Annotated in this window: 55 protein-coding genes, 2 tRNA genes and 1 other RNA gene (1 of these 58 only partly in view); 31 read left to right on the top strand and 27 right to left on the bottom strand. The window is 64.3% G+C overall.

From position 1 onward, the window contains the following. The 3 genes from treS to QZ634_RS14655 all read right to left on the bottom strand — a co-directional run. On the bottom strand, positions 1–2,677 hold the 5' portion of the coding sequence (treS, locus tag QZ634_RS14665) for a maltose alpha-D-glucosyltransferase (protein ID WP_291989590.1). The gene continues 671 nt to the left of window position 1, outside the view; only the first 2,677 of its 3,348 coding nucleotides appear in the window; the start codon lies at positions 2,675–2,677; its stop codon lies off the left edge, out of view. Between the two features lie 312 nt (positions 2,678–2,989). Then, a complete protein-coding gene (gene glgB, locus QZ634_RS14660; RefSeq protein ID WP_291989589.1) occupies positions 2,990–4,924 on the bottom strand; it encodes a 1,4-alpha-glucan branching protein GlgB in 1,935 nt (644 codons plus the stop codon). Then, on the bottom strand, positions 4,921–5,847 hold the full coding sequence (locus QZ634_RS14655) for a mechanosensitive ion channel family protein (protein ID WP_291989587.1): 927 nt from the start codon (positions 5,845–5,847) through the stop codon (positions 4,921–4,923). Before QZ634_RS14655 ends, glgB begins: the two co-directional genes overlap by 4 nt. Before the next feature lie 117 nt (positions 5,848–5,964). Here QZ634_RS14655 and QZ634_RS14650 point away from each other — a divergent pair, with 117 nt between their 5' ends. After that, entirely contained in the window at positions 5,965–6,504 is a 540-nt protein-coding gene (locus QZ634_RS14650; RefSeq protein WP_291989585.1) for a MarR family transcriptional regulator, read from the top strand. Between the two features lie 185 nt (positions 6,505–6,689). On the opposite strand, the gene QZ634_RS14645 is transcribed toward QZ634_RS14650, so the two are convergent. Both QZ634_RS14645 and QZ634_RS14640 read right to left on the bottom strand, forming a co-directional pair. Beyond that, on the bottom strand, positions 6,690–6,923 hold the full coding sequence (locus tag QZ634_RS14645) for a hypothetical protein (protein ID WP_291989583.1): 234 nt from the start codon (positions 6,921–6,923) through the stop codon (positions 6,690–6,692). Between the two features lie 252 nt (positions 6,924–7,175). Continuing rightward, positions 7,176–7,814 carry a histidine phosphatase family protein gene (locus tag QZ634_RS14640; RefSeq protein WP_291989581.1) on the bottom strand — a complete coding sequence of 213 codons (639 nt, stop codon included), beginning with the start codon at positions 7,812–7,814 and terminating at the stop codon, positions 7,176–7,178. A 197-nt stretch (positions 7,815–8,011) separates the two neighbouring features. Between QZ634_RS14640 and QZ634_RS14635 the strand changes: the two genes are divergently transcribed. The 7 genes from QZ634_RS14635 to QZ634_RS14605 all read left to right on the top strand — a co-directional run bounded on the left by QZ634_RS14635 (position 8,012) and on the right by QZ634_RS14605 (position 15,532). Beyond that, complete coding sequence (locus tag QZ634_RS14635; RefSeq protein ID WP_291989579.1) at positions 8,012–8,269, top strand: hypothetical protein; 258 nt, start codon at positions 8,012–8,014, stop codon at positions 8,267–8,269. A 5-nt stretch (positions 8,270–8,274) separates the two neighbouring features. Further along, the gene (locus QZ634_RS14630; RefSeq protein WP_291989577.1) at positions 8,275–11,085 is read left to right on the top strand and encodes a type I restriction-modification enzyme R subunit C-terminal domain-containing protein; all 2,811 of its coding nucleotides are present in this window, start codon (positions 8,275–8,277) and stop codon (positions 11,083–11,085) included. Beyond that, positions 11,082–12,497 (top strand): restriction endonuclease subunit S, encoded by a 1,416-nt coding sequence (locus QZ634_RS14625; protein ID WP_291989575.1) that lies wholly within the window; start codon positions 11,082–11,084, stop codon positions 12,495–12,497. The genes QZ634_RS14630 and QZ634_RS14625 overlap by 4 nt, the downstream gene beginning before the upstream one ends. Positions 12,498–12,566: 69 nt before the next feature. Next, positions 12,567–12,821 carry an AbrB/MazE/SpoVT family DNA-binding domain-containing protein gene (locus QZ634_RS14620; RefSeq protein WP_291989573.1) on the top strand — a complete coding sequence of 85 codons (255 nt, stop codon included), beginning with the start codon at positions 12,567–12,569 and terminating at the stop codon, positions 12,819–12,821. A 12-nt stretch (positions 12,822–12,833) separates the two neighbouring features. Beyond that, a complete protein-coding gene (locus QZ634_RS14615; RefSeq protein WP_291989539.1) occupies positions 12,834–13,244 on the top strand; it encodes a PIN domain-containing protein in 411 nt (136 codons plus the stop codon). 3 nt (positions 13,245–13,247) lie between these two features. Continuing rightward, a complete protein-coding gene (locus QZ634_RS14610; protein ID WP_291989537.1) occupies positions 13,248–14,795 on the top strand; it encodes a class I SAM-dependent DNA methyltransferase in 1,548 nt (515 codons plus the stop codon). A 404-nt stretch (positions 14,796–15,199) separates the two neighbouring features. Then, positions 15,200–15,532: a nuclease-related domain-containing protein gene (locus tag QZ634_RS14605; RefSeq protein ID WP_291989535.1), complete on the top strand. Its 333-nt coding sequence runs from the start codon at positions 15,200–15,202 to the stop codon at positions 15,530–15,532. On the opposite strand, the gene QZ634_RS14600 is transcribed toward QZ634_RS14605, so the two are convergent. After that, positions 15,525–16,808, bottom strand: a complete 1,284-nt coding sequence (locus QZ634_RS14600) for a DUF3422 domain-containing protein (RefSeq protein ID WP_291989532.1) — start codon at positions 16,806–16,808, stop codon at positions 15,525–15,527. The two genes, QZ634_RS14605 and QZ634_RS14600, sit on opposite strands and share 8 nt — an antisense overlap. A gap of 370 nt (positions 16,809–17,178) precedes the next feature. Between QZ634_RS14600 and QZ634_RS14595 the strand changes: the two genes are divergently transcribed. The 14 genes from QZ634_RS14595 (at position 17,179) to QZ634_RS14530 (ending at position 28,183) form a co-directional block, all read left to right on the top strand. Beyond that, complete coding sequence (locus QZ634_RS14595; RefSeq protein ID WP_043568064.1) at positions 17,179–17,652, top strand: 4Fe-4S dicluster domain-containing protein; 474 nt, start codon at positions 17,179–17,181, stop codon at positions 17,650–17,652. Positions 17,653–17,664: 12 nt separating this feature from the next. Further along, positions 17,665–19,512 carry an aldehyde ferredoxin oxidoreductase family protein gene (locus QZ634_RS14590; protein WP_291989530.1) on the top strand — a complete coding sequence of 616 codons (1,848 nt, stop codon included), beginning with the start codon at positions 17,665–17,667 and terminating at the stop codon, positions 19,510–19,512. A gap of 4 nt (positions 19,513–19,516) precedes the next feature. Then, positions 19,517–20,764, top strand: a complete 1,248-nt coding sequence (locus QZ634_RS14585) for an FAD-dependent oxidoreductase (protein WP_291989956.1) — start codon at positions 19,517–19,519, stop codon at positions 20,762–20,764. Beyond that, complete coding sequence (thiS, locus tag QZ634_RS14580) at positions 20,764–21,018, top strand: sulfur carrier protein ThiS (protein WP_291989528.1); 255 nt, start codon at positions 20,764–20,766, stop codon at positions 21,016–21,018. Before QZ634_RS14585 ends, thiS begins: the two co-directional genes overlap by 1 nt. Positions 21,019–21,033: 15 nt before the next feature. Next, positions 21,034–21,315 carry a hypothetical protein gene (locus QZ634_RS14575; RefSeq protein WP_291989526.1) on the top strand — a complete coding sequence of 94 codons (282 nt, stop codon included), beginning with the start codon at positions 21,034–21,036 and terminating at the stop codon, positions 21,313–21,315. Between the two features lie 18 nt (positions 21,316–21,333). Continuing rightward, positions 21,334–21,432: signal recognition particle sRNA small type (ffs, locus tag QZ634_RS14570), an RNA gene on the top strand. A gap of 143 nt (positions 21,433–21,575) precedes the next feature. After that, entirely contained in the window at positions 21,576–23,270 is a 1,695-nt protein-coding gene (dnaX, locus tag QZ634_RS14565) for a DNA polymerase III subunit gamma/tau (protein ID WP_291989524.1), read from the top strand. Between the two features lie 28 nt (positions 23,271–23,298). After that, positions 23,299–23,622 (top strand): YbaB/EbfC family nucleoid-associated protein, encoded by a 324-nt coding sequence (locus QZ634_RS14560; protein WP_043568056.1) that lies wholly within the window; start codon positions 23,299–23,301, stop codon positions 23,620–23,622. Next, positions 23,622–24,224 (top strand): recombination mediator RecR, encoded by a 603-nt coding sequence (recR, locus tag QZ634_RS14555; RefSeq protein ID WP_043568053.1) that lies wholly within the window; start codon positions 23,622–23,624, stop codon positions 24,222–24,224. The genes QZ634_RS14560 and recR overlap by 1 nt, the downstream gene beginning before the upstream one ends. Positions 24,225–24,325: 101 nt before the next feature. Continuing rightward, the gene (gene petA / locus QZ634_RS14550; protein WP_043568051.1) at positions 24,326–24,922 is read left to right on the top strand and encodes a ubiquinol-cytochrome c reductase iron-sulfur subunit; all 597 of its coding nucleotides are present in this window, start codon (positions 24,326–24,328) and stop codon (positions 24,920–24,922) included. 3 nt (positions 24,923–24,925) lie between these two features. Further along, entirely contained in the window at positions 24,926–26,245 is a 1,320-nt protein-coding gene (locus QZ634_RS14545; protein WP_291989522.1) for a cytochrome bc complex cytochrome b subunit, read from the top strand. Between the two features lie 13 nt (positions 26,246–26,258). Continuing rightward, positions 26,259–26,969, top strand: a complete 711-nt coding sequence (locus tag QZ634_RS14540; RefSeq protein ID WP_291989521.1) for a cytochrome c1 — start codon at positions 26,259–26,261, stop codon at positions 26,967–26,969. Between the two features lie 101 nt (positions 26,970–27,070). After that, complete coding sequence (locus QZ634_RS14535; RefSeq protein ID WP_291989519.1) at positions 27,071–27,667, top strand: glutathione S-transferase N-terminal domain-containing protein; 597 nt, start codon at positions 27,071–27,073, stop codon at positions 27,665–27,667. Positions 27,668–27,745: 78 nt separating this feature from the next. Continuing rightward, positions 27,746–28,183, top strand: coding sequence for a ClpXP protease specificity-enhancing factor (locus QZ634_RS14530; protein ID WP_291989517.1), 438 nt, complete (start codon positions 27,746–27,748; stop codon positions 28,181–28,183). Positions 28,184–28,417: 234 nt separating this feature from the next. On the opposite strand, the gene QZ634_RS14525 is transcribed toward QZ634_RS14530, so the two are convergent. The 11 genes from QZ634_RS14525 to QZ634_RS14475 are packed head-to-tail and all read right to left on the bottom strand — an operon-like array spanning position 28,418 to position 36,360. Next, positions 28,418–28,984: a universal stress protein gene (locus QZ634_RS14525; RefSeq protein WP_291989516.1), complete on the bottom strand. Its 567-nt coding sequence runs from the start codon at positions 28,982–28,984 to the stop codon at positions 28,418–28,420. A 2-nt stretch (positions 28,985–28,986) separates the two neighbouring features. Then, entirely contained in the window at positions 28,987–30,666 is a 1,680-nt protein-coding gene (locus tag QZ634_RS14520; protein ID WP_291989513.1) for a Na(+)/H(+) antiporter subunit D, read from the bottom strand. Next, positions 30,663–30,917 (bottom strand): hypothetical protein, encoded by a 255-nt coding sequence (locus QZ634_RS14515; protein ID WP_043568039.1) that lies wholly within the window; start codon positions 30,915–30,917, stop codon positions 30,663–30,665. The genes QZ634_RS14520 and QZ634_RS14515 overlap by 4 nt, the downstream gene beginning before the upstream one ends. Continuing rightward, entirely contained in the window at positions 30,917–32,383 is a 1,467-nt protein-coding gene (locus QZ634_RS14510) for a proton-conducting transporter membrane subunit (protein ID WP_291989511.1), read from the bottom strand. Before QZ634_RS14510 ends, QZ634_RS14515 begins: the two co-directional genes overlap by 1 nt. After that, complete coding sequence (locus QZ634_RS14505) at positions 32,380–33,864, bottom strand: monovalent cation/H+ antiporter subunit D family protein (protein ID WP_291989510.1); 1,485 nt, start codon at positions 33,862–33,864, stop codon at positions 32,380–32,382. The genes QZ634_RS14510 and QZ634_RS14505 overlap by 4 nt, the downstream gene beginning before the upstream one ends. Next, complete coding sequence (locus QZ634_RS14500; RefSeq protein WP_291989507.1) at positions 33,861–34,244, bottom strand: cation:proton antiporter subunit C; 384 nt, start codon at positions 34,242–34,244, stop codon at positions 33,861–33,863. Before QZ634_RS14500 ends, QZ634_RS14505 begins: the two co-directional genes overlap by 4 nt. A gap of 2 nt (positions 34,245–34,246) precedes the next feature. After that, on the bottom strand, positions 34,247–34,666 hold the full coding sequence (locus tag QZ634_RS14495; protein ID WP_291989505.1) for a Na(+)/H(+) antiporter subunit B: 420 nt from the start codon (positions 34,664–34,666) through the stop codon (positions 34,247–34,249). After that, positions 34,663–35,187, bottom strand: coding sequence for a DUF4040 domain-containing protein (locus QZ634_RS14490; protein ID WP_291989503.1), 525 nt, complete (start codon positions 35,185–35,187; stop codon positions 34,663–34,665). Before QZ634_RS14490 ends, QZ634_RS14495 begins: the two co-directional genes overlap by 4 nt. A gap of 8 nt (positions 35,188–35,195) precedes the next feature. Further along, on the bottom strand, positions 35,196–35,600 hold the full coding sequence (mnhG, locus tag QZ634_RS14485) for a monovalent cation/H(+) antiporter subunit G (protein WP_291989501.1): 405 nt from the start codon (positions 35,598–35,600) through the stop codon (positions 35,196–35,198). Between the two features lie 41 nt (positions 35,601–35,641). Beyond that, on the bottom strand, positions 35,642–35,881 hold the full coding sequence (locus QZ634_RS14480; RefSeq protein ID WP_291989499.1) for a monovalent cation/H+ antiporter complex subunit F: 240 nt from the start codon (positions 35,879–35,881) through the stop codon (positions 35,642–35,644). Further along, the gene (locus tag QZ634_RS14475) at positions 35,881–36,360 is read right to left on the bottom strand and encodes a Na+/H+ antiporter subunit E (RefSeq protein WP_291989497.1); all 480 of its coding nucleotides are present in this window, start codon (positions 36,358–36,360) and stop codon (positions 35,881–35,883) included. The genes QZ634_RS14480 and QZ634_RS14475 overlap by 1 nt, the downstream gene beginning before the upstream one ends. A gap of 294 nt (positions 36,361–36,654) precedes the next feature. Here QZ634_RS14475 and QZ634_RS14470 point away from each other — a divergent pair, with 294 nt between their 5' ends. The 3 genes from QZ634_RS14470 (at position 36,655) to nhaD (ending at position 40,392) form a co-directional block, all read left to right on the top strand. Then, entirely contained in the window at positions 36,655–38,232 is a 1,578-nt protein-coding gene (locus QZ634_RS14470; protein WP_291989495.1) for an ATP-binding protein, read from the top strand. After that, the gene (locus QZ634_RS14465; protein ID WP_291989493.1) at positions 38,225–38,827 is read left to right on the top strand and encodes a response regulator; all 603 of its coding nucleotides are present in this window, start codon (positions 38,225–38,227) and stop codon (positions 38,825–38,827) included. Before QZ634_RS14470 ends, QZ634_RS14465 begins: the two co-directional genes overlap by 8 nt. Before the next feature lie 134 nt (positions 38,828–38,961). After that, the gene (gene nhaD, locus QZ634_RS14460) at positions 38,962–40,392 is read left to right on the top strand and encodes a sodium:proton antiporter NhaD (RefSeq protein WP_291863675.1); all 1,431 of its coding nucleotides are present in this window, start codon (positions 38,962–38,964) and stop codon (positions 40,390–40,392) included. A gap of 62 nt (positions 40,393–40,454) precedes the next feature. Here nhaD and QZ634_RS14455 read toward each other — a convergent pair whose 3' ends face one another. Next, complete coding sequence (locus QZ634_RS14455; protein ID WP_291989491.1) at positions 40,455–41,465, bottom strand: AraC family transcriptional regulator; 1,011 nt, start codon at positions 41,463–41,465, stop codon at positions 40,455–40,457. A gap of 141 nt (positions 41,466–41,606) precedes the next feature. Here QZ634_RS14455 and QZ634_RS14450 point away from each other — a divergent pair, with 141 nt between their 5' ends. The 5 genes from QZ634_RS14450 (at position 41,607) to bfr (ending at position 45,303) form a co-directional block, all read left to right on the top strand. Next, positions 41,607–42,920 (top strand): EAL domain-containing protein, encoded by a 1,314-nt coding sequence (locus QZ634_RS14450; protein WP_291989489.1) that lies wholly within the window; start codon positions 41,607–41,609, stop codon positions 42,918–42,920. Further along, complete coding sequence (locus QZ634_RS14445) at positions 42,910–43,785, top strand: HDOD domain-containing protein (RefSeq protein ID WP_291989487.1); 876 nt, start codon at positions 42,910–42,912, stop codon at positions 43,783–43,785. Before QZ634_RS14450 ends, QZ634_RS14445 begins: the two co-directional genes overlap by 11 nt. Before the next feature lie 443 nt (positions 43,786–44,228). Continuing rightward, positions 44,229–44,304 (top strand) — tRNA-Ala (locus QZ634_RS14440). Positions 44,305–44,325: 21 nt separating this feature from the next. Further along, positions 44,326–44,401, top strand: a tRNA-Glu gene (locus QZ634_RS14435). Between the two features lie 422 nt (positions 44,402–44,823). Further along, a complete protein-coding gene (bfr, locus tag QZ634_RS14430) occupies positions 44,824–45,303 on the top strand; it encodes a bacterioferritin (protein WP_291989485.1) in 480 nt (159 codons plus the stop codon). An 89-nt stretch (positions 45,304–45,392) separates the two neighbouring features. On the opposite strand, the gene dtd is transcribed toward bfr, so the two are convergent. The 5 genes from dtd to QZ634_RS14405 all read right to left on the bottom strand — a co-directional run bounded on the left by dtd (position 45,393) and on the right by QZ634_RS14405 (position 52,001). Beyond that, positions 45,393–45,845 carry a D-aminoacyl-tRNA deacylase gene (dtd, locus tag QZ634_RS14425; RefSeq protein ID WP_043568002.1) on the bottom strand — a complete coding sequence of 151 codons (453 nt, stop codon included), beginning with the start codon at positions 45,843–45,845 and terminating at the stop codon, positions 45,393–45,395. Beyond that, the gene (gene arsN2, locus QZ634_RS14420; RefSeq protein WP_291989483.1) at positions 45,842–46,318 is read right to left on the bottom strand and encodes an arsenic resistance N-acetyltransferase ArsN2; all 477 of its coding nucleotides are present in this window, start codon (positions 46,316–46,318) and stop codon (positions 45,842–45,844) included. Before arsN2 ends, dtd begins: the two co-directional genes overlap by 4 nt. An 8-nt stretch (positions 46,319–46,326) precedes the next feature. Further along, positions 46,327–47,367, bottom strand: a complete 1,041-nt coding sequence (locus QZ634_RS14415; protein ID WP_291989481.1) for a cation diffusion facilitator family transporter — start codon at positions 47,365–47,367, stop codon at positions 46,327–46,329. Between the two features lie 182 nt (positions 47,368–47,549). Then, positions 47,550–50,327: an FAD-binding and (Fe-S)-binding domain-containing protein gene (locus QZ634_RS14410; protein ID WP_291989479.1), complete on the bottom strand. Its 2,778-nt coding sequence runs from the start codon at positions 50,325–50,327 to the stop codon at positions 47,550–47,552. Positions 50,328–50,789: 462 nt separating this feature from the next. Continuing rightward, positions 50,790–52,001 carry a glycosyltransferase 87 family protein gene (locus QZ634_RS14405; protein ID WP_291989477.1) on the bottom strand — a complete coding sequence of 404 codons (1,212 nt, stop codon included), beginning with the start codon at positions 51,999–52,001 and terminating at the stop codon, positions 50,790–50,792. A gap of 243 nt (positions 52,002–52,244) precedes the next feature. Between QZ634_RS14405 and QZ634_RS14400 the strand changes: the two genes are divergently transcribed. Then, positions 52,245–53,198 carry a DMT family transporter gene (locus tag QZ634_RS14400; protein ID WP_291989475.1) on the top strand — a complete coding sequence of 318 codons (954 nt, stop codon included), beginning with the start codon at positions 52,245–52,247 and terminating at the stop codon, positions 53,196–53,198. On the opposite strand, the gene QZ634_RS14395 is transcribed toward QZ634_RS14400, so the two are convergent. Genes QZ634_RS14395 through QZ634_RS14380 form a run of 4 tightly spaced genes read right to left on the bottom strand, consistent with a single transcriptional unit; the run spans position 53,195 to position 56,008 of the window. Further along, entirely contained in the window at positions 53,195–54,394 is a 1,200-nt protein-coding gene (locus tag QZ634_RS14395) for a hypothetical protein (protein WP_291989473.1), read from the bottom strand. The genes QZ634_RS14400 and QZ634_RS14395 overlap by 4 nt on opposite strands. Before the next feature lie 44 nt (positions 54,395–54,438). Further along, complete coding sequence (locus QZ634_RS14390; protein ID WP_291989471.1) at positions 54,439–55,170, bottom strand: hypothetical protein; 732 nt, start codon at positions 55,168–55,170, stop codon at positions 54,439–54,441. Continuing rightward, positions 55,170–55,733, bottom strand: a complete 564-nt coding sequence (locus tag QZ634_RS14385) for a hypothetical protein (protein ID WP_291989469.1) — start codon at positions 55,731–55,733, stop codon at positions 55,170–55,172. Before QZ634_RS14385 ends, QZ634_RS14390 begins: the two co-directional genes overlap by 1 nt. Continuing rightward, positions 55,730–56,008 (bottom strand): DnaJ domain-containing protein, encoded by a 279-nt coding sequence (locus QZ634_RS14380; RefSeq protein ID WP_043567986.1) that lies wholly within the window; start codon positions 56,006–56,008, stop codon positions 55,730–55,732. The genes QZ634_RS14385 and QZ634_RS14380 overlap by 4 nt, the downstream gene beginning before the upstream one ends. Positions 56,009–56,080 lie beyond the last annotated feature (72 nt).

Here is a 56,080-nt window from a genome sequence, read left to right as displayed (position 1 = left end):
CGAAGGCCGCGTCGCCGGTCGAACGACCGAAAGCCTGGTGCAACTCGCCGGTACGGCGGCCGAGCACCTCGATCAGGGTCAGGAAGAAGTCGTGCGGGTTGCCGTCAAGCTCGTCGGCCGTCACCGCGACTTCGGTGAGGTAGCGTTCAAGATAGTCGAGCGTGAAGTTCCAGCTGTCACCCTGGTTCTTGGTGTAGCCCTGCAACAGTGCCAGCGTCATCGTCTGGCCGTCGGCACGGCGGATTTCGACCGAGCCTGCGACCGGAGCAATGTGCTCGTAGGGCGAGGTATCGGTCAGGAAGCGACCGACTTCGACCTCCGGGTTGGTCCCCGTTTGCAGGCGACGATAGCCCTTGAGGAACAGCTTGTCGCCGAAGTACACCGCGGTATTGCTCTGTTCCAGCGAGGGGTGCCGTACCGGCGCGTCGAGGCCGGCGGCCAGCCTGGCAAACGCCGGCGAGGCGTGGAACTCGAGACGACCGCGGGCAAAGGGGATGGCCACGTTCCTGCCGATTCCTTCGGCCAGGTCGCGGCAGAAGTCGTCGGCGCCGAAGGCGCCGTAAAGCAGGCCGGTGCGGTCTTGCTGGCGCACTCTGGCGAGCGCCCACGAGCCGAGCAGGGCACGCTGCTCTTCGCTGGTCTGGTCGTCCCAGCAGATGGCCAGCGGCAGGAAGTAGACCTGCGGTTCGATACCGGCGCAGTGCACTTCGATGATGGTCAACAGCCAGCTGCCCTTGTCGGTATCCCACGGCGCCTGCTCGACAATATTGATGCTCTCGATGGCGTGGCCCTTGCCGGCAAACCAGCGCTTGGTGACCAGGTAGGGTGCCAGCACCTTGTGCTGCAGCTGGTTGCGGGTGGTTGCGGCGATCGCCCGGCGCACGGTGGTGGCCGTGGTCTTGCCCCCCGAGAAGGTCAGCCAGCCCTCGGTGAGCACCAGCACCGGCAACTCTGCGCGCGGCAGACGTTCTTCGTGCCAGTACGGCACTTCGGCGTCGGTGGTCAGGCGGAAGCAGTACGTGCCGTGGCCGGCCAGGGTCAGCAGGTAGGGCAGGTCGCCGATCGGCGGGAACGCCGAGCGGCCGAGCAGCTCGACCGGTACGCGGCCCTTGAAGGGCGCCAGGTCGAGTTCGACCGGTTGCGCGTTGCGCGACAGATTGACGACGCAGAGCAGCGTCTCGTCCTCGTACTCGCGCACGTAGGCGAGGATCTTGCGGTTACCCGGTTCGAGGAAGGCGATGGTGCCGCGGCCGAAAGCCTTGTAGTTCTTGCGCACCGCGATCAGGCGCTTGGTCCAGTGCAGCAGCGACGACGGATTGCGCGCCTGCGCTTCGACGTTGATCGCCTCGTAACCGTAGATCGGGTCCATGTTCGGCGGCAGGTAGAGTCGCTGCGGGTCGGCCCTGGAGAAGCCGGCGTTGCGGTCCGGGCTCCACTGCATCGGCGTGCGCACGCCGTTGCGGTCGCCGAGATAGATGTTGTCGCCCATGCCGATCTCGTCGCCGTAGTAGAGGACCGGCGATCCTGGCAGGGTGAGGATGAGGAACTTCACCAGCTCGATCTTGTGGCGGTTGTTGTCCATCAACGGTGCCAGGCGGCGGCGGATACCGACGTTGACGCGCATCCGCGGGTCGGACGCATAGGCCTTGTACATGAAGGCGCGTTCGCTCTCGGTGACCATTTCCAGCGTCAGTTCGTCGTGGTTGCGCAGGAAGATCGCCCATTGGCAGTTGGCGGGGATTTCCGGCGTCTGGTTCATGATCTCGATGATCGGATGGCGTTCTTCCTGGGCGACGGCCATGAAGATGCGCGGCATTACCGGGAAGTTGTAGGCCATGTGACACTCGTCACCGTCGCCAAAGTACTCACGCACGTCTTCCGGCCACATGTTGGCTTCGGCGAGGAGCATGCGGTTCTGGTAGCGCGAGTCGATGACCGCGCGAATTTGCTTGATGACTTCGTGCGTTTCGGGGACGTTTTCGTTGTTCGTCCCTTCGCGGACGCAGAGGTAGGGGATGGCGTCGAGGCGCAGGCCGTCGACGCCCATATCCAGCCAGAAGCGCATGATCCGGATGACCGCCTTGACGACGTCCGGATTGTTGTGGTTGAGGTCCGGCTGGTGCGAGAAGAAGCGGTGCCAGTAGTAGGCCTTGGCGACGTCGTCCCAGGCCCAGTTCGACTTCTCGGTGTCGGTAAAGATGATGCGCGTTTCCGGAAACTTCTTGTCGGTATCCGACCACACGTAGAAATCGCGTTTCTTTGACCCCGCCGGGGCTCGTCTTGCCGCCTGGAACCAGGGGTGCTGGTCGGAGGTGTGGTTGATGACCAGCTCGGTGATCACGCGCAGCCCGCGGCGGTGTGCTTCGCGGATAAAGACGCGCGCGTCGTTGCGGTTGCCGTAGTCGGGGCTGACGTTGTGATAATCGGAAATGTCGTAGCCGTCGTCGCGCATCGGCGACGGATAGAAGGGCAGCAGCCAGAGCGTGTTGACGCCCAGATCCTGGATGTAGTCGAGCTTCTCGGTCAGTCCCTTGAAGTCACCGATGCCGTCGTCGCCGCTATCCTTGAAGGCTTTGACGTGCAATTCGTAAATGATCGCGTCCTTGTACCACAGGGGGTCGTTTTCCCAGGTCAGTTCAACCGCCGCAGCGGCTTTTTCTATCGACTCGTTGGCCATTTGCATCATTTCCTCCACTCAAGGGAAGTCGTCAAAGTTGCGTATCTCGTGGTCACGAGAAGGCGGTTGTCAGCAGGCGTATCGACCACCTGGCAAGGCGCGCCGGCGGTAAGCCGGCACGGCCAGGGGCTGTTCTATCCGGCCGGCCCGACCGTTTTACAGGGCCGGGGGGCAATGGTGAGCACGGCGTCAGCGTTGGTCACCACGAAGAAGCAAAGCATGACGGGATTGTCGAGCGCATGCAAGGGCGGAGCACGACCGCGGCGCTGGCCGGGCGGCGTCCTCCCTCTTGCGCGCTGAACCTGCCATCGCTCAGGAGCTGGCCCGGTTTTCGGGGACCGGCTTGAAAACCATCACGGACAGAGGCGGCACGGTCAGCGACAGGGAATGTCCATGGCCGTGTGCGGCCTGCGGCAAGGCTTCCGCCTGGCCAAGATTACCCATGCCGCTGCCGCCGTAGACCGTTGCGTCGCTGTTCAGTACTTCCTGCCACTGTCCGCCGCGCGGTGCGCCGACAACGTAGTCATGGCGCGGTACCGGCGTGAAATTGCAGACCACCAGCACGGTGTCGTCGTGGTGCTTGCCGTAGCGGAGAAAGCTGATCACGCTTTCCTCCCAGTTCTGGGCATCGATCCAGGCGAAGCCGTCACCGCTGAAGTCCCTTTCGTGCAGCGCCTTTTCCTGGCGATAGACACGATTGAGGTCCTTCACCCAGGACTGCACGCCATGGTGCGACGGGTATTGCAGGACGTGCCATTCGAGGCTTTCGTCGTGCTGCCACTCGCGTCGCTGGCCGAGTTCGCCGCCCATGAACAGGAGCTTCTTGCCGGGATGCGCCCACATCAGGCCGTAGAGCAGGCGCAGGTTGGCGAACTGCTGCCACTCGTCGCCCGGCATCTTGCCGATCAGCGAGCCCTTGCCATGCACCACCTCGTCGTGCGACAGCGGCAGGACGAAGTTTTCGGTGAATGCGTACCAGATCGTGAACGTCAGCTTGTCGTGCTGGTACTTGCGGAAGAGTGGCTGCTGCTGGAAATACTTCAGCGTGTCGTTCATCCAGCCCATGTTCCACTTCATGCCGAAACCCAGGCCGCCCATATAGGTCGGGCGCGAAACCATCGGCCAGGCGGTGGACTCCTCGGCCATCGTCTGCACGTCCGGATGGTCGCGATAGACCGCTTCGTTGAGGCTGCGCAGGAAGCTCATCGATTCGAGGTTCTCGCGGCCGCCGTGTTCATTGGGGATCCACTCGCCGTCCGCTCGCCCGTAGTCGAGGTAGAGCATCGAGGCCACGGCGTCGACGCGCAGGCCGTCCACGTGGTACTTGTCGAGCCAGAACAGCGCGCTGGACATCAGGAAGCCGCGCACTTCGTTGCGCCCGAGGTTGAAGATCGAGCTTTTCCAGTCGGGGTGGAAACCCTGTCGCGGGTCCTCGTGTTCGTAGAGGCAGGTGCCGTCGAAGTTGGCCAGGCCATGACCGTCGGCGGGAAAGTGCGAGGGTACCCAGTCGAGGATGACGCCGATCCCGGCCTGGTGCAGGGTATCGATCAGGAACATGAAGTCCTCGGGCGTTCCGTAGCGTGCCGTGGGCGCGAAATAGCCCGTCGATTGGTAGCCCCACGAGCCGTAGAAAGGGTGCTCCATCACCGGCATCAGTTCGACGTGCGTGAAGCCCATTTCGGTAACGTAGGCGGCCAGCTGGTGAGCCATTTCGCGGTAGCTCAGCGAGCGGTTGCCGTCCTCGGGAATGCGCCGCCACGAACCGAGATGCACCTCGTAGATCGACAGTGGCGCGTCGAGGGCATTGATCGCCCGGCGCTTGGCCATCCACTCGCTGTCGCTCCAGCTGTAGTCGAGCGTGCACAGACGCGAGGCACTGCGCGGCGGCTCTTCGGACTGGCGGGCAAAGGGGTCGGCTTTCTCCTGCGTCCCCATGCGGCTGGTGATCTGGAATTTGTAGCTGTCGCCCAGCGTCGGTCCGGCGATGAAGCCCTCCCAGACGCCCGAGTGGTCGCCGCGACGATGCAGCAGGTGACTGTCGGCCTGGAAGTCGTTGAAGTCGCCGACCACTGCCACTTTCTCGGCGTTGGGCGCCCAGACGCTGAACTGGAAACCGGCCTTGCCGGCCTTTTCGGTGGCGTGCGCGCCGAAACGGTCGTAGAGCCGGGTGTGGCTGCCCTCGCGAAAGAGATAGATATCGTGTTCGCTGAGCAGGCTGTGGGCGACGACGGCATTCTTGGTTTTCATTGCGTACCTCCGGGGTGCTGCGTGGCGCCCTCCATCGACAGACGCAAGGCCGGGCTTGAGCCGTCCTTGGCCCGACCGGGATAGACGGTGAGATGCGGGAAGGGAATCTCGATGGCGGCGGCATCGAAAGCGGACTTCAGGCGGCGCAGGTATTCGCGGCGAACGGTCCACTGTTCGATGGCCACAACCTTGAAGCGGCAACGCAGAATCACCGCCGAATCGCCCCAGGAATCGACGCCGACGATCTCGACGTCGTCGAGGATCCTGGCCGCGAAAGCGGCATCGGCGCGCAACTCGGCACCGACCGTGCGCATCACTTCGAGCGCCTGATCGACGCTCTCGCGGTAGGCCACGCCGACATCGACGACCGCCTGCGCAAAACCGCGGGTCATGTTGGTGACGGCGGTGATGCTGCCGTTGGGGACGTAATGAACGTGGCCATCGTAGTTGCGCATGCGCACGTAGCGCAAGGTGATTTCTTCGACCATGCCACCCTTGCCTCCCGCTTCGACGACGTCGCCGAGGCGGATCTGGTTTTCCAGCAGCAGGAAGAAACCGGAGAAGTAGTCCTTGACCAGACTCTGCGCACCAAAGCCGACGGCGAGGCCGACGACACCGGCAGCGCCGAGGATCGGGGCTACGGAAATACCCAGCTCGGCGAGCACCAGGATGCCGGCGACCAGCGAGATGATCACCGACGCCGCGTAGCGGAAGACGCGGCCCAGCGTCGCTGCCCGCTGCACCTCTTCACCATCGTGCATGCTGCTGCTGATGTAGATGCGGAAAGTACGGATCAGCTTGTGCGAGAAGGCCATCGCCAGCCAGGCGAGCACCAGGATGACGCCGATGCGCAAGGCCGATGCCATCGCTGGCGAGAGCTGGTAACCGAGGGAAAGAATTTGATCGAAGATTGCTTTGTCCATGTATATTCAGGTTGGTGAAAGATTGGCGAAAGAATTGAGAAATTTCGCTTGTACAAACGGTTTGAGCCTAATAGTATTGCATGAAAATAGTTTTTCGGCAACGCAGGGGTTAGTGCAATGACTCACACAAGAAAGGGCGGTGCGCTGAATGCCTCGCCAGAACAGGCGCTCGATGGTCAACGAGACGGGCTCGCCACGGGCAGGGACGGAGCGGATGACGCCTTCGGCAAGCTGCTGGAGCTGGTCCGTTCGGTTCAGAACGGCATGCAGAACATCGACGACACGCACGGCCTGAGTGGTTCGCAGCTCTGGGCCCTGTGGCAGATTTCGGCGCGCCCCGGTTTGCGCGTCTCGCAGCTCGCCAGTGCGCTGCACATCAAGCCGTCCACGGCCAGCAACCTGCTCGACAAGCTCGAACTGCGCCAGTTGGTGCGTCGTGAACGGCGCGACGTCGACAACCGGGTCGTTTGTCTGCACCTAACTGACCAGGGCGTCGAAGTGGTCAAGGACATTCCTGGTCCGCTGCAGGGTCGCCTGCGCGGCGCCTTGGCAAGAATGCCGCAGCCCCTGCTCGGGAACCTGCGCCACGGGATGACGTCGCTGCTCGAGCTGATGGGCGAGGCGACTCGCCACCGCTCGGTACAGTCGAAAGCCTGAGTGCCTGGGTGCGGCAGTCGTCCGCGGCTGGCCGGGGCGTTTCGCCATGGCGCTGGTAGTGCTGCATTCTTGATGAGACTTTCAGCAACCCTGACAGCAGCGTGAAAGCGTGCGGTGGCTGGAATTCGCCCGGTCCATACCGCTGCCCGCGTCGCCAAACCCGGGCAGCCATTCCCCCGCCACCGTCATTGCGAGGAGGCGTAGCCGACGCGGCAATCCAGTTCCATGCTCTGACTACTGGTGCGCCACATCAGCCGAGCGAAAAACAGAACCTCTGGATTGCCGCGTCGGCTGCGCCTCCTCGCAATGACGTGCACGCGGCTTTTGGCGACTGCTGAAAGCAGGGCGAAAACCCGGTGGTGGATGAAATTCGCAGGGTCCATGCCGGGGCGGCCCTCGTCGCCACCCACGGCGCTCATGGCCCACACACCGTCATTGCGAGGAGGCGCAGCCGACGCGGCAATCCAGAGGTTTTGCGCTTCGCGCAGTCGATGCGGCGCAAGGTAGCAAGAGGATGGAACTGGATTGCCGCGTCGGCTACGCCTCCTCGCAATGACGAGCGGGCTGGCGTGTTGCCGCCTTCCCGACGAGGCTTTCAGCAACCCCGACAGCCGCGCGCAACCCCCGTGGTGGCGGGGATGCCTATGTTCCACTCTGCCTGCAGCACTACGCTAGGGGAGTTCGTCAAGCCCGACCATCGTCAGATGGTCGGTCACTCCCCACGCTTCCATGCGCCAGTCGTCGCCGCTGGCGCTGACCCAGTTGATGCCGGCGTTGGGGATCAGGAAATCGCGCGCTTGGCGCAACGAGGTTCCGCGCACCAGACGGTTGACGATGTCCAGGACGCCGCCGTGCGTCACCACCGCGATCGTTTGGCCGCGATGCTCGTCGACCAGGCGCCGCAATCCGGTGCTGACACGCAGGTGGAGTTGCTGCAGGCTCTCACCGCCGTAGGGAATGACGAAATCCGGTACCCGCTCCTCGAACTGCGCGTACACGTCCGGATAGCGGGTCCGCGACTGCTCGTAGGTCAGCCCTTCAAAAAGCCCGTAGCGTCGCTCGCGAAACTCCGGTCGCAGGACCGGCACCCGCTTCAGGGCCGCCGCCAGGCGCTCGGCAGTCTGCCGCGCGCGCAGCAGATCGCTGCTGTAGAGCGCGTCCATCGCCAGTGGCGCCAGCCACTGCGCGGCGGCGTCAGCCTGCGCCATTCCGGTCTCGTCCAGCCCGACGTCGATATTTCCCTGAATGCGCTTCTCCGCGTTCCAGGATGTTTCGCCATGGCGGACAAGGCAGATGCGGGTGGCTTCCATAGGTATTCGTTCACCAGCTGGGTTGGCGACCAGCGCTCGGTCGACGGGAGAATCTGACTCTGCCGGCCTGAAGCCGCGCCCGGGTCAGGTTCGCGAGGAGCAGATTCTAAGCCATTTGCAGCGACTGCTCCGTGTGTCGGGCGAAAGTGCCGCCGCGGTTGATAACGGTGTCCCGGCGGTGCCCCCGCGGTGCCCTCGTGCTGCTCCTCGTGCGGCTCCTCGAGGCCGCAAGCCGCGCCGCCCGCGTCGTGCGCGCATCGCTGTGGCAAGATGTCACCTTCATCGCCGCCGGCCAGCCAAACGCTGCGCCGTGCGCGACGCTGGACGAGAATAAGAACCCGAACCGGGAGGTTGAAGCGATGTTCCTGCCGCCGCGAGCGGTCTTTTACCGTCGCCGCCGCGAGCGCTGCGCGCAGCGTGTCGTTGTCGACCCCGTCGTCCGGACGCTGGGCTAGAAGCCATGCCCACCGCCGAACAACGCGCCCGCGAGCAAATCGACCAGCTCCTGACCGCTGCCGGCTGGTCGGTGCAGAGCATCGCCGCGGCCGACATCCACGCCGCCCGGGGCGTAGCGCTGTGCGAATTCCCGCTCGAAGCCGGGCACGGCTGCGCCGACTACCTGCTCTACATCGACGGCAAGGCCGCCGGTGTTATCGAAGCCAAGAAGCAGGGCGCGACGCTCACCGGGGTCGAGATCCAGTCGGCGCGTTACGCGCTGGGCCTGCCGCGCAGCCTGCCGGCGTGGCGCCGGCCGCTGCCCTTCATCTACGAATCGACCGGCGCCGAAACGCACTTCAGCAACGGCCTCGACCCCGAGCCACGCGCCCGCAACGTCTTCGCCTTCCACCAGCCGGCAACGCTGAGCGAATGGCTCAAGGCGCTGCCGCAAACGCCGGTCTTCACCACCGGCAGCGGCAGCACTGCTCTGCACGTCGATTTCGCACCGCTTACCTTCCTCGCTCGCGTCCGCGCCATGCCCGAGCTGCTCAGCGAATGGGGCGACGGCCTCAGCAAGCAGCAACTGTGGCCGGCACAGATCACCGCCATCCACAACCTCGAGCGCTCGCTGGCCGCCAACAAGCCGCGCGCGCTGATCCAGATGGCCACCGGCAGCGGCAAGACCTTCACCGCGATCAGTTTCATCTACCGGTTGATCAAGTACGCTGGCGCGCGCCGCGTGCTGTTCCTGGTCGACCGCGGCAACCTCGGCCGCCAGGCGAAGAAGGAGTTCGACCAGTACGTCTCGCCGGTCAACAACTTCAAGTTTGGCGAGGAGTACATCGTCCAGCATCTCGCCAGCAACCACCTGGACACCACCGCCCGCGTCTGCATCGCCACCATCCAGCGCATGTACTCGATGCTCAAGGGCCGCGAACTGGCCGTGGACGACGAAGAGCAGAGCACTGCCGGCATCGACGCCCTGTTCAAGCAGCCCGAGCCGATCGACTACAACCCGGCGATCCCGATCGAGACCTTCGACATCATCGTCACCGACGAAGCGCACCGCTCGATCTACAACTTGTGGCGGCAGGTACTCGAGTACTTCGACGCCTCTCTGATCGGCCTCACCGCCACGCCCAACAAGCAGACCTTCGGCTTCTTCAACCAGAACCTGGTGATGGAATACGGCCACGAGCAGGCGGTCGCCGACGGCGTCAACGTCAACTACGACGTCTATCGCATCCGCACCGAAGTCAGCGAAGCCGGCGCCAAAGTCGAAGCCGGCTACTGGCTGGAAGTGCGCGACAAGGCCACCCGCGCCCGCCGCGACTGGCAGCTCGACGACGACTTCGAGTACGAGCCGGCCGAGCTCGACCGCAGCGTGCAGACGCCCGACCAGATCCGCACCATCGCCCGCACGCTGCGCGACAACTGGCAGCGCGACCTCTTTCCGCAGCGCAGCGAGCTGCCCAAGACGCTGGTCTTCGCCAAGGACGACAACCACGCCGAGGCGATCGTCGAAATCCTTCGCCAGGAGTTCGGTCGCGGCAACGATTTCGCGCAGAAAATCACCTATCGCAGCACCGGCGACACGCCGGAAAACCTGATCCGTGCCTTCCGCAGCAGTTACTACCCGCGCATCGCCGTTACCGTAGACATGATCGCCACCGGCACCGACATCAAGCCGGTCGAGATCGTCGTCTTCATGCGCAGCGTCAAGAGCCGCAGCTTCTTCGAGCAGATGAAGGGCCGCGGCGTGCGCATCGTCAGCGATGACGACCTGCGCGGCGTCACCCCCGGCGAGCACGTGCACAAGGACCGCTTCGTGATCGTCGACTGCGTCGGCGTCTGCGAGCGCGACAAGACCGACTCACGGCCGATGGACCAGAAAAAATCGGTGCCGCTGAAGGCGCTGCTGCAGGCGGTCAGCCTCGGCAACGTCGAACCCGAGGTGCTCTCCAGCGTCGCGCTGCGCCTGTCGCGCCTCGAAGCGCAGATCAGCGACGCCGAACGCGCCAGGGTGCGCAGCACTGCCGGCGGCGTCGACCTGAAGGAGCTGTCGCGCACCATCGTGCAAGCGATCAACCCGAGCAGCGACCGCTCGGCGCAGCAAGCCGACGACGCGCTGCGCCAGGCGGTCAAGCCACTCGCCAACCCGCAACTGCGCGAGCTGTTACTCAGCCTGAAAGCACAGAAGGAACTGGTGATCGACATCGTCACCCAGGATCGCCTGCTCGGCGCCGAGTATTCCGCAGCCGCCCGCGAGCGCGCGCAGGGCATCGTCCAGAGTTTCGAGGCCTTCATCGCCGAGCACCGCGACGAGATCACCGCGCTGCAGATCCTCTACAACCGCCCGACCCGCGCGCCGCTCAGCTTCGCCGACCTGCAGGCGCTCGCCGACACCCTGCAGGCGCCGCCGCAGCTATGGACCGAAAGCCAGCTCTGGCAGGCCTACGCGGCACTCGACAAATCCAGCGGAGGAAACAGGGTGCGCGGCGCCAGCCAGCGGCGTATCCTCACCGACCTCGTCTCTCTGGTGCGCTACGCGATGCACCAGGAGAACGAACTGGTGCCCTACCCCGAGCGCGTCGCCGCCAACTTCAAGGCGTGGATGACGCAGCAGGAGGCGGCAGGCAAGGGATTCACCGACGAGCAACGCTGGTGGCTGGAGAAGATGGCTGAGCACATCGGGTCCAACCTCGGCATCGAGGCGGAGGACTTCAGCTACGCACCGTTTGACCAGCGCGGTGGGCTGGCGAGAGTGCATCAGATTTTTGGAGTGGAGTTGCCGAAGGTGATTGAGGACTTGAACAGGGAGTTGGCGGCGTGAACGACCCAAGGATGGTACGGCTCCGCGATCTTGGCAGGTGGGCCGGCGGCAACACGCCTTCCAAAGCAAATTCTACCTACTGGACCAATGGCACGGTTCCGTGGGTTTCACCGAAGGACATGAAGGTTGACGAAGTCACCTCGTCCGAAGATCACATCACAGCGGCTGCACTGGACGAAGGTCGCGTATCGCTCATACCCACGGGGTCCATTCTGTTCGTTACGCGAAGTGGCATCCTGGCGCATACGCTGCCCGTTGCCATTACCAGACTACCGGTTACGATCAATCAGGACTTGAAGGCGCTCGCACCGAAACCGGGTGTTTCGCCGACGTACGTTGCGCTCGCTGTACGGGCCGCCAGCCGGCGAATTCTCAACGAATGTGCAAAGCATGGGACAACCGTCGCGTCGATCGAAACCAACGCGCTACTCGACTTCAAGATTCCGCTGGTCGATCTCAAAGAGCAGCACCGCATCGTCGCCGAAATCGAAAAGCAGTTTTCCCGTCTCGACGAAGCCGTCGCCAACCTCAAGCGCGTCAAGGCCAACCTCAAGCGCTACAAAGCCGCCGTCCTCAAAGCCGCCGTCGAGGGCCGGCTCGTCCCAACCGAAGCCGAACTTGCCCACAACGAGGGGCGTGATTACGAGAGCGGCGACCGACTACTGCGACGCATCCTGGAAAACCGCCGCAGTCAGTCACAGGGAAAGGGCAAGCACAAGGAACTTACCGCGCTCGACACCACTGACTTGCCCGATTTACCGGAGGGCTGGACATGGGCTCGCCTCGATTCAATTGCAGCGCTTAAAGGAGGCATCACGGTCGACAGCAAACGCCAAGACCCAACGGCCAGAACCGTGTCATACCTGCGCGTCGCCAATGTGCAACGTGGTTACCTCGACCTCAATGAAGTAAAGACCATCAACGCACCGGCGAATGACATTGAGGAATTGCGCCTTCAGCCCGGCGACATTCTGTTCAACGAAGGAGGTGACCGCGACAAACTCGGGCGCGGGTGGATATGGGAAGGGCAGTTGGCCGAGTGTATTCATCAAAACCATGTGTTTCGCGGGCGGCTTGTGTCGCAGGACATCGCCCCTAAACTCGTGTCGTGGTGGGGAAACTCATTTGGCAAGGACTATTTCCAGCGCGAGGGAAAACAGACAACGAATCTGGCGTCGATCAATTTGACGAAATTGAGCGCTTTCCCTGTCCCATTGCCGCCCCTCGCCGAACAACACCGAATCGTCGCCGAAGTCGACCGCCGCCTCTCTGTCGTCCGCGAAGTCGAGGCCGAGGTCGATGCCAACCTAAAGCGCGCGCAGGCATTGCGGCAGGCCGTGCTGGCGCAGGCGTTCGCGCCGCCGGGAGCGACTTGCGCGGGCCAGAGCGAGCACGCGGCTGCCACTGCGTAGGCAAAAACCCGTCGGTGCCCCCGCGGTCGCAGCGTTTCTGCGTTCCTGCTTTTCTGCTAATCTGCAACCATGAAAGCCACCGTCACCATCACCAGCCGCGGCGTCGTCACGCTGCCGGCCAAGCTGCGTCAGGCGCTCGGCCTTAAGGCCGATGACCAGTTGATCGCCGAGACGACGCCCGAGGGCCTGCTGCTGCGCCCGGCAGTCACCCTGCCGGTCGAGATCTACACGTCCGAACGCGAGCGCGAGTTCGACGAGGCCGAGGCCGAACTGGCGCAGCTGCTCGCCAACCGGCCCACGCCGGCATCGCCGGCCAGGCGCTGAAAACACCGCACCATGCGGGTGTTTCTCGACGCCAACATCCTGTTCTCCGCCGCCAAGTCCGACGGTGCCGTGCGCGCAATGCTGCAGTTGCTCGTCGATCATGGCCATGACTGCCGGGCCGACGCCTATGTCGTCACCGAGGCACGGCGCAACCTGGCCGCCAAGGGGCCAGAGGCGCTCGACGTGCTCGATGCGCTGCTGGCGGATCTGCAAATCGCCGCAGCAACACCGGCCGCCGAGCAGAGCGAGGACTTGAACTGGCTGCCCGAGAAGGACCGCCCGGTCCTCACCGCGGCGATCCGGCTCGGCTGCGAGGTCCTGGTCACCGGCGATCGCACGCTTTTCGGCCCTGGCTACGGGCAGACCTTCGGCGGCGTCACCATCCATTCACCGCGCTCGCTGGTCGAGCAACTCCTTGCCTGAACCATGAACGCAAACACCCTCGTCCAGAAACTCTGGAACTACTGCAACGTCCTGCGCGACGACGGCATGAGCTACGGCGATTACGTCGAGCAGCTCACCTACCTGCTGTTTTTGAAGATGGCCGACGAGCGCTCGCGCCCGCCGTACCGGCAGCCGAGCATCATCCCGGCGCTCTACGCCTGGCCAGAGCTGCTGACGCGCGACGGCGACGAGCTGTTCGACCACTACCGGCACGCGCTCGAACGGCTCGGCGGCGAAAAAGGCACGCTCGGGCTGATCTTCAACAAGGCGCAGAACAAGTTCCAGGACCCGGCCAAGCTGCGACGGGTGATCGTCGACCTGATCAACGAGGAAGACTGGTCGTCGCTCGGTGCCGATGTAAAAGGCGACGCCTACGAGGGTCTGCTCGAGAAGAACGCGCAGGACACCAAGTCCGGCGCTGGCCAGTATTTCACCCCACGGCCGCTGATCCAGGCGATGGTCGACGCCATCGCGCCGCGACCCGGCGAGTCGGTCTGCGATCCGGCCTGCGGCACCGGCGGCTTCCTGTTCACCGCCCACAACGCCATCACCCGCAACTATCCGAACCTTACCCGCGACGAGAAACGCCACCTCAAGGAAGGCGCTTTTCGCGGCTGGGAGCTGGTGCAGGGTACGGCGCGGGTGTGCGCGATGAACCTGCTGCTGCACGGCATCGGCTCGGAGACCAGCGTGCCGATCGTCGTCGCCGACGCCCTGGCCGCCGACCCCGGCGAGCGTTTCGACGTGGTCCTCGCCAATCCGCCGTTCGGCAAGAAGAGCAGCACGCAGATCGAAGGCGCCGACGGCAGGCGCAGCACCGAGAAGGACGTGATCGAGCGCGACGACTTCTGGGCGACGACATCGAACAAGCAGCTCAATTTTGTGCAGCACATCAAGACGCTGCTCAAGTCGCACGGCCGCGCCGCGGTGGTGGTCCCCGACAACGTGCTCTTCGAAGGCGGCGCCGGCGAGACCATCCGCCGCAAGCTGTTGCACGAGTGCGACGTGCATACGCTGCTGCGCCTGCCGACCGGCCTCTTCTACGCGCAGGGCGTGAAGGCCAACGTGTTGTTCTTCGACAAGAAGCCGGCCAGCCAGACGCCGTGGACCCGCCAGCTGTGGATCTACGACCTGCGCACCAACCAGCACTTCACGCTGAAGACCAGGCCGCTCAAGCGCGCCGATCTGGACGAGTTCGTCCGCCTGTATCAGGGGCGGCGTGCGGGCGAGCCTGCCGATCGCCCGGCCAACCGCCACGACCGCACAGCCACCTGGAGCGAGCAAGCGGATACCGCTGGCGGCGCCGGCCCCGACGGCCGATGGCGCGTGTACGCCTACGACGAAGTGATCGCCCGCGACAAGGCCAGCCTGGACATCTTCTGGCTCAAGGACGACAGCCTCGCCGACAGCGACAATCTGCCCCCGCCCGAAGTGATCGCGCAGGAAATCGTCGAAGACCTCGAAGCGGCGCTGGAGCAGTTCCGCTTGATTGCCGGCGACTTGAACGGTAGTGCCACGGAGTCCACATAGAAGGCGAATACACGGTCGCCGCTGAAGGACACGCCCTTGCGCAACGCGGGGCAGTCACTACTGTAGTGCTGCATTCTTGATGAGACTTTCAGCGACCCTGACAGCCGCGTGAAACCGCAGGGCGGCTGGAATTCGCCTGGTCCATACCGTTGCCCGCGTCGCCAAACCCGGGCCACCATTCCCCAGCCGCCGTCATTGCGAGGAGGCGTAGCCGACGCGGCAATCCAGTTCCATTCTCTGACTACTGGTGCGCCACATCAGCCGAGCGAAAATCAAAACGTCTGGATTGCCACGTCGGCTACGCCTCCTCGCAATGACGTGCACGCGGCTGTGGCGCTGAATTCCCGACGCGACTTTCTGCACGCCGGAAACTGCTTGGAGACAAGCTGGAAACACCAGGCCTCGTGGCGATCGGTTTTCTCCTTGTAACGTCGCTGGAGTGGTGGAGCGATTACACCGATCGGCCACCCCGGCCTAAACTCTTCTCGCCGTTCGCCCTCGGTTTGCTGGCGTTTGTCGCATGGAGATTCTGGCGCTTGCGGCTCCGCTTCCACGCACTCCACCAAGGCATTGAAGGAGAACGAGCGGTCGGCCAGTTCCTGGAGCGCCTGCGGGAGGACGGCTATCACGTCTTCCACGACCTCACGGGCGATGGCTTCAACATCGACCACGTCCTGATCGGCCCCGCCGGGATCTTCACCATCGAAACCAAGACCTGGAGCAAACCCGTCAAGTGACCGCGCGCTGCACCAGCTGCCGGATATGGCGCACGCCGAGCGCGGCGACGATCACCACGATCGGAATCGCGATCCCGGTGACGATTTCCGGATTGACCGGCGCGCCAGCGGCCTTGATGGCCTTGGCGGCATAGCCGACCAGGCCGACCACGTAGTAGCTGACCGCGGCCACCGACAATCCTTCCACCGTCTCCTGCAGACGCAACTGCAGTTTCGCGCGTCGGGCGGCGGTGCTGAGCAGCGACTGGTTCTGCCGCTGCAAGGCGATGTCGACGCGCGTGCGCAACATCTCGCTGGCGCGACTGATCCGTTCCGACAGGCTGTCCTGGAGCCTGGCGACGGTTTCGCAGGTGCTCATCGCCGGCAGCAGGCGGCGCTCGACAAATTCGCCGATGGGTTGCACGCCTTCCACACGCACCTCCCGCAGTTCGGCAAGGCGGCGTTCGACCAGATCCTGGTACGCGCGCGCCGCGCAAATCTTGCCCAGAGTGGACGAAATGGTGCCCTCGACGACGGCGGCAAGCCTCGTCAGCCGGTCGAGGAGGGCGGGTTCGTCTTCACCGCTGACGTCAACCATTTCGTTGAGCAGCGCCGAGAGTTGGTGGTCGGCATCGGCCAGCACCGGCAGGGTGGCCCTGGCGATCGGGAGGGTGAGCAGCGCGCGCATCAGATAGGTTTCTACCTCCAGCAAGCGCTGCACCATTCGTCCCGCCTGGCGCGGGGTAAGGCTGATGTCGTCGATCAGGAAGCGGCTGAAGCCGTCCGCGTGAATGCGAAAGTCGGCGCGCACGCTGGCGACGCCGTCACCGACGCGGCCGCCGACGAGCAGGTTGCCTTCGAACAGGTTGGCCAGCTCGTCGCTGTCCGGCGTTGCCGCCGGTGCCTTGCGCAGCGCGACGTGTGCGGCCACCAGCACCTGGCCCGGCAGCTGATCGAGCCAGGCCCGCGGCACGCTGGCGATTACCGGCTGGGCAAAGGGGTCGCCGGACTCGCCCTGACGAAAGAAAGTGTAGCTAGTGCACTCGGCGCGTCGCTCCCACTTGAGCCGGAAGGTGCCCAAGTCGACCTTGAAGTGGTTGACCTCGGGTGCCGGCGCAGTGACACCGTAGCGCGTGCATAGCTCGACGATGCTGTCGTACTCGGCTTGCCGGTTCGCCGGGTCGGTGGCCAGCGCCAGATACGACGCCTGCTCGGGGATGCTCAGCGCTTCCGGGGGGCGGGCATGCAGCTCGTAGTTGAGCGCAAAGCGCAGCGGGTGATTGCTTGGTTTCGTCACACATGATTCCTTTTTTTTTCGTGGCGGGATGCCTGGCGGATTTGCGCCAATGCGCACTCTAACGTCTCGCGACGACATCCGTTGACCTTCATATGCTGCAGCGCAGCAAAAAAACAATGCTTGCTGACATGCCGCTTATCACAAACCGCGATCGAATCTTTACAGCGTAGTTGTTGCGAGCGCACATGCCATGCCGGCGCGCTGCGCAATCGCCATCCGAGCTCGCGAGCCGCCGCCCCCGACCAATTGCTGCAGCGCAACTTTTACAAGTGTCGGCGATTGCCTATAGTGATCAGTCAGTCGCAGCGGGAAAAGAGGACTGCGGCGTCATTCAGCAGAATCTCATCGATCTGTTCACGGAGGAGACGTCATGCAGAAATCCTTGCACATCGACCCGGGCAAATGCACCGGCTGCCTGCAGTGTGAAATGGCCTGCTCGTACGAGCATACCGGGGCCTTCAACCCGTCGCGGTCATTGATCAAGGTTTTTGACTTCCATCACGAAGGGCGCAAGGTTCCCTACACCTGCACCCAGTGCGCCGAAGCCTGGTGTCTCAACGCCTGCCCCGTCGAGGCGATCAAGGTCGACGCGTCCACCGGCGCCAAGGTGATTCTCGACGCAGTCTGCGTCGGCTGCAAGGTGTGCACGATTGCCTGCCCGTTCGGCACGGTCAATTACAGCCACGAGACCGGCAAGGTGCAGAAGTGCGACCTCTGCGGTGGCGACCCGGCCTGCGCCGAAGCCTGTCCGACGGACGCCATCACCTATATCGACAGCGACTGGACCGGCCTCGAGCGGATGCGCAAGTGGGCGCAAAAGACCGACAGTGCGGCACGGGTTTGAGGAGAGACGACCATGGCATGGACTCGCAAGATTCTTCGCGTCAACCTTACCCAGGGAAACTGTGTCAGCGAAGCGCTGAACATGGAGTGGGCGGCGCAGTACCTCGGCCAGCGCGGGCTGGCCAGCAAGTATCTGGTCAGTGAAATCGACCCCAAGGTCGATCCGCTGTCGCCGGAGAACAAGATCATCTACGCCACCGGTCCGCTGACCGGAACGATGGCCTCGACCGGCGGGCGCTATTCGGTGGTCACCAAGGGGCCGTTGACCGGCGTCATTGCCTGCTCGAACTCCGGTGGTTTCTTTGGCGCCGAGCTGAAGTTCGCCGGCTGGGACATGATCATCGTCGAAGGCAGGTCGCCGAAGCCGGTCTATCTGCACATCGAGAATGAGCTGGCCGAGCTGCTGCCGGCGGACGACCTGTGGGGAACGACCGTCTGGTCGACCGAGGCGACGCTCAAGAAGCGGCACCAGGATCCGCTGCTGCGCGTTTCGAGCATCGGTCGCGCCGGTGAGAATCAGGTCCTCTTTGCGGCCATCGTCAACGATCTGCATCGCGCCGCCGGACGCTCCGGCGTCGGCGCGGTGATGGGCTCGAAGAACCTCAAGGCGATTGCCGTGCGTGGCACGCGCGGCGTCGGCAACATTGCCGATCCCAAGGCCTTCATGGCGGCCGCGACCGCCGGCAAGAAGGTGCTTGCCGAGAACGCGGTCACCGGCCAGGGCCTGCCGACCTACGGCACGCAGGTGCTGATGAACGTGATCAACGAAATGGGCGCCTTGCCGACGCGCAACCATCGTGATGTCGAGTTCGAAGGCGCGCGCAAGATTTCCGCCGAAGCGATGCACGAGAAACGTGCCAGCGACGGCCGCACGCATCTGGTCACCAATCAGGCGTGCTTTGGCTGCACCATCGCCTGCGGGCGGATCTCGCGTATCGACGAGACACACTTTTCAGTGGAAACGAAGCCCGAGTACTGGGGGGCCAACGGCGGTCTCGAATACGAGGCGGCCTGGGCGCTCGGTAGCGCCAACGGCGTCGACGACCTGGAAGCGCTGCAGTTCGCCAACCTCCTGTGCAACGAGGACGGCATGGACCCGATCTCCTTCGGGGCCACCGTCGGCGCGGTGATGGAGCTCTACGACCTGGGCATCCTGAGCAAGGAAGAGATCGGCCTCGAGGTGCCCTTCGGCTCGGCTGAAGCGCTGTGCAAACTGGCCGAGATGACCGCGCGCGGCGAAGGCTTCGGCAAGATCCTCGGTCAGGGATCGAAGCGCGTGTGCGCGAAGTACGGCAGGCCCGAACTGTCGATGACCGTCAAGGGGCAGGAGTTCCCGGCCTACGACGGGCGCGCCCTGCAGGGAATGGGGCTGGCCTACGCGACGTCGAACCGCGGCGCCTGCCATCTGCGCGGCTACATGGTTTCCAGCGAGGTGTTCGGCATCCCGGTCAAGACCGACCCCCGGGAAACCGCCGGCAAGCCGGAGATGCTCAAGGCGTTCCAGGACGCGACGGCGGTCGTCGATTCGAGTGGGCTGTGCGTGTTCACCACCTTCGCGTGGACCATGAACGACATCCAGCCGCAGATTCAGGCGGCGTGCGAAGGCGAGTGGTCGCAGGAGTCGCTGTTGCAGATGGGCGAGCGCATCTGGAATCTCGAACGCGATTTCAACCTCGCGGCCGGGATCACCGGCAAGGACGACACGCTGCCGCCGCGGCTGCTCAACGAACCGTGCAAGACCGGCGGCTCGAAAGGCATGGTCGCCGAGATCGGCAAGATGCTTCCGGAGTACTACAGCCTGCGCGGCTGGACTCCCGACGGCGTGCCGACCGCCGCCACCCGCTCGCGTCTGGGGCTGTGAAGTGATCAGACACCTGATCATCGGCAACGGCCCGGCCGGGGTCGTTGCCGCCGAGACGCTGCGCCGCGCCGACGCGCAGGCCGAAATCACCCTGCTCGGCGACGAGGCCGAACCGCCGTACTCGCGGATGGCCATTCCCTACCTGCTGAGCGGCAAGATCGGTGAGCCCGGCACCTACCTGCGCAAGGACGCCGATCACTTTGAACGCTTGCGTATCAAGTTGCTGCACGGGCGCGCCGCCGCGCTCGACGCCGGCCAGCAGACCGTTACCCTGAGCGACGGCAGCACCCTCGCCTGGGACCGGCTGTTGATCGCCAGCGGCGCGCATCCGGTACGGCCGCCGATCCCCGGCATCGACCTGCCACAGGTCCTGTCGTGCTGGACCCTGGCCGATGCGCGCCGGATTGCCGCCGCCGTCGCGCCGGGGGCGCGCGTTCTGCAGATGGGCGCCGGCTTCATCGGCTGCATCATTCTGGAGTCGCTGGCCGCCCGCGGCCCGCAACTGACGGTCGTCGAAATGGGCGAGCGGATGGTGCCGCGCATGATGGACGAGGTGGCCGGGGCGATGATCCGTCGCTGGTGCGAAGGCAAGGGCGTGCAGGTTCTCACCGGCCGGCGGGTGGAGGCCATCGAACCGGCGGGCGAGGCCTTGCGGGTCCGGCTCGACGACGGCGAAATCCTCGAGGTCGACGCGTTGATCAACGCCACCGGCGTCAAGCCGAACGTCGAGTTTCTCGTCGGCAGCGGCGTCGCCGTCGATCAGGGCATTCTCGTCAATGACTCGATGCAGACCAGCGTCGCCGGCATCTACGCCGCCGGTGACGTCGCCGAAGCGGTCGAGTTCGCTACCGGTCGTCGCGTGGTCAATGCCATCCAGCCGGACGCCGTCGAGCAGGCACGCATTGCCGCGCTGAACATGGCCGGCCAGGCGGCCGCCCTGCCGGGCACCTTCGTATTCAACGTTCTCGACACCATGGGCCTGATCTCCGCCTCTTTCGGGCAGTGGCAGGAGTTCCCGGGTTGCAGCAGCGCGCACCTGCTCGACCAAGCCGGGTATCGCTACCTGCGGCTGGTCTTCGACGGCGAGCAACTGGTCGGCGCCAACAGCATCGGTCACACCGAGCACATCGGTGTCCTGCGCGGCCTGATCCAGGGTCGGGTTCGCCTCGGCGACTGGAAGGCGCGCTTGCTGGCCAATCCGCTGCTGCTCAGTGAAGCCTATCTCGCCAAGGGGTTGGCGGCGACGCACTGATGCCGATCACGCTCAAGCTCTACGCCTTTCTTTCCGATTACCTGCCGGCGGAAGCGCGGCGCAGCAACGCCGTCGCTCTCGACGTTCCCGACCAGACCACCGTCGCTGCGCTGATCGCCAGCCGGGCGCTGCCGCCGCGCCTGGTGCATCTGGTTCTGCTCAATGGCCAGTTCGTTCCCCCGCAGGAGCGTGGCGCGCGTACGCTGACCGCTGGCGATGTGCTGGCGATCTGGCCGCCGATTGCCGGCGGCTAGATCCCGGGACCCCGGATGCCGCAATTCGCGATGACCCTGGCGCTGCCCGAGTTCAGCCGCCAGCTGCAGCCGATGCTGCCCGGCTGGCAGGTGCAGCAGCCGGCCGACGGTTGCTGGTTGCTGCATCAGGCCGGGCGCAGCGTGGACATCCGCTGCCGTCCCTTGCCGGCGCTGCAGGTCGGCATCCTGCAGTTGCCGCGCCTCGACGTGTCGATCGCCTTCTCCGGCGGCAGCGCCGAAGAGCAGGCCACGTTCATCGACGACTTCCAGCGCCATTTCCGACGCGGCGGTGGTTGATGTGATAGCATTCTTCGTGGCGGGTCTCCCCGCATCGCAGGATGGTGAACCTGGTCAGGTCCGGAAGGAAGCAGCCACAGCCGTCTTATGTGAGTGCCGGGGGTAAGGCTCGCCACCTTCATTTCTGCCCGCCGTTTTTCCGATCGGCCCTCCTTCCGCCCCAGTTCCCGTTCATGCCCCCGTTTCTGCAGGCCGCAAATCGTCAGCCTCTGTCCCTTGCCGCTGCCGGAGCCGCAAATGCCATCTGCTAGAATCCGCCCATGAGTTACCAAGTCCTGGCGCGCAAATGGCGCCCGCGCACCTTCGCCAGCCTGGTCGGCCAGGAGCACGTGGTCCGCGCGCTGACGCACGCACTGACGGCGCAGCGATTGCACCACGCGTATCTGTTTACCGGCACCCGTGGCGTCGGCAAGACGACGTTGGCGCGCATCCTGGCCAAGGCACTCAATTGCGAGGCCGGGGTCAGCGCGACGCCCTGCGGGAGTTGTTCGGCGTGTCAGGAAATCGACGGCGGACGCTTCGTCGATCTGCTCGAAGTGGACGCGGCGACCAACACCAAGGTCGACGAAATGCGGCAGTTGCTCGAGAACGCGGTGTACGCGCCGACACGCGGCCGCTTCAAGGTCTATGTCATCGACGAAGTGCACATGCTCTCGAACTCGGCGTTCAACGCCATGTTGAAGACGCTCGAAGAGCCACCCGAACACGTCAAGTTCATCCTGGCGACCACCGACCCGCAGAAAATCCCGGTGACCGTCCTGTCGCGCTGCCTGCAGTTCAACCTCAAGCAAATGACGCAGCCGCTGATCGCCGCTCACCTCAAGCAGATCCTCGAAGTCGAGGCGATCAGCGCCGACGCCGGTGCGCTGCAGCTGCTCGCCCGCTCGGCGGCGGGAAGCATGCGCGATGCGCTCTCCCTGCTCGATCAGGCGATCGCGCACGGTGCCGGCAAGGTCGAGGAAGCGCAGGTGCGCGAGATGCTCGGCGCCGTCGATCTCGACCACCTGCTGTCGATTGTCGACGCCCTGCTCGCCGGCGACGCCGCGGCGATGCTGCGCGTCGCCGACGAGATGGCGGCGCGAAGCCTGTCGTTCGATGCCGCGCTGCAGGAAATGGCCGCCCTGTTCACCCGCCTGCAGATCGCCCAGCTGGCACCGCAGGCGATCGCCGACGACCTTCCCGAGCGCGCCCGGATCGAGGAACTGGCCGCTGCCCTCGACCCCGAGTTCGTGCAGCTCGCCTACCAGATCGCCGTCCATGGTCGTCGGGAACTGCCTTTGGCGCCCGACGAGCAGGCCGGTTTCGTGATGACCCTGTTACGCCTGCACGCCTTCCGCCCGGCGCTGGCCAGCGACGACCCCGGTGCCGGAGCGAGTGCGACCAGGGCCGTCGCCGACCGTTCGGCAGCGACCTCGTTGGCCGCCTTGCCGTCACCAGCCGCGCCGCGCACGCCACCACCCGCAGCGTCCTCAACTGCCGCTTTGCTCGCCCGGTCGACACCCGCCGCGGTCGTTCAGCCGGCGGCAGCGGTCGCCACGCCGTCCGTGGCGCCGGCGGCGTTGCCGCCAGCGACGCCAACGACCGGCGACTGGCACGAGATGCTGGCCGCACTCAAGGTCAGCGGCATGGCCCGCGAACTTGGCCAGCACTGCGAACTGCGCGAGCGGCAGGGAGGACGAATCGTTCTTCGCCTGGCGCCGGCCCATCGCCACCTGTTGATGAAACCCGCCCAGGACAAGTTGCAGCAGGCGCTGGGCGAGTATTTCGGCAGCCCGCAGCAACTGGCTGTCGAACTTGAAGCGACCAGCGGCGAAACGCCGGCGGCCAGCGCGCAGCGTGATCGTCGTCAGCGCCAGGATCGCGCCATCGCCGCAGTCGAGCAGGATGGTTTCGTACGCGAGGTGATCGAGATGTTCGACGCCACGCTGATCGAATCGTCGATAAAACCCGTTTAATTCCCTACCCCAGAGCGAGGCAACAAAGATGATGAAAGGCGGAATCGCCGGCCTGATGAAACAGGCTCAGCAGATGCAGGAGAACATGAAGAAGGCGCAGGATGAACTGGCCCAGCTTGAAGTCGAAGGCCAGTCGGGCGCCGGCATGGTCAAGGTGTTGATGACCTGCAGCCACAACGTGCGCCGGGTGAGCATCGATGCGTCGGTGATGGACGACAAGGAAATGCTCGAAGACCTGGTTGCGGCCGCGCTGAACGACGGTATGCGCCGCGCCGAGGAACTCTCCCAGGAGCGCATGGCCGGCTTCTCCGCAGGGCTCAACCTGCCGCCCGGGATGAAACTGCCCTTCTGATGAACGCCCCGTCGAGCCTCGAAGCGCTGATCGAGGCTTTGCGTTGTTTGCCAGGCGTTGGTCCAAAGTCGGCTCAACGCATGGCCTACCACCTGTTGCAGAACGAGCGGGCAGGCGCCGGGCGCCTGGCCGACGCCCTGCAGCGCGCGCTTGGCGCACTGCGTCACTGTCAGCGTTGCAACACGCTGACCGAGGCCGAAGTCTGTGGCCGCTGCCTGTCGAGCAGGCGCGACGCCAGCCAGTTATGTGTCGTCGAAACGCCGATCGACATGAACATGATGGAGCAGACGCACGCCTATTCCGGGCTCTACTACGTGCTCATGGGCCGCGTCTCGCCTCTCGACGGAATCGGCCCCGGCGAACTGCACCTCGAACGCCTGCTGGCGCGCGCCAGCGACGGCGTGGTGCGCGAAGTGATCATCGCCACCAATTTCACCAACGAAGGCGAAGCGACTGCCCACTACCTCTCCGAGATGCTCAAGAGCCGTGGCGTCAGCGTCTCGCGCATCGCGCGTGGCGTACCGGTCGGCGGCGAACTCGAATACGTCGATGCCGGAACGCTGGCGCAGGCGCTGCGCGAACGCCGACCGCTTGCCCCGTAGGCAATTCCGGGCACCTCGCAATTCTCCCTGCATCAAGTTTGGCGTATAATGCCGCGGTTTAGTTGGTACCAACTTTCCATTACGTGCTAGGGATCAGCGCTATGAGCAATGAGAGCAAAGTGGACTGCGGAAGGCGACGGTTGGTCGTCGCGACCGCTGCCGTTGGCGGGGCGGGGGCGCTGGTTGCGCTGGTACCCTTCCTGTCCAGCATGCTGCCGTCCGAGCGGGCCAAGGCAGCTGGCGCACCGGTCGAAGTCGACATCGGCAACCTCGAAGTCGGTCAGATGATGACCGTCGAGTGGCGCGGCAAACCGGTGTGGATCATCAACCGCAGCAAGACGATGCTCGAGACGCTGCCTGAACTCAACAAGGACATGGCCGACCCCAAATCGGACAAGGACATGCAGCCGGAGTACTGCAAGAACGAGACGCGTTCGATCAAGCCCGAGTACATGGTCGTCGTCGGCATCTGTACCCACCTCGGTTGCTCGCCTTCGGCGAAATTCAAGCACGGTCCGGCAGACGGCATGGCTGCCGACTGGCTTGGCGGTTTCCTGTGCCCCTGTCACGGCTCCCACTTCGACTTTGCCGGCCGCGTCTTCAAGAGCCAGCCGGCCCCGACCAACCTTGAGGTGCCGCCGCACATGTATCTGACGGACACGCGCATCCTCATCGGTGAACACAAGAAGGGAGCCTAAGCAATGGCGTCGAATACCAATTTCGAGAAGTACAAGTCGGATGGTTCCCTGCAGGGCAATCTGCTTGAGTGGTTTGACGCTCGCTTCCCGGCGACGTCGATGTGGCGCGGCCACCTCTCCGAATACTATGCACCGAAAAACTTCAACTTCTGGTACTTCTTTGGTTCCCTGGCGATGCTGGTGCTGGTCATTCAGATCGTCACCGGCATCTTCCTGGTCATGCACTACAAGCCCGACGCCTCGCTCAACGCCGATGGTATTCCGGTCGCTTTCGCCAGCGTCGAGTACATCATGCGCGACGTTCCCTGGGGCTGGCTGATTCGCTACATGCATTCGACCGGTGCCTCGGCATTCTTCCTGGTCGTCTACCTGCACATGTTCCGCGGCATGCTCTACGGTTCCTATCGGCAGCCGCGCGAGCTGATCTGGGTCTTCGGCACCCTGCTCTTCCTGTGCCTGATGGCCGAAGCCTTCATGGGCTACCTGTTGCCCTGGGGACAGATGTCCTTCTGGGGTGCGCAGGTGATCGTCAATCTGTTCTCGGCCATCCCGCTGGTCGGCGAACCACTGTCGATCTGGATTCGCGGCGATTTCGTCGTCGGTGACGCGACGCTCAACCGCTTCTTCTCGTTCCACGTCATCGCCGTGCCGTTGGTGCTGCTTGGTCTCGTCGCTGCGCACATCCTGGCGCTGCACGAAGTCGGCTCGAACAACCCGGACGGCGTCGAGATCAAGAAGCGCTTGACCCCCGAAGGCATCCCGCTCGACGGCATCCCCTTCCACCCGTACTACTCGGTGAAGGATATCGTCGGCGTGGTGGTCTTCCTGATGGTCTTCTCGATCATCGTCTTCTTTGCTCCCGAGGGCGGCGGCTACTTCCTCGAGTACAACAACTTCATTCCCGCCGATCCGCTGAAGACGCCGCCGCATATCGCCCCGGTGTGGTACTTCACGCCTTACTACTCGCTGCTGCGGGCCATGGTCTGGCCGCTGTTCGGCATCGACGCCAAGTTCTGGGGTGTCGTGGCCATGGGTGGCGGCGTCGTGATCCTGGCCTTCCTGCCCTGGCTGGACCGCAGCCCGGTCAAGTCGATCCGTTATCGTGGCCCGATTTTCAAGACCCTGCTGACGATCTTCGTGATCTCCTTTTTCATCCTTGGCTTCCTTGGCACGAAAGCACCGTCGTACGCTTTCTTCGACGTCATTCCGGGTGCTCCGGTGGCGCAGATTCTCAGCGCCTACTACTTCCTCTTCTTCCTGACCATGCCGTGGTGGTCGAAGATCGACAAGTACAAGCCGGAACCTGACCGCGTGACGATGTAAAGGAAAGCACAAAATGAAAAAACTGCTCACTGCATTGCTCCTCGCCCCGGCCATTGCCATGGCCAGCGGCGCGGCTCTCCATCTCGACAAGGCGCCTGACGTGCAGGGCGACAACGCCGCTCTGCAGAGCGGCGCCAGGACTTTCGTCAACTACTGCATGAACTGCCACGGCTTGAGCTACGTGCGCTACAACCGTCTGACCCAGCTTGGTCTTTCGGAGCAGCAGATCAAGGATCACCTGTTGTTCACCGCCGACAAGGTCGGCCAGCCGATGCGCATTGCCGCTCGGCCAGCCGAGCAGAAGACCTGGTTTGGCGCGACGCCGCCCGATCTCTCGCTGGTCGCGCGTTCGCGTGCCTCCGGTGACGGTACCGGCGCCGACTGGCTGTACACCTATCTGCGTTCCTTCTATCAGGATGACAAGCGACCGACCGGCTGGAACAACACCATCTACGAGAACGTCGGCATGCCGCACGTTCTCTGGCAGCTGCAGGGAACGCAGATCATGAACGGCGAGCACAAGCTCGAGCTGGCGACGCCCGGAACGCAGACGCCTGCCGAGTACGACAAGACGGTTGCCGATCTGGTCGGCTTCATGGTCTGGGCGGCCGAGCCGGAAGCGGGCTTCCGCAAACAGCTCGGTGCCGGTGTGCTGGCCTTCCTGGTCGTTCTCTTCGGTTTTGCCTACAAGATGAAGAAGAACTACTGGAAAGACATCAAGTAACCGAAGCATAACGCCGGGTTTCGGGCTACGGCATCGCCGGCGAGGGCGCGACAAGCGCCCGCCGCCGCCGCGATGCCGATTCGTTTTTGAGGGTATTGATCATGATGAATCTCTATTCGGGAACCACCTGCCCGTTCAGTCACCGCTGCCGCATCGTCCTTTACGAGAAGGGGATGGACTTCCAGGTGATCGATGTCGATCTCTTCGCCAAGCCCGAAGACATCGCCATCATCAACCCCTACGGCCGCGTGCCGGTGCTCGTTGAGCGCGATCTCATCCTGTATGAGCCGAACATCATCAACGAGTACATCGACGAGCGCTTCCCGCATCCGCAGTTGATGCCGGCCGACCCGATCATGCGCGCGCGCGCGCGCCAGCTGCTGATCACCATGGAGCGCGAGGTCTTCGCCTACATCGAGGCCCTGGAGAAGAACAGCAAGACGGCCGAGCGTGCTCGCCAGCAGATCCGCGACCGGCTTACCGAGATGTCGCCGGTCTTCGTCAAGCAGAAGCACATGCTCGGCGAAGAGTTCTCGATGCTCGACGTCGCCATCGCGCCGCTGCTCTGGCGGCTCGACCACTACGGCATCGAACTCTCGAAGACCGCGCTGCCGCTGCTGAAGTATGGCGAGCGGATCTTCAGCCGTCAGGGTTTCATCGACGCTCTGACACCATCCGAAAAAGCCATGCGCAAGTAGCACCGGCTGCGGCGGCACGGGAAGTCGCCGTCAGGCGGTGACGTCCGCCACTTTATTGGCAGTTGTCGATCACCTCTCATGGGAAAGAACTTGGATCTGCCGTCGACCAAACCCTACCTGATTCGCGCCATCCACCAGTGGTGCACCGACAACGGCTTCACCCCCTACCTCGCTGTGACCGTCGACGCACGCACGCGTGTCCCGATGGAGCACGTACGTGATGGCCAGATCGTTCTCAACGTCGGCTACGAAGCGACCGGGCGCCTCGAGCTGGGCAACGAGGTGATCACCTTCCAGGCCCGCTTCGGCGGCGTCGCGCGCGACCTGCTCGTACCGATCGGCAATGTCGCCGCCATTTATGCCAAGGAAAACGGCGCCGGCATGGCTTTCGAGGCGGAGACCGCGGTGGTTGGCGAAACGGACAGCGACGGCAACCCGCCCGGGGACGGCGGTCAGCCTGAACCGCCGAAGACTCCGCCGCCCGCCGGGCGGCCGAAGCTGCAGCGCGTCAAGTAGCGGCCGGGGTTGCCGCCGGGGTTGCCGCTCTCTGCGCTGGCAGGACGCCAGTCCTGCCGCTCGGACAGCGACCTCGTGCGCGGGTACAACGGTACAACACGGAACACCGGCATGGCGATATTTCGCTACATGACGTCAGAGCAAGGTCATGGCGGCGATGATCAGGTTGACTATGGACATTGCGTTCAAACCCCTGCTCCAGCTTGCCGACTTCGACGTGAATGCCGCGACGGTTCAGGACCGCGGATGCTGCGCAGGGGACTGTGCACCAACTCCCGCGGAGTCCGTCGTCACCACCGGAACGCCTCGCCCTTTGCGCCCGATGACTTCACGGACCACGTCGCGGGCGAGTAGCGTGGCGATGCGGGCGTGCGGTCGCGGCAGGACGATGGCGTCGCAGGCGAGCTGTTCGGCCACGTCGCCGATCTGGGCAACGATGTCGCCTTCGCGGTAGATTTCCTGGCAGGAAACGCCTGCCGCGAGCAGCGGCTGCGCGGCGTCGCGCAGGACCTTGGCGCCGGACTCTGCCTGGAAGCGGGCCATCTCGACGTGCGTGCGAAAGCGCAGGCCGTCGGCTGCGGTGACGGCTTCGGAAACGAAGAGCAGGACGACCTCTACCGGCTGGCCGTTGCGCTGCTGGCACAGCGCATACTCAACGCCCCAGCGCGAGCGTTCGCCGGGGGCCACCGGGATGAGTAATCGTCTTGCGCGTTCGCGCTCGTCGGCCGGATGAACGCCGGAACTACCGCCCTTGCCGCCCGCCTTGCTCGCCAGGTCGTCTGGAAACGCCGGGGAGCTCATGCTCAGAACAGGTAATACAGAACCAGCCAGGCGAGTAGCATTATCGTTACCCACAGCGCCATGCTGCCCGTGGGCCAGGTCCGTGCCAGGGCGCCGAGCGGGCCGTGGTGCCGGCGAAGTGCGCCGCCTCCGCGATTCACCAGGGCGCCCGCGAAGCGCTCTACTGCGGCGATTAGGCCGGTAAACAGCGGCGTCAGCATTTCGGTGAGGCGGCGGGCGAAAACGCGATAGAACCAGTCGAAATCGAGCGAGATGGTGAGCGTGCGCTTCAGGTACTCGAGCATGACGAAGAACGCCAGACCTGAGAACAGCAGCAGCTGAAGTTGCGTCACCACGTGCGCGCCACTGTACGGTTCGTAGTCCACCGCGAAGGGCAGCAGGGCGTAGAGCGGGGCGGGGAACAGTCCCAGACCGATGCACAGGGCGGCGAAGATGAGCATCGCCGCCTGCATGCTCGCCGGCGGATCGGCGGGGCGCAGTCCGGAATCCTTCTGGAAGAAGACGAACCACGGGAACTTGATGCCGGCATGCAGGAAGACGCCCGCCGAGGCGGCCGCCAGGCCCAGCCAGACGAAGGTCAGGTGCTGATCGCCGGCCGCCTGGGAGATCATCGACTTGCTGACGAAGCCCGAAGTCCATGGGAAGGAGGAAATGGCGAGTGCGCCGATGATGCCGCACACCGCTGTAACGGGCATGCTCTGGAACAGCCCGCCGAGGTCGGTGCACTTGCGCTGCCCGGTGCGGTACAGAACGGCACCGGCGGACATCAGCAGCAGCGCCTTGTAGATGATGTGCGCGAAGGCGTGCGCCGCTGCGCCGTTCAGCGCCATCTCGGTGCCGATGCCGATGCCGACCACCATGAAGCCGACCTGATTGACGATCGAGTAGGCAAGGATGCGCCGCATGTCGTTCTCGAGCAGCGCGTAGACGATGCCGTAGAAAATCATGAACATGCCGACCCAGATCAGCAGCTCGGTACCGGGGAAGCCGCGCAGCAGGACATAAACCGCCGTCTTGGTGGTGAAGGCCGAGAGGAACACGGTGCCGCTCCACGAAGCCTCCGGATAGGCATCCGGCAGCCACGCGGAAAGTGGCGGTGCGCCGGCATTGATCAGGACGCCGGCGAGGATCAGCCACTGTGCCCACGATTCCGGTGCCATGGGCACGAAGGCCACCGAGCCGGTGGCGGCGACATGGCCGGCGATGCCGGCCATCAGCACGACGCCGCCGAGCAGGTGGATCGCCATGTAGCGCATGCTGGCCGAATAGGCCGTGCGGTTGCCGGCGCTCCAGATGACGAGCGTCGAGCCGATGGCCATCAGCTCCCAGAAAATGAAGACGGTGATCAGGTCGCCGGCGAAGGCGACGCCGATGGCCGAACCGGCGTAGAACATCGCCGCCGGCACTTCGAGCCGGCTCTCCTGCTTCAGCGCGAACAGCCCGCCGACGGCGGCCATCAGCGAGAAGATCGTGGCGAACAGGCGCGTCAGCCTGTCCCCGGCCAGCGGCGTCAGCGTGTAATCGAGGAAATGCAGTTGCCACGCCGCGCCGTCCGGTACCTGCCAGACGGCCCATAGAGTGGCCAGCGGCAGCCCGATCACCGCCGCCTGGCGTACCGGGCGCGGGAGCCAGGGCAGGACCAGGGCGCCGAGGACGAGGATCAGCGCGGGGTGGAGGATCATCGGTCCTCCCCGTAATAGGTGTCCGGCCGCTTGATCAGCAGGCCGAGGCCCTTGGCAAAGACGATCATGGCGGCACAGGTGAGGAAGCCGTACCAGGCGTGGAAGCCGAACCAGCCGTCGAAGCCGAAGTGCGGATGCAGATGCACGACAAGTTCGGCAGCCACGGTCAGTGCCAGTACGGCGATGAACACGCGCCACAACAGCTTGATGGTTTCGGGGCGTACCAGCCAGTGCTTTTCAGTGCTCACCATCAGCCTCCGAGCATTTGTTGCGCCAGCGCCAGCGGCACGCCGGGAAAGAAGAAGAGCGCCAGCGTGGCAGCGGCCGTTGTCGTCAGTGCGACGACCATGAGCAGTGGCGCCTCGCCATGCGGGTGATGCTCATCCTCGGCCGACGGCGGGCGGAAAAAGGCGCGGTAGACGATGGGCACGAAATACCCGGCATTGAGCAGGGTGCTCGCCAGCAGGACGGCGACGACGGCCCACTCGCCGGCCCCCATGGCGCCGGACAGGAGGTACCATTTGGAGACGAAGCCAGCTGCCGGTGGCAGGCCGATCATCGACAGGGCTCCGATGGCGAAGGCGCCCATGGTCCAGGGCATGCGCCGGCCGATGCCGTCCAGTTCGCTGACATTGGTCTTGTGGGCTGCCGTGTAAATGGCGCCGGCGGCGAAAAACAGGGTGATCTTGCCGACGGCGTGCGCTGCGATGTGCAAGGCCGCCGCGGCGAGCGAGAGCGGTGTCAGCAGTGCTGCCGCCAGGATGACGTAGGATAGCTGGCCGATCGTAGAATAGGCCAGACGGCGCTTCAGATTGTCGGCGCGCAACGCAACGATCGAGGCGGCGATGATGGTGAAGCCGGCGATCGCCGTCAGCCAGTCCGCTCCGCCCTGGGCGACCAGGGTGTCCGCGCCAAAGACATAGACGATGACCTTGACGACGCTGAACACGCCGGCCTTGACCACCGCGACAGCATGCAGCAGGGCGGAAACCGGGGTGGGCGCGACCATCGCTGCCGGCAGCCAGCGGTGGAAAGGCATCAGCGCCGCCTTGCCGATGCCGAACATGTACAGGAACAGCAGCCCAGCGAGCGCGAAGTCTGACAACTTGCCGCCCAGGATGCCACCCGGCGTGAAGTCGGTCGTGCCGGCGACGTACCAGGTGAACACCAGCGCCGGGAGCAGGAAGACGACCGAGGTGCTGATCAGGATTCCCAGGTAGGTGCGCCCACCCGCCTTCGCCTTGTCGGTGCCGTGGTGGGTGACCAGCGGGTAGGTGACCAGCGTCAGCAGCTCGTAGAAGACGAACAGCGTAAACACGTTGCCGGCAAAGGCAATGCCGATTGCCGCGGCGATGGCCAGCGCGAAGCAGACGTAGAAGCGTGTCTGCTTCTCCTCGTTGTTGCCGCGCATGTAGCCGATCGAGTACAGCGAGTTGACGATCCACAGACCCGAGGCGACAAGGGCGAAGAGCATGCCCAGCGGCTCGACCGTGAAAGCGATCGGCAGCCCCGGCAGCATTTCGAACAGCATAAGCGCCGGCCGCTCACCGGCGAGGACCAGCGGCAGCAGTGGCGCGACGCATGACAGCAGCAGGGCGGCGGTTATCAGCGTCGCCGCCTCGCGCAGGTTTGGCAGCCGTCCGCAAAGGGCGATGGCGCCGGCACCGACGATCGGCAGCGCGAGGCTGGCGAGGATCAGCGTCTCGCTGCCGATCATGGCGTCACTCCGAGCAGCATGCTCGCTGCGACGGCGGCGGAGCCCACCGTGACCGAGGTATCGACACCGAACCAGAGCGTTGCGCCGACCAGGATCCAGGCGGGAATCGCCAGGCCCAGCGAGGCTTCACGGGCCTGTAGGAGATCGGCGCGCGGCGTACGGAAGTAAGCGGCCTCGACGAAGCGCCAGACGTAAACCACCGCCAGCAGCGACGAGATAACGATCAGGAAGACCAGCCACCACTGGCCTTTCTCGAGAGCCGCCAGGATCAGATACCACTTGCTGACAAAGCCCGCTGTGCCGGGCACGCCGATCAGGCTCAGTCCGCAAAGCACGATGCCGAAAGTGGTCACCGGCATGACGCGCCCGATCCCCTGAACCCGTGCCAGAGTGACGCCGCCCATGCTGGCCATCACCGCGCCGAGGAGCAGGAAGAGGGCTCCCTTGGTGACCGCGTGGTTGACCAGGTGCACGATGGTGGCGGTAAGCCCGGTGACCGAGTCGAAGGAGATGCCGAGGACGATGTAGCCGATCTGCGCGACGCTTGAGTAGGCAAAGAGGCGCTTCAGATTGGTCTGGAAGATGGCCACGGTTGAGGCGACGAACATTCCGGCCAGCGCCAGCACCAGCATCAGGTCCTCCATCGGCAGCTGCTTGAAGATCGCGGTTTCGCCGAACACCGAGAAGTAGAAGCGCAGCAGTGCGTACACCGACACCTTGGTGGCGGTGGCGGCGAGGAAAGCCGACACCGCCGACGGCGCGTAGGCGTAGGCGTTGGGCAGCCACTGGTGCAAGGGGAACAGCGCCAGCTTCAGCGAGATGCCGACGGTGAGAAACGCCAGGGCCGCCAGCACCGGTCGGTGGCTGGTCATGTCCTGCAGCCGGACGCCCATGTCTGCCAGGTTGAGGGTGCCGGTCTTGACATAGAGCAAGCCGACGCCGATGACGATGAAGGTCGCGCCGATAGTGCCCATGATCAGGTACTGGTACGACGCCACCAGCGCGCGGCGGTCCTTGCCGAGCGCGATCAGAACGTACGAGGAGAGCGAGGAGATCTCCAGGAAGACGAACAGGTTGAAGGCGTCGCCGGTGATGGTTATGCCGAGCAGGCCGGTCAGGCACAGCGCGAACATCGCATAGAACAGGTAGTGGGTGTCGGGTCGGATCTCGCGCACGATGCTGCTACGGCAGTAGGGCAGAACCACCGCGCCGACACCGGAGACCAGCATCAACACCAGCGAGGAAAGTGCGTCGACGCGATACTCGATGCCCCACGGAGCTGGCCAGCTACCGATGGCGTAGGAAATTATCCCGCTTTCGCGCACTTGCAGCCACAACAGGATGCTGATCGCGAAGGCTGCCCAGGACCCTGCCACGACGAGAAGAAAAGCCGCCAGACGGTCGCGAAAAAGCACCGCCAGTGGCGCGCTGAGCAGCGGCACGGCGACTTGCAGGACGGGGAGATGCTCGGCAAAGCTCATCTTGCCGACTCGTTCTTCGCCGGCCCCAGCTCGATGTGCAGGATTTCGTCTTCTTCGATGGTGCCGTACTCTTCGCGAATGCGTACGGCCAACGCCAGGCCGAGGGCCAGCGTCGCCACGCCGACGACGATCGCCGTCAGGATCAGTACGTGCGGCAACGGGTTGGAGTACACCGTGAAAGCGGTGTGCACGATCGGCGCCGTGCCGCCGATGAGCTTGCCGGGTACGAGATAGAGCAGGTACACCGAGGTTTGCAGGGTGGCCAGTCCGACCAGTTTCTTGATCAGGTTGCCGCGGGCGATGACGACGTACAGCCCGGCCATCGCCAGGAACAGCATCACCCAGTAGTCGTAGTGGCTGAAGAAACTGGAAAAGCTCATTGTCAGTTCGGTCCGCGTCGCGCGAAGAGGTAGAAGATCTTCAGCAGGACGCCACAGACCGTGATAGCCACGCCGAGCTCGATCCAGAAGATGCCCCGGTGCTGGCCGACGACCGGGTCGCTGTCGAGTACGAAATAGTCGAGGAAGTTGCCGCCCAGCAACAGCCCTGCGAAGCCGACGCCAATGTAGAGCAACACGCCAATGGCGATCATCGATTCGACGATCCAGTCGGGGAGAACGCGGCGCGCCGTGTTCAGACCGTAAATGATGGCGTAGAAGATGATCGCCGCGGCGACGATGGTGCCCGCCTGGAAGCCGCCGCCGGGTCCGAAGTCACCGTGAAACTGTACATACAGCGCAAACATCAGAATGAAAGGGATGAGCAGCTTGCCGACCACCCGCAAGACCATGTCGTTTCTCACTTCTCCATGTCCTCCCGCACGTGGCGGCGGCGGCGCAGCAGCGCGATGACGCCAATTCCGGCGGTGAACACCACCGTCGTTTCGCCCAGGGTGTCGAAGCCGCGGTAACTCGCCAGGACTGCGGTGACCACGTTCGGCACGCCCGTTTCGCGCGGGCCATCTTCGAGGTAGCGAGGTACAACGTGCGTATGGATCGGTGCCTCGGGATCCGAGAATTCGGGGAGGTCCCAGGTGCCATAGACGAGAACCAGCCCGGTGCCGATGGTTACTGCCAGCGGCAGCCAGGGTTTGTGGGCCGGTTTTTCCTCCTCGCTGCGGCATAGATGCAGGGCGCCGAGCAGCAGCACCGTCGACACGCCGGCACCCACTGCAGCCTCGGTCATCGCCACATCGACAGCGTCCAGCGAGACCATGACGGTCGCCGTAAGAAAGCTGTAAAGGCCGAAAAGAACGATCACCGAAAACAGGTTGCGAACGAGCGCCAGCGCGACGACGGCGACCATCATCTGGGTGAGCAGCACGTTGATGATCAGGGTTTCGATGGCGCTCCCTCCCTTCCGGGCGATAGCGGTCGATCGTCGGGGGTCGGGGCCGGCGAAGTCGGGGTGGCGAGGGACTTACCGTCCGCTTCGGCCAGCAGGGGCTTAAGGCCGCGGTTCAAGGCCGCCTTGGCCAGAGCATGCGCGGCAACCGGGCCGGTGAAGAACAGCAACAGGCCGATCATCACCAGCTTGACCGCGACCAGCGTCAGTCCCGCCTGCAGGATCAGCCCAAGCAGAACAAGTCCGGCACCGAGGGTGTCGGTGACGCTGGCGGCGTGCAGGCGCGTGTAGAATTCGGGCATGCGCAACAGGCCTAGCGCGCCGATGCTGCAGAACACGCCGCCGGCGAGCAGGCAGGCCCAGCTCAGACCGTCTATCAGTACGTCGATCAAGGTCGTGCCTTTTCGTCGCTGCCCGGATCGCCGAGGTTGCCCTAGCGAAAGAACTTCAGCACGGCGACCGTCCCGATCACGTTCAGCAACCCGTACACCAGCGCCAGATCGAGAAACTCGGGTCGCTCGGTGAGGAAGCCGATGACTGCCAGCAAGAGCACCGTGCAGGTGCCGATGGTGTTGGTTGCCAGGAGGCGATCGAAGACCGAGGGGCCGATCACTGCCCGCACCAGCGTCAGGCTGACTGTGACCAGCAGAAGCAGGGTCGCAGCGGCAAACATCAGGCGGAAGTCTCGAGGGCGGCTACACGTCGGTCCATCTCGCTGCCGGCCAGGCCAGCCGCGCCTTCCGCGCTCAGCGCGTGGACCAGCATTTCATCCTTGTCCACCTCGACGGCGATCGTACCCGGGGTCAGGGTGATCGAGTTGGCGTGGATCACCAGACCCAGTTCGCTGTTCTGTGACGGTTTGAAGCGGGTCATCGTCGGCGAGATCGGCAGGCGTGGATCGACGATGCGTCGACTGACGTCCCAAGCCGATAGAACGATCTCCTTGAGCAGCCACGGCCAGTACGAGAACAGGGCCCGCCAGCCGAGATGAATCGGGTGCCCTTCGTGATCGATGACGTCCATGCGATGTGCGAAGAGGAGCACGCACAGGGAGCCGGCGGCGCCAACGGCAATCAGGAAAGGCGTGAAGAAGCCCGACAGCAGCAGCCAGAAGGCAAACAGGCTCACGAAAGCACTCAGGGAATAGAACACGCGGATCCTCCACATCACCGGACTCGATTGGGCTGCGATCGGTGACCGGAGTAACCGGCGCGAGCGGCGCCCAATTCATCGCACCATCATAGGGAGGGCGATGGCCCTTGAAAATGCGGGCAAACGCGTACGGTATCGAAGCTTCCGGCGGGGGCCTTCAGAATTGGGTACAGGTATCGCCGGAACGCAGTTTAATGGAGGACAATACGCGTTTCACGTACGTCATTCGCTGAGCGAGCCGAACCACCTTGCCGACGCAGACCGAAGGTCTGTGTTAGCGATCTGAAGGAAGCGATGATCCGCGCAAGCCGACTGTCCTGGACCGATGCCCTGCTGTTGATTGGCGGCTACGTTGCGCTCGACTGGATGAGCTTCTTCCATCCGCTGCACGGCCCTTACATCACGCCGTGGAATCCGGCGCCAGCGCTGGCCCTGGTGTTCATTCTGCGCCATGGCTGGCAGGCGGTGCTGCTGCTGGCGCTGGCCGTGTTGCTCGCCGAAATCGGCGTCCGCAGCCTGCCGGCGTCGCTGCCGGTATCGGTCGCCATCGCCGGCATGCTGGCGCTCGGCTACGGCGCCATCGGCGAGGCGCTGCGGCGTCGGATGCGTGGCCCGACCATCTTCCTTGATCGTTTCGGCCTCCTGCGCTGGGCGGGTGTCGTTGTTGCCGGCACGCTGCTCACCAGCGTGGCCTTTGTCCTCGCCCTGGTGGCGCTCGATCTGGTGCCTTTGGCGGGCTGGAGCGAGGCGGTTGGCCGCTTCTGGATAGGCGATGGCGTCGGTATTCTGGTCTCCATGCCCTTGCTCTGGATGCTCTTCGACGAGCGCGGTCGGGCCTTGCTACGGGCAACACTTTGGCGACCCGACACGCTGGGCTACGTGCTGGCGGCGGCGATGGCCTTGTGGGTGGCCGTCGGTCACGGCGCCGAATCGGACTTCCAGTATTTCTACCTGCTCTTTCTGCCGATTATCTGGGCCGCGTCTCGGCAAGGCCTGGCCGGTGCCGTGCTCAGCGCCGCGGTGATCCAGATCGGGCTGATCGTCGTCGTCTACTGGCAAGGTTTCTCGGCCGGCTCGGTGCTGGAAATCCAGGCCGTGACCGTGGTGCTGGTCCTGGCTGGTTTCTTTATCGGCGTGGTCGTCGACGAGCAGAAGCGCATCAGCGCCGAGCTTCGCCAGACGCTGCGCCTGGCCGCCGCTGGCGAGATGGCCGGCGCGCTGGCACATGAGCTGAACCAGCCGCTCACCGCCTTGTCCGCCTACGGAGCGGCCTGCGAAGAACTCCTCGCCCGCGGCGAGACAGGCGACCGACTGAAGGGCAGCATCCGCTTGATGGTCTCCGAGGCGTGTCGCGCCGCCGAGGTCGTGCGTCGACTGCGCGATTTCTTCCGCACCGGCACGACCAGGCTCGAGGCCATTTCGCTGCGTGCTCTGCTGGCCGCTGCGGCAGCGCCGTTCGCCAGGCGCGCTGCCAAGGCCGGCGTCGAACTCACCGTCGAACCGATCCCGGACGGCGTCCTGCTGGCCGACGGTCCTCAGCTAGAAGTCGTGCTGCGCAATCTCTTCTCGAACGCGTTCGACGCCGTTTCCGAACAACCGCCCGGTGAGCGTACGGTGCGCGTTTCGGCGCTGGCAGAGGGTGGCGACCGGATCTGCATTCGCGTCGAGGATAGCGGCCCGGGCCTCACCGGTGACGCCGTGAGCAGGCTCTTCGAGCCCTTCAACTCCACCAAGTCAAGTGGCCTCGGGCTGGGCCTGGCGATCAGTCGGGCTATCGCCGAGGCGCATGGCGGCAACCTCTGGGCCGAGGTCGGTGCGCGTGGCGTCTTCCGGCTCCGGCTACCTTTCGAAAAGACTCCTGCACATGCCTGACTTGACGGTTTTCATCGTTGATGACGACGCCTCGGTACGCGACTCGCTCGGCCTGCTGCTCAGCCTGCGCGGCTACCGAACGGCTATTTTTTCCGATGCCGAGAGCTTTCTGCAGGCCTTGTCGCCGGATTGGCGCGGTTGCATCCTGCTCGATATCCGCATGCCAGGCATGGACGGGCTGGCTCTGCAGCGGCGCCTGCGCGAACTCGGCAGCTGCTTGCCGGTGATCGTCATCACCGGTCACGGCGACGTGGACTCGGCCTGCGAGGCCTTCAAGGCGCAGGCCTGCGACTTTCTGGAAAAGCCGCTCGACCAGGCAAAACTCACGGCAGCGATCGACGATGCCCTGTCGAAGTACGCACTCGGCCGGCACGCGAGCGAGCAGCGCAGTCACTTTGCCGAGCGGCTGGCGACGCTGACGCCGCGCGAACGCGAAGTCATGGACCTGATTGTTACCGGTGGCCACAACCGCGATATCGCCGAGAAATTGGGCATCAGCCCGCGCACCGTGGAAGTGCACAAGGCGCGAGTGATGCAGAAGTTGAACGTCGATGGCGTCGCGCAACTGGTCAGACACAGCCTGGGCAAGCGCTGACCACAACACCATCCCGAAGAGCAGTCCATACCGCGCCGAAAGTGGGCTGCGAGTTAGCAGTAGCAGCCCGTCCATTGCAGCCAACGAGAAGGAATCGAATGATGAAGTGCTTGCCCCGCGTATTGCTGGCCGTCATGGCAGCCGCCTGTCCCCTGGCCGCTCTCGCTTCCGAAGGCGGGCCGTCGACAACGCTCGACTTGACCCGCCACTGGGCAGGTTTTGTGGCGCTGGCCGTATTCTTTGGCGCCTACGGCCTGGTCATTGCCGAGGAATCGCTGCACCTGCGCAAGTCCAAACCGGTGATCGTCGCGGCGGGCATTATCTGGATGCTGGTGGCGATCGTCTATGCCCAGCACGGCGACACGCATACCGCAGAGATCGCAGTACGACACAATCTGCTCGAGTTCGCCGAGCTGTTCCTGTTCCTGCTCGCGGCAATGACCTACATCAACGCCATGGACGAACGCGGTGTATTCGACCTGCTGCGCGTCAAGCTGGTGACGCAAGGCTACTCACTGCGCACCATCTTCTGGATTACCGGTGCGCTGGCTTTCTCCATCTCGCCGGTGGCCGACAATCTGACTACCGCCTTGCTGATGGCGACGGTGGTGATCGCCGTCGGCGGGAGCAACAAGAAATTCGTCACTGTTGCATGCATCAATATCGTCATTGCGGCCAATGCCGGCGGTGCCTTCTCGCCATTCGGGGATATCACAACGCTGATGGTCTGGCAGAAGGGGCTGGTCGACTTCAGCGAGTTCTTCCAGCTGTTTGTCCCGGCAGTGGTCAACTGGTTGGTTCCCGCGACCATCATGAGCCTGGCCATCGGCAATTCGTCGCCCGATCCGGTCAAGGAACAGGCGGTTCTGCAACACGGTGCCTGGGTGATCGTCGGCCTCTTTCTGGGCACCATCGTGATGGCCGTCTGCGCCCACAATTTTCTCCACCTGCCGCCGGTGATGGGCATGATGACCGGCCTCGGCGTGCTCAAGTTCTACGGCTACTACCTCAAGCGACGCAAGAATTTCACCCACCGTCCGGCTGGGGAGAACCTGGGCGATACCGCCCTGGGCATGGAGAACGGCGTGCCCGGCGGTCAGGCAGTGTCCAGCACGGCCGTTCAGTACAACATTTTCAAGTCCCTGGAACGCGCCGAGTGGGATACGCTGATGTTCTTCTACGGCGTCATCCTCTGCGTCGGCGGGCTGGGCACCATGGGCTACCTGTCGCTGGGCTCGCACTTGATGTACGGTCAGCTCGGCCCGACGACGGCAAATATTCTTGTCGGGCTCCTTTCTGCGGTGGTGGACAATATCCCGGTCATGTTCGCGGTATTGTCGATGCAGCCAGAGATGGACCACGGTCAGTGGCTGCTGGTGACCATGACTGCCGGTGTCGGCGGCTCGCTGCTTTCGGTGGGGTCCGCCGCAGGGGTTGCGGTCATGGGACAGGCGCGCGGCGTCTACACGTTCTTTTCCCACCTCAAGTGGACCTGGGCGATCGCCCTGGGCTACGTGGCCAGCATCTGGACGCACTTTCTGATCAACGCAAAGGCGTTTACCTGATCCCCCGGAACCTGCATTCGCACTGACGGCGGGCAGCGTGCAGGTCGCCGCTTGCGCCCGCCTCACTGCAATGCTGTGGTCATGCGATAACTGCTCGGTGCCTTACCGCTCCAGCGCTTGAAAGCGCGGGTGAACGCGCCTTGCTCGGAGAAACCGAGCAGGAAGGTGATTTCCGTCACGCTCCGGGCCGGTTCTTGAAGGTAGCGTTTGGCCAGCTCATAGCGCGTTTCTTCGAGAATCTCATGGTAGCTGGTGCCCATTTCCCGGAGCTTGCGCTGCAGGGTCCGCCGGCTCATGCCCAGGGCCTTGACCAGATCGCCGACGCTGGGCTCGCCCGAAGTCAGTTGCCTGAGCAGGAAGACCTGGCAGCGCGAAACGAGGTCCTCCTTGCGGTGCGCGGCGAGTTGTTGGGCAAGAATCGCGTCGAAGGTTTCAGCTAGGTCGCGGTTGGCCGTTGGCAGGAGCGCTTCGGCGTCGTCGGTGGCCAGTACGAAGGCATCCTCCCCTGCCCCGAAGCGCACTTCACAAGCGAAGAAGTCCTGGTAGGGGCTCGGGTCGGCAGGCAAGGGGCGACGCAGGAAGACCCGGACCGGGTTGAGCTTGCGCGCGAAATTGCCGCGACACATGGCCAGGGCGATGGACAGAGTGAAGTCCGTCAGCACGTGTCCGATCGTCATGTCACCACGTCCGTGATCACAAACAAAACGCAAGCCATTGGCCTCTGCGACGCACGCGCAGTGCCAGAGGTCGCCGATCACGCGGGAATAGCGCTCGATGCGCTGCAAACCCTGGTGTAGCGTATTGCTCGACAACCACGCATAGCCCAGCACGCCCAGGTTGGAGGGGTGCCAGCACTCGGCCGCAGTCAGTCCGAAAGCCGGGTCCGCAATCAATCCGGCTGCCCGAGCGACAAACGCATCGGCCAGCCCGGTGGACAAGCGCGCGCCGGGCTTTCGGGGCAGCTCCGGGTCTATACCCAGCTCACGCAGCAAGGTGTGGGCTTCGATACCATACGCTTCGAGCATGCGGAAAAAAATCAGCCAGGTGCTGGCGAGCGAAGTGGGAGCGGTCATTGACGGTGATCAGCAGCCAAGTTGACGATGGATTGGCACAGATGGTGAAACGAATGGCGCGCTCGGTCAAGGCCTTGCTGACGCCAATGCCTAAGCTGAAGCCACTCAAATCAGCAGGCTTAGCGCAGCTACCCCATTTCGATGCACGACCTTCGTCCAGATCGCGACCCCATCACCGGTTTCCTCAGCCGGTCCGCCGGCCTGCACCTGGCCGCGCGGAAGGTTGCCGAGGTGGCGGCTACGGGCGGTTTACTGGCCGTGTTGTGGCTGGATATCGATCGCTTCCGGCAGATCAACCAATCCTTCGGCCATGCGGGCGGTGACAGCGTCATTACGCAGCTCGCGGCGCGGCTGCGGCGGGCTTTGCGTGGCGATAGCCTTCTCCTGCGCATGGGCAGTGACGAGTTCGTGGCCCTGATTCCGTCGGCGACTCTGCCAATGGCGTCCGCAATCGGTGCCGCGGTTCTGGCCGAGATTGAACATCCGCTGGTGATCGACAATCTGTTGATGCGCCCATCGGTGAGCATGGGCATTGCCGTGCACGAATCCGGCGAAGACGCGCTGAGCCTGCTTGAACGGGCTGACCGGGCGATGGTGGAAGCCAAGCGCCGCGGCGGGAAACGGATGATCGTTTCCGGCGACGAAGCGCTCACCGGTCGCCTCGGCGTGCAACTGGCACGCGAAGAGCTAAGCCTGGAAGCAGATTTGCACCGCGCCCTGGAAAGCGGTTGTCTGGCGCTCGAATATCAGCCTCTGGTCCGCGTGGACGGGCGCATCGAAGCGGTCGAGGCGCTGATGCGCTGCGAGCTGCCAGGGCGACGCCTGCTGCCCGGCAAGTTCATCCCGGTTGCCGAAAAGACCGGCATCATTGTCCGCCTTGGCGAATGGTGCCTGCTGCAGGGCGCCCTATTCGCCGCGCGGCTGCGCGACGAAGGCGTAGCGACCAAGGTGGCGATCAACGTCTCGCGTGCCCAGCTCACCTCGCGCAGCTTCGCGCCGGCGTTGCAGGCGGCACTGATTTGCGCCAACGTGGCACCCGCACTCATCGAACTCGAATTTACCGAATCGCTGTTCCTCGACCTTTCGGAAACCGTGCAGGCCAATCTGCGCAGCGTCCGGGCGGCTGGCGTCGGCATGGCCATCGACGATTTTGGCTATGGCTACTCGTGCCTCGCCAACCTCAAGGATCTTCCGGCGACAAAGCTCAAGCTCGATCGTTCGTTCATCCGGGTCCTGCCGGAGGACCGGCGTGCCTATGCGGTGGTGAAGGCGATGGCCATGCTCGGTCGCGAGCTGGGCATGACGGTCGTCGCCGAGGGGGTCGAAACGGCCGCCCAGCAGGCGGCTGTCGAGGGCGCAGCCGTCGACGCGGTGCAGGGTTTTTTCCATGCCCGCCCGATGCCGGAAGAAGCCGTGCTGGCGTGGCTCAAGGAGAGGAAGACGCATGAGCTCTGACACGCAAGCGGGGAACGGCCGGCTCGACGAGGTGCTCGAGCGAACGATCCGCGACATCGACATTCCCCCGCGGCCGGCGATCATCGACCGGATTTGCCACGAGGTGCGCCAGGAGCTGCCCAATTTCAAGCTCATAAGCCAACAGATCGGCGCCGACGTCAGCCTCGCCGCCGGTCTGATCAAGACCGTGAACTCGCCTTATTTCGGTTGCCGCAGCCGCTGCCGCTCGGTCCAGGAAGCCCTGCTCATGCTCGGCCTCGACGCGACCAGTCGGGCCATCGCGGCCATCAGCCTGCGCCAGGCCTTCCCTGGCTCCGCGCACTACGAGCGTTTCTGGCAGGCATCGGCCCGCATCGCCTCGCTCTCCGGGTGGTTGGCGCAAAGCGTCAGAAAGCCTGGCTTGCGCGCCGACGACGCGTACACCTACGGCCTGTTCAGGGATTGCGGCATCGTCATCCTGCTGCGCCGCTTTCCGGATTACATGGCCACGCTGGAGCGAGCGAATCACGAGGCCGAACGTGCCTTCACCGACGTCGAAATCGAGGTCCTGCCGACCAATCACAGCGTCATTGGCTCGCTGCTGGCGCAAAACTGGTGGCTGCCTGAGGAAATCTCGCTCGCCATCCGCTACCATCACGACCGCGACGCCATCGAGCATTTCGAGTCCGGCCTGCCAGCCGCCAGCCGCTATCTGGTCGCCGCCAGTCAGGCTGCCGAGCACATTCTGCAGCACGTGAGCGGTGGCAGCTACACCGAAGAATGGCGAAAGCTGGGTCCCTCTTGCCTGCGCCTTCTCGGCCTCGACCCGGCCGCGCTGAGCGAGCTCTACGAAGGGGGTGCCACCGTGATCCGCAGTAACGACTAGCCATTCGCGATGCGCTTTGCGCAGCGCGCTTGTCTCGCGCGCCTACTGTTCCGGCAGCAGCTGAGCGGCCATGCCCTCGGGCGCGCGCATGGCCATTTTCGTGACCGAGCGGCGAAGGTCGCCGCGATAAGCCTCTCGGCGCCAAGGGCCCGGCACCGCGAGACCGGCACCGGATTCACCACGCCGCCGCCGCGAAGAGTCGTGTCTACCAGGCGCCAGACGTCGTGCTGGGTGAGCGCGCACACCCAGCGCAACAGAAAGGAGCCAGGAGGCTTTCGGCATGGCGTGTCCCCGGTGGTGGTCGGTGATGGTCGAGCTGCGAGCTTAATGGCCGACAAAAGCCAGGGGCAAGTTTTTCATGGGTCACCCGCTTTGGCGCCGAGTTGCCGCGTAGCGCTTTACAGCACCGGGCCAGCTCCCTATAATCCCGGCTTCTTTCGCGCGGGGGTATAGCTCAGCTGGGAGAGCGCTTGCATGGCATGCAAGAGGTCCGCGGTTCGATCCCGCGTACCTCCACCAACAAGGCGAAAGAAGTTCCGGGTCCCCATCGTCTAGAGGCCTAGGACACTACCCTTTCACGGTAGGTACCGGGGTTCGAATCCCCGTGGGGATGCCAGCTTCGGCGCAAGCCGCCGAGCTGGGAAGCTTGTGGCGATTCCATGTCGCAAGTTCAAGGCAGCCAGGTCGCAGCCTGGTCAGCACTTTCTCTGCAGTTCCCTTCCCTTGCGTTGCTCGCCTTCCTCTGCTGGCTGCCGTCAGGCAACAGGCGCTGCGCCGGCTTGATCTTCGGCAAATGGCGGTGGCCATGGGTGTCGACGTCTATAATGCCGACGCCAGCAGATGATTCGGTGGCTGAGTGACGAGGCGATCTGCTCGCGGCCATGAATTGTGCGCGCCGCTTGCTGTCTCTCACCACGCCTGCCCCCGCCAGGTTTGCCTGTGCGACGCCTTGCGGGAATTCCTGCCGGCGCGGGCGCTTCCCCGCCTCTCCAATAATCAGCTGCGGCCCCCACCGCGGCGCCCAGAAACGGAGTCCCCATGAAAGGTGACAAAACGGTCATTCAGCTGCTCAACAAGCAGCTGGCCAACGAGCTTGCCGCGATCAACCAGTATTTTCTGCACGCCCGGATGTACAAGAACTGGGGCTTCAACGCCCTGGGCAAGCACGAGTACGACGAGTCGATCGAAGAAATGCAGCACGCCGACAAGATCATTGAGCGCTTGCTGTTTCTCGACGGGCTGCCGAAGATGGAGGTGCCGAAGCTGTTAATCGGCCAGGACGTCCCCGAGTGCCTGAGCGGCGATCTCAAGCTCGAGCGCGGTGCGCATGCCGATCTCATCGCCGGAGTCACGCACTGCGAGTCGGTCAAGGACTACGTCTCCCGCGACTTGCTGCAGGAGATCCTCAACGATACCGAGGAGCACATCGACTACCTCGAAACGCAGCTCGATCTGATCGACAAGGTCGGGTTGCAGAACTATCTGCAGACGCAGATGGGCGTGGCGTCAGGGAACTGATTGTCGGCTGGCCGCGCAGCCAGCCAGTGGGTCGTCGGGCCTGACTGGCCTGCTCCGCTCTGCTGATCGGGCTGCCCCTACTCGGCCGCCTACTCTGGCTGGCGCGAATCGATGCTGATCGTCACCGGACCGTCGTTGATCAGGTGAACCCGCATCTCGGCGCCGAAGACGCCGGTCGGCACCGCGCGTCCCAGGGTCTTTTCGAGTCGCCGGACAAAGCGCTCGAATAGCGGCTGCGCCAGCTCGGGCGGCGCAGCGCGACTCCAGGAAGGGCGGTTGCCTTTCCTGGTCGACGCAAAGAGCGTGAACTGACTGACCGCCAGCACTTCGCCGTCGGCATCGACGACGCTGCGGTTCATGACGCCTGCAGCGTCGGCAAAGATGCGCAGCCTGGCCAGCTTGGCGGCCATCCAGTCGAGATCGGCATCGTTATCAGCGGCCTCGAAGCCGGCCAGAAGCAGCAGGCCCGCGCCGATGCTGCCGCTTACCCGGCCGTCGACTTCGACCCGCGCCGCAGCGACGCGCTGGGCGACGACCCTCACGCGGCGCTCTCGCGCGCGAGAGCGCCGTCAAGGATCTTGACCATGCACACCGTCGACGCCGGGCACAGACAGCGGAACTGCGCTGTCGCGGTGATTCCTGGTGGGACAGCGGAGCGCGACAGCAAGCGAAAACCGCGGGCGGAAAAGAAGTCCTGCGCGCTGGTGGTGAGCAGGAAGACTTGCCGATGGCCGTCGGCCAGCGCGCGCTGCTCGAGCGCGGCAAGCAGCTGACCGGCGAGTCCACGCTGACGGCAGTGTGCTGCAACGGCCAGCGAACGCAGCAGCACCGTTTCACCGCAAGGCTGCAGGCCGGCCGTGGCGATCAGGCGACCCTCGTCACGACAAATCAGAAAGCCGGGCAGATGCGCCGCCTCGATGTCGGCAACCGGCAGGGCGCAGTCGTCAAGCAGGGCGAGCAAGGCGGGGAGTTCATCAAGCCCGGGGGCGCACAGCGTGTGCGACGACGCTGCCATTTGCGTGTTCAGCTTTCCGGCACGCCGCGTTGTTCGCCAGGCGCCAGCCAGCGAACCGCATTGTGCAGAGGTTCCGGCTGCAACGTGACGTGCGTGATGCCTTGTTCGGCCAGTACCTGTCGGCTGGCAGCAAGGACTGCCGGCCAGTGGGCCAGCGATTCGACGACCAGGTGCGCCGAGAGGGCGATCCGGTTCGACGAGAGGGTCCAGATGTGCAGATCGTGCACCGAGGCGACGCCCCGCACGCCGGCCAGCTGGCGCCCGACCTGCTCGGTGGACAGGCTCACCGGTACGCCTTCCATCAGCGCCTGCAGTACCTCACGCAGCAGGCGCAGGCTGGAAACCAGCATCAGCGCACAGATCAGCAGCGAGAGCAGGGGGTCGACGGTCGTCCAGCCGGTCCACATGATCACCGCCCCGGAGACCAGCGCGGCCACCGAGCCGAGCAGGTCGCCGAGCACGTGCAGCAGCGCGCCGCGGGTATTCATCGTCTGCTCGCCGTGCATCAGCAACCAGGCGACGCCGATGTTGAGCAGCAGCCCGAGTGCTGCGACGATGGTCACCACTTCGCCGTTGACCTCCCCGGGTTCAAGGATGCGGCGCACGGCCATCACTGAAATGCCGACCACCACCGCGACCATGAACACGACGTTGGCCAGCGCCGCCAGTGTTTCAACGCGGCCATAACCGTAGGTGTGGCGTTGTGTCGGCGGGCGCTTCGAGATCCAGGCGGCAAAGGCGGCCAGGGCCAGCGAGGCACTGTCGGTGACCATGTGCCCGGCATCGCCGAGCAGGGCCAGCGATCCCGACCAGAAACCGGCCACTGCTTCGACTGCGGCAAAGCCGAGTGTCAGCAGCAGCGCCCAGATCAGGCGTGGGCCGGCGTCCGCGTGGTGGTGATGCGCGTGGCCGTCATGGCCGCCATGCGCGTGATGGTCGTGCGCAGCGTGGCCAGTCGCGCGCGGACCGTGCGTGCTGTGGTCGTCGGGCTCGTGGCCATGATCGTGGTCGTGGTGGTCGTGGTGATCGTGTGGATGGCGTTCGCTCATGGTGCCGGCATTCTAGCCGACATCGACGCGGATCTCACTTCAGGGATGAGAGGACGACGCTGCCGTCGGCAACACTTCTCGCCGTCCGCAACGAAGTGGCCCAGGGGAAAGGCGCATCGCTGGCAACGCGCGGTCAACGGGCCGCCAGCGCGGACCATGCCGGCCCAGAGCAGGATCGATCCTCAGCACGCGGTTTCCTCGCCACGGCTACATTCTTCGAGCAGGTAGGCGACGGAGCGATAGGGCCGGCCGGTTTCCGCAGTAAGGCCGATCTCGCAGGTGCGGCTGGTGGAGACCCCCTCACAGCATTCGGCCGGCAGGGCTTCATGAACCTTGCGCAGCGCGTGCGCGTTGAGTTCCGGAACGACGAAACCACGATCGCCGGCAAAGCCGCAGCAGGTGACGCCGGCGGGTTCGACGACGTCAGCGACGCAGGCGGCAATCAGCGTGCGCAGTTTGTTGTCGGAGCCGGTGCGGCGCACGCTGCAATTGATGTGCAGCGCAACGGGCCCTGGCTTGCGGGCAAGTACCAGGCGAGGCAGTAGCGCATCGTGCGCGAACTCGTGAAAGTCGAGCAGCGTCAGCCGACCGGCGAGGTGTTTTTGCATGCGCACGGAACAGGTGCTGGCGTCCATGATGATCGGAAAGTAGCCGCCATGACCGTCGTCTGCTGCCGTCAGCAGGGCGGCGGTAACCGCATTGGCCATTTGTTCTGCTTCCTCGGCCATTCCCTTGCTGGCGAGCATCTGGCCGCAGCAAAGTTTGTCGAAGCCTTCCGGAAGGCGCGGCGCATACCCGGCGCGGGTCAGCAATTCCATGATCACTTCGGGCAGCGTTGCCTCTTCGGGGCTATTGGCGCCGAAGATTCGGCCGCCGCAGGCCGGGAAATACACGACCGGATCGCCGCTGCCGATGCCTTGCGTTGGCGGTTTGCCGGCCTGCGGCATGCCGTGTTTCCAGGCACCTCCCGAGACGCGCGCGACGACGCGGTCACCGACCACGCGGGAAACCACGTGGCCGATGGACAGTCCTACCCGCGACGCGGTGGCGACCTTGCCGAAATTGTCCACCGTCCAGCTGCCGATTTTTTGCGAGGTGGTGCCCAGGCCGCGACCGCGCAGCCGGCGGGTCAGTTCTCCGGTGTCGATGCCGACCGGGCAGGCGGTGGAGCACAGGCCGCAGCCGGCACAGGTATCGAGCCCGAAGTAGGCGAAATCGCGACCGACGTCGGCGGCATCCTCGCCGGCCGCGGCGCGGCGCGAGAGCTCGCGCCAGCTCGCGATGCGTTGGCGCGGCGAGAGCGTCAGCCGGTGCGACGGGCATAGCGGCTCGCAGAAACCGCACTCGATGCAGCGATCAACGATATCCTCGGCGGCCGGCATCGGTTTCAGGTGCTTGAGGTGGGTCTGCGGATCGTCGCTGAGGATGACGCCCGGATTGAGCAGATTGTCGGGGTCGAAGAGAGCCTTGATCCGGCGCATCAGGCTGGTGGCTTGGTGCCCCCATTCCCTTTCCACGAACGGCGCCATGTTCCGCCCGGTACCGTGCTCGGCCTTGAGCGAACCGTCGTACTTGTCTACCACCAGGGTACAGATGTCCTCCATGAACCGGGCGTAGCGCTCCACTTCCGCGGCACTGCTGAAATCCTGGGTGAACACGAAGTGCAGGTTACCCTCGAGCGCGTGACCAAAGATGATCCCCTCCGTGTAACCGTGCTTGCGCAGCAGCGCCTGCAGATCGAGGGTGGCCACGGCCAGGGCTTCGATCGGGAAGGCGACGTCCTCGATGATGACCGTGGTCCCGGTGCGGCGCATCGCGCCGACCGAGGGGAAGGTGCCCTTGCGCACTTTCCAGTACATCGCGCAAGTCTCGGCGTCAGTGGAGAACGCCGGCGCTTCGATGGTGGCGATACCCGTCAGTGCGCCGAGCGCGGCGTCAACCCGCTGCTGCAGGAGCATTTCTGTTTCAGCGCGTACCTCGATGAGCAGAGCGGCGGCATCGTCGCTCAGTGTGTGAATGATCGGCGGCAGCCCCGGCTGGCCTTCCACCGAGCGCAAGGCCGCGCGGTCGAGCAGTTCGACGGCGGATACAGGCTCCGGCTTGAGGCGGATGACGGCCTGGCAGGCGGCTTCGATGGTCGGAAAGAACACCAGTGCACTGGCCTTGCAGGGGTCTTCGACGACGGTGCGATAGGTGATGCGCGAGATGAAAGCGAGTGTGCCTTCCGAACCGATCATCAGATGGGCCAGGATGTCGAGCGGGTCTTCATAGTCGACCAAAGCATTGAGGCTGTAGCCAGTGGTGTTCTTGATGCGGAACTTGTGGCGAATGCGCGCGGCCAGTACCTCATCGGCGCGCGTTGCGGCGCCGAGCTGCTCCAGCTCGGTCAGCAGCGTGGCGTGGCTCTGCCTGAAACTGGCGATGCTGAACGAGTCTTCGGTATCCAGCACCGCGCCGTCGGCAAGGATCACCCGTAGCCCGGTTAGCGTGTGGTAGCTGTTCTGCGCCGTCCCGCAGCACATGCCGGAAGCGTTGTTGGCAGCGATGCCGCCGATCTTGCAGGCGTTGATCGACGCCGGATCCGGGCCGATCTTGCGCCCGTGCCGTGCGAGGCGGTAGTTGACCTCCCCGCCGATCATCCCCGGCCCGAGACGCACGGTGGCTGCATCGGCGGCGATCTCGCAGCTGGCGAAGCCGTCGCCGATCAGTGCCAGTATCCCGTCGGTAACGGCCTGGCCCGAAAGGCTGGTACCGGCGGCGCGAAAGGTCACCGGGCGTCGATGGGCGCGTGCCGCGTGCAGCACGGCCTGGACCTCATCCTCGGATTCAACCACCGCGACGACCTCGGGGATCAGGCGGTAAAAGCTGGCGTCAGTACCGTAGGCCAGTCGTCGCAGGTTGTCGGTGATCACCTGGCGTCGCGGCAGGATGCGGGAAAGCGCTTCAATCAACGGACTCATGATTTTCTCTCCTTGAGCAGCTTACGCAGGCGCTCTGGCGCCGCTTTACGGCCGGTCACAAGCAACGAAGTCCAGCCCTGGTCGGGCCCTCGATGATAGTTTGTTTACTCTGCTTGCAGTTATTTGTTACCGCATCGAGGGTCGGCATCCAGCCCGCCACTCGGTGACTCTCCCGCGAGGTTCTCGAGAGGAGGATGAGATGGCCATGGACGCGAATGCGCGACCCGGCCTCCCGCAGTCTGGCGGTGCGCGGGTTCTGAATGCGCCAGGGTAGCGAGAGCGGGTGTTTGCTCCGTTCTATCGCGTTGTGGGCAGCAACGAGATCGCTTCGAGCCTCGGTTTGTCGATGGTTGAGGCTATTTCCGTTCGTCCGGGAGCCACGCGTGCTCCTGGCTCGGCCGCTCAGCAGTCGCGTTCAGGTCTGCGGGTGACGGTGACTTGTCCGGCCGTAGAGAAGCGAGGCTACGAATGATCCGGGCGAGTGCCGATGGCGGGCGCGGCTGTGAGCGGTCGGGATCGCCGAAGTGCTGGCCCTGCCTTGGCGGCTATCTGCCGAATCTGCGCGACCAGGATCGCCAGGAAGACGAACGTCATCAACGGCGACCAGAACTTGTCGAACTCATTCCTGACTCCCTTGCCAAGCACCACGCCGATCACGTCGGCCAGCAGCAGGATGCTGACCGACAGCAGCACGAAGGTGTGCACCATTCGCGTCTCGCCGCGGTCGAGGAACCACCCCGCCCACAGTCCCAATGCCGGCGCCAGCATGACATAGCTGTTGGCCTCGTTCATCGGCGTGAACAGCATGATGTAGCTAGTGCTGAAACCCAGCCAGAGGAGGACTCGCCGGAAGTCGCCGGCAAGCCTGGCGGTGAACCAGATGGCGAGGGCCATCGCCACACCGGAGGCGACGCGCAAGATCAGTGACGGCGCGCCGGCCAGTTCGAGGTTGAAGGCCATCAGAACGCCGTTGACATCGGCAAAGGTTCGATCGGGCGGGTGAAAGCAATCCATGAGGTTGGTCGCGAAAGCGGCATACAGCGCGTGCACATAAGCGCTCGGCGCCAGCAAGTAGGGTGCCAGAAGCACCACCAGCACGCCGAGCAGCGCGCGCCACCAGAGACGCGGAAACGCCATCACCGCGAGGCCAATAGCCGGAATTGCCAGGGGCTTGCAGACCAGCGCCAGGCACAGCCAGACGGTCGCTGCCGACCAACGTCGCTGCTGCAGGCAGGCGGCAGCCAGAACCAGGCAGGCGGCCAATTGAGCACTCGACTGACCGTTACGGATCGCGCTCAGACCGATCGGCAGGCTGAGCAGCGAGACGAGCACGAAGAGCGGGTAGCGGCCTGCGGAAGTCGTCGCCATCGGACCCGTGCAGCGCCAGAGACCGACGCCAAGACCGGCAAGCGCGGCCCAGCGCCAAAGGATCTCGCCGAGTGCCAATGGTAGCCAGGCGAAAAGGCCGAAAGCGGGGAGAAACAGCGGCAGGTAATTGAAGCCGACCGAACCGTCATAAACAGGCTGCAGCGACCACCAGTGGGTGACCGCGCCGTGGTAGATCTCGGTCACGCTGCGCGACAGCGGGGCCGTGACGACGATCGCGACCACCAGTGCCGCGGGAAGCAGCCAGATCGCCCAGGCGGCGATACGCCAGAGTTGTTCTTTTTTCATTTTCTTGCGAGCGGACGGTTTTCGCGGAAGTGTACCGCGCCACGCGAGAACTGTCAGTGGGCAGGTCGACATTCCCGGAGCTCGACTACTGAGCGCGCCGGCATCGCCCGGTGGTGGTCAACGGTGACGCGGTGTGCGTGGTCGATCGTCGCCGGCGTTTACCCGCCGTCGCTGTTGACGTACAGTGAGCGCCCGCCTCGCAAGCCAGAGGCATCCGCAAGCTTCTTTCGTATCGCCATCGGCATGCCCTGGAAAAACTGGTCTTCCGAACGTCTCGGGGTCCTGCTGGCGATTCTCGCGGCGTTCGGCTTCTCGTTCAAGGCGATCTTCGTCAAGCTGGCCTACGCCGTACCGCAGGCGGCGCCAGTCGATGCGATCACCCTGCTTTCCTTGCGCATGACGTTTGCTCTGCCCTTCTTCGCGCTCGTCGCGGTGCACGCCAGCCGTGCGGCGCCGTCGCTGTCGCGCCGTGACTGGTTGACGCTCATCGTGCTCGGCCTGCTCGGTTATTACGGGGCAAGCATTCTCGACTTCATCGGCCTCGCCTATATCAGCGCCGGTCTCGAGCGCCTGATTCTGTTTACCTATCCGACACTGACGGTGATGATCGGCGTGATTTTCATGGGCAAGACCCTGCAGCGGCGCGAGATCGGTGCGCTGCTTCTGTCGTATGCGGGAATTGGCCTGGTCTTCTTCCATGACCTCGAATTCTCGGGCCAGGCGCGGTCGGTACTCATCGGCTCGCTTTTCGTTTTCGCCTCGTCGCTGGCCTATGCCTTCTACCTGGCGGGCAGCGGCAGCATGATCCAGCGCCTCGGTTCGGTGCGCTTCACGGCATTGGCGATGCTGGTGTCGGTACTGGCCACCGAGCTGCACCTGCTCGTCACGCAGCCACTGTCGGCCTTGCTGCAGCCCGCGCCGGTCTACGCCTACGCGGCGGCGATGGCTCTGTTCTCGACGGTGCTGCCGGTTTTCCTGCAATCGGCGGCGATCCGCCGCATTGGCGCGACCCAGTCGGTGATGATCGGGACCCTCGGCCCGATGCTGACCATCGCCTTTGCCTGGCTGCTGCTCGGCGAGCCGCTTTCCCTGATCCAGCTGGCCGGTGCCGGACTGGTACTGGCCGGGGTGTGGCTGGTCTCACGGCGTGGACCGAGCGATCGAGCGATCATCGGTTCGCTGCACCCACGCGACTAGCGAATGCTGCAGTTTTCCTTGAGGTAGGCGAGCGCCTGGTTGCCCGAAGCGTCGGCGGGGTCGACGAGCGCCTCCTCAAGCTCCGGGAAAACCGTTTTCCAGAGGGTTTCGAGGTCATCCTGCATGGCGTAGGGCGCGAAAGCGCGGATGAAAGCCAGTGCCGGTTGGCGTTGCAGGCCCTTGCTCCGGATCTTGCCAATCAGGGTGCGTGCAGCGGCTTTGCTCAGTGCCGGCCTGGGTGGCGTATCGACCGCGAGGCAAAGGAAAATCGTCAGCAGGGAGTTGTCGTCGACCTTGCCAGCGGTAATCTCCTGCCAGTCCTGCGACACTCCTGCACTGAACTGGCTGGCCTCCTCGAGGCCAAAATCGCGTAGAAAATAATGCGGCTCAAGCTCGGGAATGATCGTGTTCATCGCCCGCGAGGCGTCGAGGATCCTCGGCAGATCGTCGCTTTCGACCTTCTGCAATTCCTTGCGGGCGACCGCGTGATGGGCTTGCGGCAGCGCCTTGAAGAGCGCTGCGAGGCTCTTTCTCCCCCTGCCAGGCACGCCGTTTTTGCGCAGCCTTGCCAGGAGGTCGACGAATTCAGCGGCGTTGGGCAGTGAGCTTGTCGTGCCGCCGGCGAGATGTACGAGGATTGCGCTGCGGATGATCGACTCGCTGGCGACGGTGGAAATCTCGCTGGCCGGGGCGCCGAGCTTTTCGGCAAACCACAGCGCCGCGTCGATCGTCTGTTGGTGGTCTTGCCGTTCGGCGCGTGCCTGGCGATAGTCGGCACTGCTGCGCAGTGACCAGTCGGCGAGAAACGTCTTCTGGGATTGCTTGACCATGATGCCGAACGATGCGTCCTCGGGCATCGCCCAGAGGCTTTTCAGCATTTCCGAGCCGCCCCGCGAATGCGACAGAAAGCTGCCGTCACGCAGTGATCGTGCCGCCTTTTCGAGGTCGCCGCCGCTTTGTTCCTCGAGGAACAGGCTGACCAGATTGACGATTCGTTCGCGTGCCTCGTCGATGTTCGGGCGCAGATACTGGGTGCCGAAATACTCGGCGATCTGCACCATTCCCTTTGGCCCCTCGTCGCCAATGGCGGCAAGCTTGTCGCCACCCAGGATGCCGGCGCGCACGCCGAAGGCGAGCGCACGTTCGAAAAACGGGCGATCGTCGAAAACGGCGAGCTGGCGACGGTCATCGGGCATGGGCAGTCAGCGGGTGGGTTTGGCGGGGGTGACGATTTGCCGATCTACAACGCGGATTCTTCCTCGGGCTCGCCCGGGGGCCTGCGCTGTTCGTTGGCGCGATTTGCCGTCTCGTCGCTGGCCAGCTGCGGTTCTTCGGCACGCGCGCGTGCGCGCAAGATGAGCAGGACATCGCGGAAGATCTCGGGATGTTCGTAACGCAGTAGCCAGGTCAGCTCCATCCAGTCCTGATCGCTGACTTCGCTATGGCTGAGGAATGGCCGATTGGCCTCCGGATCCGACAGTTCGTCGAGACGTTCCTCGTCGTTCAGGTCGGCGGCTGCTTCATCGATGTCGTCGAAGAAGCCGAAGGTGCCGGTCTTGAAAAAGTGCTCGACGATTTCGCCACGGTCGCAGAGATAATCGGCCAGCGCGTCACAGCCGCCGTCGACTGCCCCGATCGCCTCGATGAACTCTCCGGGATCACTGTCGGCCCGGAAAATGACCGAGTTGATGATCGCCCGCAGGCGTTCGTGGCTGGCGTCGCCATAGCGATGTTCGAGGACGATGGCGCGCGCGAACTGTTCCGGCAGGACCAGCAGGCTGACCACCGACTCCTTGGAGGAATCGAAGTCGCGGAGGATCGCCAACAGGTCCTTGGCGGCAAAATCGTCAAGCGCGACGACCAGTGCGCCGTCGCCGTCGCTGTCGACCAATGACGCCAGCGCCGCCTCGGCACCGACGATATCGCCGACCCGGATCAGCTTCTCTGCGCGTACGAGCACCGGATGACTCATCAGTGGTCTCCCGAGGTTCGATCTTTGCGGTCAAAACCCTGTTCGGCAAGCCAGTCAGCGCCCGCTTCTTCGAGATCGACGTCGTTGTCGGGCTCCACGTCAGCATCGGACCGTTCGTCGTCGTAGCCGCCATAGTCGTCGCGCCGCCGAGCGCCTGGCTCCGATGACACCTTGCTGCTTGCCCGCAGGTACTCCAGACACGCTGTGACGACCAGGAACTGCCCGCCGTTCGGGTCGGTGAGGACGATCTTGGCCAGTTCTGCGGCCCAGGGTTGCAGGTTAACGGTTTCTTCCCCCAGAACGTCCCACGAGGGCAGGTCTTCAGGGTCCTGCGCCGCCAGGTCGCGCATCACTTCCGGGCTGAGAAAATCCATTCCGCCATGAAACGCGACGGCCAGCATTTCGGGGTTGCATTCGATCATCGGCAGCAGATCGGGAAGCTGGCTGCGCTTCAGGCGCAGCCGCTGGGCGAGGACATCGTGCCCTGCCGAGTCGGTCAACAGGTCATCGAGCTCGGCGTCGTAGGCCGAGCTGAGCTCTTCAAAAAATGGCGACAGCCTCACTGCAATACTCCTTCCAGGTAGTTCTTCCAGATCTCCCGCGCCGTTTCAAGCGGTTTCTCGAGAAGATTGCGGCGCCGGTTCTCTTCGTAGTCGTGTCGCCGGGTGGCGTCGGAAAGCGTCTCGTACGCTTCCTGAACGTCGCGGAATCTGTCCGCTGCGTCAGATGCGGTGTTGCGGTCAGGGTGGAGCTGCAGCGTCTTCTTGCGATAGGCCTGCTTGACGCCTTCGATAGACGTCTCACTGGTCACGCCCAGTACTGCGTAGTAGTCCTTCATGAATCCTCGTCGGGCGGGTCTGCTGCGGGCTGGCGCGTGCGCCGGTGGTCCAGGCACGGGTGTGCGCGTCCT

The sequence above is a fragment of the Candidatus Accumulibacter sp. ACC007 genome (assembly GCF_907163205.1).
In the GTDB taxonomy this organism is placed as follows: domain Bacteria; phylum Pseudomonadota; class Gammaproteobacteria; order Burkholderiales; family Rhodocyclaceae; genus Accumulibacter; species Accumulibacter regalis.
This window is presented reverse-complemented; position numbering and strand designations above follow the sequence as displayed.

Excerpts from the sequence above, each read along its gene's own strand:
- QZ634_RS14630 (WP_291989577.1), top strand. The coding sequence starts at position 8,275 with ATGCCCACCGCCGAACAACGCGCCCGCGAGCAAATCGACCAGCTCCTG.
- QZ634_RS14615 (WP_291989539.1), top strand. The coding sequence starts at position 12,834 with ATGCGGGTGTTTCTCGACGCCAACATCCTGTTCTCCGCCGCCAAGTCC.
- QZ634_RS14520 (WP_291989513.1), bottom strand. The coding sequence starts at position 30,666 with ATGATCCTCCACCCCGCGCTGATCCTCGTCCTCGGCGCCCTGGTCCTG.
- QZ634_RS14405 (WP_291989477.1), bottom strand. The coding sequence starts at position 52,001 with ATGAAAAAAGAACAACTCTGGCGTATCGCCGCCTGGGCGATCTGGCTG.
- QZ634_RS14575 (WP_291989526.1), top strand. The coding sequence starts at position 21,034 with ATGCCGCAATTCGCGATGACCCTGGCGCTGCCCGAGTTCAGCCGCCAG.
- QZ634_RS14390 (WP_291989471.1), bottom strand. The coding sequence starts at position 55,170 with ATGAGTCATCCGGTGCTCGTACGCGCAGAGAAGCTGATCCGGGTCGGC.
- QZ634_RS14650 (WP_291989585.1), top strand. The coding sequence starts at position 5,965 with ATGACTCACACAAGAAAGGGCGGTGCGCTGAATGCCTCGCCAGAACAG.
- QZ634_RS14645 (WP_291989583.1), bottom strand. The coding sequence starts at position 6,923 with ATGAGCGCCGTGGGTGGCGACGAGGGCCGCCCCGGCATGGACCCTGCG.
- QZ634_RS14595 (WP_043568064.1), top strand. The coding sequence starts at position 17,179 with ATGCAGAAATCCTTGCACATCGACCCGGGCAAATGCACCGGCTGCCTG.
- QZ634_RS14500 (WP_291989507.1), bottom strand. The coding sequence starts at position 34,244 with ATGAGCTTTTCCAGTTTCTTCAGCCACTACGACTACTGGGTGATGCTG.
- QZ634_RS14540 (WP_291989521.1), top strand. The coding sequence starts at position 26,259 with ATGAAAAAACTGCTCACTGCATTGCTCCTCGCCCCGGCCATTGCCATG.
- QZ634_RS14480 (WP_291989499.1), bottom strand. The coding sequence starts at position 35,881 with ATGTTTGCCGCTGCGACCCTGCTTCTGCTGGTCACAGTCAGCCTGACG.
- QZ634_RS14450 (WP_291989489.1), top strand. The coding sequence starts at position 41,607 with ATGCACGACCTTCGTCCAGATCGCGACCCCATCACCGGTTTCCTCAGC.
- QZ634_RS14655 (WP_291989587.1), bottom strand. The coding sequence starts at position 5,847 with ATGGACAAAGCAATCTTCGATCAAATTCTTTCCCTCGGTTACCAGCTC.
- QZ634_RS14445 (WP_291989487.1), top strand. The coding sequence starts at position 42,910 with ATGAGCTCTGACACGCAAGCGGGGAACGGCCGGCTCGACGAGGTGCTC.
- QZ634_RS14465 (WP_291989493.1), top strand. The coding sequence starts at position 38,225 with ATGCCTGACTTGACGGTTTTCATCGTTGATGACGACGCCTCGGTACGC.
- QZ634_RS14610 (WP_291989537.1), top strand. The coding sequence starts at position 13,248 with ATGAACGCAAACACCCTCGTCCAGAAACTCTGGAACTACTGCAACGTC.
- nhaD (WP_291863675.1), top strand. The coding sequence starts at position 38,962 with ATGGCAGCCGCCTGTCCCCTGGCCGCTCTCGCTTCCGAAGGCGGGCCG.
- thiS (WP_291989528.1), top strand. The coding sequence starts at position 20,764 with ATGCCGATCACGCTCAAGCTCTACGCCTTTCTTTCCGATTACCTGCCG.
- QZ634_RS14525 (WP_291989516.1), bottom strand. The coding sequence starts at position 28,984 with ATGAGCTCCCCGGCGTTTCCAGACGACCTGGCGAGCAAGGCGGGCGGC.
- QZ634_RS14470 (WP_291989495.1), top strand. The coding sequence starts at position 36,655 with ATGATCCGCGCAAGCCGACTGTCCTGGACCGATGCCCTGCTGTTGATT.
- QZ634_RS14590 (WP_291989530.1), top strand. The coding sequence starts at position 17,665 with ATGGCATGGACTCGCAAGATTCTTCGCGTCAACCTTACCCAGGGAAAC.
- QZ634_RS14410 (WP_291989479.1), bottom strand. The coding sequence starts at position 50,327 with ATGAGTCCGTTGATTGAAGCGCTTTCCCGCATCCTGCCGCGACGCCAG.
- QZ634_RS14415 (WP_291989481.1), bottom strand. The coding sequence starts at position 47,367 with ATGAGCGAACGCCATCCACACGATCACCACGACCACCACGACCACGAT.
- QZ634_RS14560 (WP_043568056.1), top strand. The coding sequence starts at position 23,299 with ATGATGAAAGGCGGAATCGCCGGCCTGATGAAACAGGCTCAGCAGATG.
- dnaX (WP_291989524.1), top strand. The coding sequence starts at position 21,576 with ATGAGTTACCAAGTCCTGGCGCGCAAATGGCGCCCGCGCACCTTCGCC.
- QZ634_RS14535 (WP_291989519.1), top strand. The coding sequence starts at position 27,071 with ATGATGAATCTCTATTCGGGAACCACCTGCCCGTTCAGTCACCGCTGC.
- QZ634_RS14545 (WP_291989522.1), top strand. The coding sequence starts at position 24,926 with ATGGCGTCGAATACCAATTTCGAGAAGTACAAGTCGGATGGTTCCCTG.
- bfr (WP_291989485.1), top strand. The coding sequence starts at position 44,824 with ATGAAAGGTGACAAAACGGTCATTCAGCTGCTCAACAAGCAGCTGGCC.
- QZ634_RS14640 (WP_291989581.1), bottom strand. The coding sequence starts at position 7,814 with ATGGAAGCCACCCGCATCTGCCTTGTCCGCCATGGCGAAACATCCTGG.
- QZ634_RS14515 (WP_043568039.1), bottom strand. The coding sequence starts at position 30,917 with ATGGTGAGCACTGAAAAGCACTGGCTGGTACGCCCCGAAACCATCAAG.
- glgB (WP_291989589.1), bottom strand. The coding sequence starts at position 4,924 with ATGAAAACCAAGAATGCCGTCGTCGCCCACAGCCTGCTCAGCGAACAC.
- QZ634_RS14620 (WP_291989573.1), top strand. The coding sequence starts at position 12,567 with ATGAAAGCCACCGTCACCATCACCAGCCGCGGCGTCGTCACGCTGCCG.
- QZ634_RS14510 (WP_291989511.1), bottom strand. The coding sequence starts at position 32,383 with ATGATCGGCAGCGAGACGCTGATCCTCGCCAGCCTCGCGCTGCCGATC.
- recR (WP_043568053.1), top strand. The coding sequence starts at position 23,622 with ATGAACGCCCCGTCGAGCCTCGAAGCGCTGATCGAGGCTTTGCGTTGT.
- QZ634_RS14395 (WP_291989473.1), bottom strand. The coding sequence starts at position 54,394 with ATGCCCGATGACCGTCGCCAGCTCGCCGTTTTCGACGATCGCCCGTTT.
- QZ634_RS14530 (WP_291989517.1), top strand. The coding sequence starts at position 27,746 with ATGGGAAAGAACTTGGATCTGCCGTCGACCAAACCCTACCTGATTCGC.
- QZ634_RS14380 (WP_043567986.1), bottom strand. The coding sequence starts at position 56,008 with ATGAAGGACTACTACGCAGTACTGGGCGTGACCAGTGAGACGTCTATC.
- QZ634_RS14400 (WP_291989475.1), top strand. The coding sequence starts at position 52,245 with ATGCCCTGGAAAAACTGGTCTTCCGAACGTCTCGGGGTCCTGCTGGCG.
- petA (WP_043568051.1), top strand. The coding sequence starts at position 24,326 with ATGAGCAATGAGAGCAAAGTGGACTGCGGAAGGCGACGGTTGGTCGTC.
- QZ634_RS14505 (WP_291989510.1), bottom strand. The coding sequence starts at position 33,864 with ATGAGCTTTGCCGAGCATCTCCCCGTCCTGCAAGTCGCCGTGCCGCTG.
- QZ634_RS14455 (WP_291989491.1), bottom strand. The coding sequence starts at position 41,465 with ATGACCGCTCCCACTTCGCTCGCCAGCACCTGGCTGATTTTTTTCCGC.
- arsN2 (WP_291989483.1), bottom strand. The coding sequence starts at position 46,318 with ATGGCAGCGTCGTCGCACACGCTGTGCGCCCCCGGGCTTGATGAACTC.